The organism is Pseudomonas sp. HB05, from assembly GCF_016756915.1.
Classification (GTDB): domain Bacteria; phylum Pseudomonadota; class Gammaproteobacteria; order Pseudomonadales; family Pseudomonadaceae; genus Aquipseudomonas; species Aquipseudomonas alvandae.
On sequence record NZ_JAESPG010000018.1, the window covers coordinates 1 to 56761 of the forward strand.

Sequence of the window (56761 nt, forward strand, 5' to 3'; positions counted from 1 at the left end):
CGAAGGCGGCGTGCCAGTTAGCGATTCTGTCGACTGACACGCCGCCTTCGCGAGCAAGCCCGCTCCCACAGGGTGTTGTGCAGGTCGAGCTGGCACAAAAAAGCCCCGGCAACCGTAAGGCTGCCGGGGCTTTGTCAGGCTCGCACCCGCTTACTGCTCGGCAGGCTTGCTCTGCCGCTTGTTGATCTCATCGATCAACCGCTTGGCCAGGGCCGGGTAGTTTTCATCGAAGTGGTGGCCGCCCGGCAATTTGATCGCCTCACCCACGGCCGTCTTGTCGGTGCAGCCGCTTTCGTCGGCTTCTTCGCCGCCATAGATGCACACCACTTTCTCGGCGGGCAGCTTGGCCATTTCCGGGCCCGTGGCGGCTTCGGTGCCGGCGTTGCCGAGCCAGCCCTCGACCTCGATCTCGAAGCTGCCGGTACGGGCGAAGGCGAGCAGGATAATCGCATCGACCCGCTGTTGTTCGGTAGCGGGCAGGCGGTTGTAGATCGCTGGCAGCACATCGGCGCCGAAGGAGTAGCCGGTCAGGATGAAGCGCTTCGTGCCCCAGATCTGCCGGTAGTGCTGCATCAGTTCGGTCAGGTCGGTCGCGCTCTGTTCGGGGCTCTTGTGCTGCCAGTAGTAGCGCAGGGTGTCGATGCCGACCACCGGGTAGCCGAGCTTGGCCATTTCGTCGGCCACGTCGCGGTCCAGGTCGCGCCAGCCACCGTCACCGGAAAGGAACAGCGTCACGGTATCCCGCGTTTGGCTGGCAGGCACTTCCACCACCGGGATGCTCAAGCCACCCTTGCCCTTTTCGGTACCGACCAGAATCTTGCGCAACTCGTTGTTCAGCACCTGCGGCAGGTTGATGTCGTAGTCGCTGATGCTGGTTTCGGCGTTGTGCTGGTCCCGCACGAAACCGGCACTGGTGTCGTCGGGGTTGTCGTTCCAGGCCACCAGCCAGCGACCGTGGGCGGCGCTTTTCGGTAGCAGGTGCGTGCAGCCGGGCTTTTCCAGGGCCAGGTCCACCGAAACGGCCTGGGCCTTGTCGTCCTTCTGTTCCGCCAACCAGCGCCAGGCCAGCACGGCGCCAGGGCCGATGCCGCTGACCAGCGTGGCCGGCCCATGAAGCTGTCTCAGGCCAGCCTGCAAGGCGCGGCCCTGCAACATGCAGTCCTTGGGCAGGATCACCTGGACGATCTCTGCCGAGCCGCTGCGGCTGAGGGTCGTCAGTTGGGTGTCGCTGAGCTTCTGGTCGTCATTGACCGCCACCAGCACATGGGCACGCGACTTGGAGCCAGGAATGACCCGGGTCATCGGCGCGCCGTCGGCGGGCTCCAGTTGTTCCAGGGTCGGTTGCGGGGCGGGGCGGTTCCAGTACCAGTAGCCGCCACCAAGAATCACCGCCAGCACCAGCAGGCTGGCTACCAGGTATCGCCAAAAGCGTTGCGTCATCAGCGTTTCACCAATCCAGTCAGGCCGCCTGCAATCAGGGCGGCGGTATCGGCCAGCGCGACCAGCGGATCGAGTCCGGCGGGCACGGCCATGTAACGAGGTTCCCAGTCAGGCTGGAATTTGTCTTTGAAACGGCGCAGCCCCTGGAAATTGTAGAGCTGCTCGCCACGGCGAAACACCATCGAACCCAGGCGTTGGGTCAGCGGTGCGCCACGACGCGGTTGCAGGCCCGAGAGAGGGACCATGCCGAGGCTGAAGCGTGCGTAGTCATGGTTCTTATAATGTTGGATCAGGCCGACCATCATGAACTCCATGGTCAGTTTCGGGGCTTCGGGGTGGGCGCGCATCAGGTCGAGGCTGGCCAGTTCATGGCTGTGGGTTTCCAACAAGTTGGCGAACGCGACTGGCTTGCCCTCGAAACGAATCACCGCGATGCGGAAATGCTTGAGGTAGTCGTCGCTGAAGCGGCCCAGGGAAAACCCTTTTTCCCGTACGTTCTTGCCGGTCAGCCAGGCATCGGAAATGACCTTGAGCTCATCCATCGGCGCCTGCCCCGGCTCGTGGATCTCCAGCGACAGGCCATCCCGGGTGCCGCGGTTCCAGGTGTAACGCAGGTCCTTCATCTCCTTGCCCTTGGCCTCGAGGTCGAAACGCTTGAGGTTGACCCGCGCTTCTTCGCCCAGCTTGATCGCGGTCAGGCCGATGTCCATGTAGTACGGCAGGTTTTCGGCACGTACCTGATAAAACACCGGGCGAGCATGATGAATGTCGCAAAGGTCGCGGAACTGCCAGATCATTTCCGCCCGTTGCTGGGTCGGTCCGATCGGATCATACAGTGCCACCAGGCTGCGGCCGCGACGCGCGTACATCAGGAACGCTTCGTCGTTAGGGTGAAACAGCAGCGCCTTGTCACCGGTCAGGGCCAAGCCACCGTCCGGTTGCGAGGACGCCATGAGAATGGTCTTGGCACGCTCCAGCTCTTCCGCCGTGGGCTGATGGATCACGGGGCGCGCCGTGCGCAGCAGCCAGGTCAGGGAAACCACCACCAGCAGGACGGCGGCGCCCAACAACGAGCGCAGGCCTCGGGGGGCATCGGCATCCAGGGTGAACTGCCACCACAATTGGTGACTGTAGGGCACGTCCTGATAGGCAAACAGCAACAGCCAGATCGATGCGCCCAGCACGCAGAGGCTGGCGATAAGGAACAAAGGCGAAAACGGCAGTTCGGTCAGGCGACTCGGACGGTAGAAAGAGCGTCGGAACACTGCCAGCAGGGCAGCGGTCAGGGTCAGCAGCGTGGCTTCTTCCCAGTCAAAGCCCTTGAGCAGCGAGAGCAGGGCGCCCACCAGCAGCAAAACCGTGGTCAGCATCCAGGCGGCGGACAGGCGCCGGCGCAGGCCTTGGGCCAGCAACAGGCAGAGCACGCCCACCAGGCTCGCGCCGAAGTGCGAGGCGTCCACCAGTCGATGGGGAATCAGGAAGCCGATGTGCTCCAGGCGTGTGTCGATCTCGGGGGTGACACCGGAAAACAGCAGCACCACGCCAGACAGGAATACCAGTACGGCCAGGATCGGCGCCGCAAAACCTGACGCCGCACGCAGGGTCTGGCGCGTCTGGAACAGCCGTTGCGCCTCGTTGATCAGCAGCAGCACGCAGGCCACCAGCATCGGCAGCAGCACGTAGATCAAGCGATACAGCAACAGGGCGGCGGCAAGCGGTGCGGCGCCCAGCTTGTCGGCAAACGCGGCCAGCAGGATCGCCTCGAACACCCCGACGCCACCCGGCACATGGCTGAGTACGCCGGCGGCCAGCGCGAGCAGATACACCAGCAGGAATGGACCGAACGGTGGCGCTTCAGGCAGCAGCAGGTAAAGCACCGTAGCGGCTGCGGCGACATCCAGCGCGGTAATGACCAGTTGCAGGAATGTCAGGCGCCGGCCCGGCAGGCGCAGCGTACGGCGACCGGCCTTGACCAGCAGGCTGTCCCGGTAGGGTTGCTCAGGCAACCGACGACGATAGATGCCAACGGCCAGCACGCTGGTGAGCAACAGGACCGCCACGGCGATCGAACCCAGCAAGACGGCGGGAAGGTGCAAGGCGGCAGACGCGGCGGGCAGGTTGCTCAGGGTTGCCAGCGCGGCCAAGGGGGGCAGCGCGCAGCCCAGGGACAGGCTGGCGAACAAGGTCATATGGGCGACGTCGGCTGCTCCCAGGCCATGCCGCGCATACAAGCGATAACGAACCGAGCCGCCCGACAGCAATGAGAGGCCGATGGCATTGCCAATGGCAAACGCAGTGAAACCGCCGAGGACCATGGTTTGAGGCGGCAGCGTTACGCCCGCGTAGCGGGTGGCGGACCATTCATAACCCAGCAGAATCACGAAGCCGGCGACGGTGGCGACAATTGCGCCGAGCAGCGCCGGCCTCGGCACGTCGAGGATCGAGTCATGCAAGGCGTAAAGATCGAGCTCGCTCAGGAGGTGGCGACAGGCGATCAACGCGATCGCAAACAGCAGCAGCGTGACGGCGAGACCGATAGGTTGGCGGTACTGGCTGATCCGGTCCAGCCAACGCAGTCGCTCGGCCTTGATCGGTTGTGTCGCAGTAACGGGGTCTTGCGGGTCAGACGAGTGGGCGCGCATCAATCACCTCTTGAGCTATGCGCGACAGGATGGGGGTATCCAGCCAAGTTACCAATCCCTGCGGCGGAAAATAATTACAAAATATTTGTAATGCGGCTTTTTCGACAGACACAAAAAAGGCCACTCTTTCGAGCAGCCTTTCTTGATATTTGGTTGCGGGAGCCGGATTTGAACCGACGACCTTCGGGTTATGAGCCCGACGAGCTACCAGACTGCTCCATCCCGCGTCTGTGTGGCGGCATTCTACAGGCGAACGCCAGAGTGTCAACCGTTAATAAGGCAAAGGGGCAAATTAACGGTCGTTCGCCTAAATGCTCGAAAAACAAAAGGAAATTGTCCTACAACTCAGGGCGCCTAGCGGCGACGTCTGTCGGTTGGTATAAAACTGGCGCCCACAAAAAAGGCCACTCTTTCGAGTAGCCTTTCTTGATGTTTGGTTGCGGGAGCCGGATTTGAACCGACGACCTTCGGGTTATGAGCCCGACGAGCTACCAGACTGCTCCATCCCGCGTCTGTGTGGCGGCATTCTACAGAGGATTGGCGCACTGTCAATCCCTTATCCGGAAAAACCTGTTCCGCTTCAATTGGTTAGCCTTCCGAAAGGTAATATGACAGCGCTGTGACGCACGGCTGGCAAGGGTTCGCGCTCTATTACCGGGTTCGGTGCGATTGAGGAAATAAATTTACGTAGGCTTTTTCCAGGTCTGCTGCAGGATATTTCAAACTACTGGTGCTATATACAGGTCCGAATGCGATACTGGCGCTCCGATTGGTCCCATATGCCGCTTCTTTTATGACGCAACGCAAAATCATCCACGTCGACTGCGACTGTTTCTATGCCGCTATCGAAATGCGCGATGATCCACGGCTGGCCGGCAAGCCCCTGGCGGTTGGCGGTTCGGCGGACCGGCGAGGCGTGATCGCTACTTGCAACTACGAAGCGCGGGCCTACGGCGTGCGTTCGGCCATGTCTTCCGGCCATGCCCTGAAACTCTGCCCTGACCTGACCATCGTCAAGCCGAGGATGGAGGCCTATCGGGAAGCGTCGAAGGAAATCCAAACAATCTTCAGCGATTACACTGACCTGATCGAGCCGCTGTCCCTGGACGAGGCGTACCTGGACGTCTCCGCCAGCGCGCATTTTGGCGGCAGCGCCACGCGTATCGCCCAGGACATTCGTCGGCGTGTGTCCAATCAACTGCACATCACCGTCTCCGCAGGCGTCGCGCCGAACAAGTTTCTCGCCAAGATCGCCAGCGACTGGAAGAAACCCAACGGCTTGTTCGTCATAACCCCCGATCAGGTGGACGATTTCGTCTCGGCGCTACCAGTGAGCAAGCTCCACGGGGTCGGCAAGGTCACCGCCGATAAACTGAACAGGCTGGGTATCGTTGATTGCCTGCACTTGCGCCAATGGGACAAGCTCGCGCTGGTGCGCGAATTCGGCAGTTTCGGTGAGAGGCTCTGGAGTCTTGCCCGTGGGATCGACGAGCGCCTGGTGCAGAACGACAGCCGGCGACAGTCCATCAGTGTGGAAAACACTTACGACGTCGATTTGCCCGACTTGAAAAGCTGTCTCGACAAGCTGCCGGAGCTGATGCAGACCCTCAGTGGGCGGATGGCGCGGATCGACAGCAGTTACCGGCCGGGCAAGCCGTTCGTTAAAGTGAAATTCCATGACTTTACCCAGACCACCCTGGAGCAAGCAGGAGCAGGACGGGACTTGGGCAGTTACCAGTTGCTGTTGACCCAGGCATTCAACCGGGGCGGCAAGCCGGTGAGATTATTGGGGATAGGGGTACGGTTGGAGGATTTGCGGGGCGGGTTTGAGCAGTTGGAGTTGTTCGAGCGTTGAGCGCTCGCCAAAGGGTAACGCTGTTCATTAAGGTCCTCTGGACCCTTGTGGCGAGGGAGCTTGCTCCCGCTCGGCTGCGAAGCAGCCGTGAACCGGCGAGTGCGGTGTATCTGGAGCTCCGCATTCGGCAGTTTTTTGGGGGTCGCTTCGCGGCCCAGCGGGAGCAAGCTCCCTCGCCACGGGGGGAGCATCCGAACTGGAGTCAATTGGCGCCAGGATCCGCCACCAACCGCCCGCCATCCTTGGTCAAGGCTTTCATGAACTCGGTCTGCAGCTCCGGATCGTTGCGGGTCAGCTCGATCAGGCTCTGTTCCAGCTCGCTGGCTTCTTCTTCAAGCCCCAGTTCCGACAGGCGTTTGACCCGGTGGACCCACTGGCTCACTTCGTCATCTTCCAAATCGTCGTAGATCAGCCCATGGGCCTCCACCAACTTGCTGCGCAGCGTGCTGCTGATGCTCAGGGATGAATCGGTGTGCACCTCGTCCTGGGCATCGGTCACGCTGATCTGCAATTTCCCGAATTGGCTCAGGTCATGTTCGGCGAAGGGGCTTTCCAGCAAGTTCAAGCGCAACACGCCATTGCGGTCTGTGCTCATCTCGAACGTCTGGCGAGCGGCTTTCACTTCGACCGGGCGCTCGCTCCAGGGCAGGCTCGAGTGTTCCGTGCGCTTGTCACGCTGGACTTCGTCGATACCGGCAAGGTTCTGTTGCGCCCGACCGTTGGAAGGTACGTTCATGAACGGGTTCAGCCCGGCGAAACCGTAGCTGATCCAGTCGCGGGTCGCGGAGTCGGGGAGGCTGCCCAAGGCGAATACGTTGACCACGTTCGCGCCGACGCCAGCGACCACCGCTACCGCGCCCAGCGGGATCTCGTAGATCTCCCGCCAAGGCTGGTAGGGCGTGTAGCGATCGTAGTGGCGGGTGACTTCGAATTCGGTGACTTCGAAAGTCTTCTGCTCATTGATCCGTACCCGACGCTGCGGCAGATCGAGCACCTTGGGTTCGCCCACATCGATCTGCAGGCTATGGTCGAGCAGCTTTCGCTCGATCCGTTCTTCGTGCTCGTTGCGTTGCGACATCTGGTTGGCGCAGCCGCTGACCAGCAGGGCGCCGCACAGTGCGGCGCCCCCGAGGCCTAAGGTGTTTCGCTTGAACATGACGTCTCTATCTGGTCTCAGCGGCGGATACGGGCCTGGAGGAAGGACAGCACGTCGGCGACCGGCAGCGCTTGCGGCTCGGCCTCGGTACGGCTCTTGTATTCCAGGTTGCCTTCGGCCAGGCCTCGGTCGCTGACCACGATCCGGTGCGGGATGCCGATCAGCTCCATGTCGGCGAACTTGATGCCGGGGCTGGTTTTCTTGTCGCGATCGTCCAGCAGCACCTCGAAGCCGGCGGCCGTCAATTCGGCGTAGAGCTTGTCGGTGGCTTCGCGAACCTGTTCGGTTTCATAACGCAGCGGCACCAGGGCGATCTGGAACGGCGCGAGTGTGTCGCTCCAGATGATCCCGTTCTCGTCGTTGTTCTGCTCGATGGCGGCGGCCACCACGCGGGACACGCCAATGCCATAGCAACCCATCTGCAGGGTGACTGGCTTGCCGTTCTCGCCCAGCACTTCGCATTTCATCGCCTTGCTGTACTTGTCGCCCAGCTGGAAGATGTGACCGACTTCGATGCCGCGCTTGATTTCCAGGGTGCCCTTGCCGTCCGGGCTTGGATCGCCGGCCACGACGTTGCGCAGGTCCGCGACGGTTGGAACCGGCAGGTCGCGCTCCCAGTTCACGCCGAAATAATGCTTGTCATCGATGTTGGCACCGATGGCGAAGTCGCTCATCAATTCCACGGAGCGGTCGATGATGATCGGCAGCGGCAGGTTCAGCGGGCCGAGGGAGCCGGCGCCAGCGCCGATGGCGTCGCGCAGCTCGGCATCGGTGGCCATGACCAGCGGGCTGGCGACGCCAGGCTGGTTGGCGGCCTTGATTTCATTCAGCTCATGATCGCCACGGATGATCAGGGCAATCAGCTTGCCTTCTTCTTCCGCACGCACGATCAGTGTCTTGATGGTGCGCTCGATGGGCAGGTTGTAGCCTTCCACCAATTGGGCAATGGTCTTGGTGTTCGGCGTGTCCACCAGGCGCAATTCTTCGGCCGGCGCGGCGCGGGATGTTTCCCGTGGCACGGCTTCGGCTTTCTCGATGTTTGCGGCGTAATCGGAGCCGTTGCTGAAGACAATGTCGTCTTCGCCGGATTCGGCCAGGACATGGAATTCATGCGAGCCGGCACCGCCGATGGAGCCGTTGTCGGCTTCTACAGGACGGAACTTCAGGCCCAGGCGAGTGAACACGTTGCAATACGCCTGGTGCATGCGGTCGTAAGTGACCTGCAACGACGCCAGGTCGGCATGGAACGAGTAGGAGTCCTTCATGATGAACTCGCGACCGCGCATCAGGCCGAAACGCGGACGGATCTCGTCACGGAACTTGGTCTGGATCTGGTACAGGTTGATCGGCAGCTGCTTGTAGCTGCTCAACTCGTTGCGCATCAGGTCGGTGATCACTTCTTCGTGGGTCGGGCCTGCACAGAAGTCGCGACCATGACGGTCCTTGATGCGCAGCAGCTCGGGGCCGTATTCCTCCCAGCGCCCCGACTCCTGCCACAGCTCGGCCGGTTGGGTGCTCGGCATCAACACTTCCAGGGAGCCGGCGGCGTCCATCTCTTCGCGAACGATGGCTTCGACCTTGCGCATCACCCGCAGGCCCATCGGCAGCCAGGTGTACAGGCCGGAGGCGAGTTTGCGGATCATGCCGGCACGCAGCATCAGCTGATGGCTGATCACGACGGCGTCGGAAGGCGTTTCTTTCTGTGTGGCGAGCAAAAATTGACTGGTGCGCATGGTTGGCCGTTGTCGGTTGCTGATGACGAGAAGTGACGCAGCATTGTACGGGCGAGATGCCCTGGCGTACAGGCGCGTGGCCTGTTGCCGGATCCAGGCGCCGGTTTCTTCGGCGCCTGCTGAGCTTTCCTACGACTCTTGGGCGGGCCGGGTTGGCGTTGATTCCGGCTCCGACTCCGATTCTGGCGTCGGGCCTTGGCGACTATTTTCCTGGTACCAATGCAAGGCGATCAGGAGCAAGGTCGGCACGCCGAGCAGGGCGGTGATCAGGAAGAAATCGTGATAGCCGAATTTCTCCACCATCACCCCTGAGTAGCCGCCAATCAGGCGTGGCAGCAGCAGCATGATCGAGCTGAGCAGGGCATATTGGGTGGCCGAGAATTTCAGGTTGGTCAGGCTCGACAGGTAGGCGACGAATGCCGAGGTGGCCAGGCCTGAGCTGAAGTTGTCGAGGGAAATCGTGACAATCAGCATCTTCAGGTTCGGGCCCATGTCGGTGAGCATCAGGAACAGGATGTTGGTGGCGGCCGAGGAAACACCGCCGATGAACAGGATCGGCAGGATTCCGAAACGCACGATCAGCAGGCCGCCCATGCCGGCGCCGACCAGTGTCATGATCAGCCCGAAGATCTTGCTGACGCTGGCGATCTGGTCCTTGGTAAAGCCTTGGTCGATGTAGAACACATTGGCCATGACGCCCATGACCGTGTCGGACATCCGGTAGGTGGCGATCAGTCCCAGCAGCAGGAGCGCCTGCCAGCGGTAGCGCAGGATGAAGTCGTTGACGGGCGTCAGTACCGGCGCCAGGCCTCGACGCCCCATGGACGACAGGCACAGGGCGGTCAGGAGGATGTAGAGGATGGCCCGCAGGAACGCGCGATCTTCGAGCAGCAGGTCGAGCAGGCTGACGCCTTCGAACAATACGCTGGCGAAGTCAGTGTTGTAGAGCTGGGTGAACATCGCCGGAACCGAAACCAGCAGCACGATCAGCACGAAGACCGAGGCCAGTTGGTGAACGAAGGTATAGCGCCCGGCCTGTAACTGGGTGCGCAGCGGTACGGGGGGTTCGCGCATCAAGAGTGACGTCAGCAAGGCTGGCACCATCAGCACGCCAAACAGAAGGTACGTTCCGGCCCAGGCCGAATGCTTGTAGCTGAACCCGGTGGAGCCAAACCCTTCGGCGAAGAACAGCGCGCCGGCCGTGGCGAGCAGTGCGGCGACCCGATAGCCAGACATATAGCTGGCGGCCAACGCGGCCTGGCGGGTGTCTTCGACGATTTCCAGGCGATAGGCATCGACGGCGATGTCCTGGGTGGCTGAGGCGAAGGCGACTATGACGGCAATCGCGATCAACCAGGACAGGTGCTTTTGCGGGTCGCAGAAGCTCATCCCGACCAGGCCGAGGATCACCAGGCCTTGGGAAAGCACCAACCATGAGCGCCGACGCCCCAGTTTGCCCAGCAACGGAAGGCGCCATTGATCGAGCAATGGCGACCACACCCATTTGAAGGCATAGGCCAGGCCGATCAGGCTCGCGTAACCGATGGTCTCGCGGGCCACGCCGGCCTCGCGCAACCAGACCGAGAGTGTGGAAAACACCAGCATGTACGGCAAGCCGGCGGCGAAGCCAAGCAGCAACAGCACGAGCGTCGAAGGACTGGCATAGGCGGCGAGGGCGGCGCGCCAGGTTTTACGGGGCATGGGCTGGAGTCTGCCTCAAAAATTGCGAAAACAAAGCGCGCACTCTAACCGCTGTGCTCTACCGGGCGCCAGCCATGGCGCTGAATATCAACACGATTATTCAGGACACTGATCCCTTCCATGCGCAAGCGTGCGCGTTGTTCATCTCCCGAGGCGCTGCCCGCCGGCAGGCTGATCCGACCGCCGGCCGCCAGCACTCGATGCCAGGGCAGCTTGGTGTCGTTCGGCAATTGGCTGAGCGTGCGTCCGACCCAGCGGGCCGCGCGGCCCAGGCCGGCCATATCGGCAAGCTGACCATAAGTGACGACTTTGCCTTCCGGTACCTGCGCCAGGGTCAGGTAGAGCGTGGTTCGTCGGACTTGGGCTGGATTTTCGGGAGGCGCTGGGGTGTCAGTCACGGGGGTTGTTCCTGGAAATAGGTCCGTCTGTAGATTAATTCCTACGGATCGTGTTGATAAGTGAACTCATCACCCGTACGCGGGTCAGTCGTTGCTGAGGTGTCATCCTGGGGGATAATGCCGCCTTTTCACCGAAAACTTGAGCCCATTATCGCTTATGTTGTCCAGAACCCTGCTGTGCCTAGCTGTTACGAGCGCCTCCATGCCATTGCTTGCCGATACCGTCTGGTTGAAGAACGGCGACAAGCTCAGCGGCAAGATTACCGTTTTCGATGGCGGCAAACTGTTGATCCAGACCGATTACGCCGGCGCGGTCCCGATTGACTGGAAACAGGTCAAGACACTTGAAAGCGACCAGCAATTGTTGGTCAAGCAGGACGCTTATTCTGGCGAAAAGGCCAAGGCCCTGCAGCCTGCGGAAGAGGGCAAGGTGACTTTGGCCAATGGTGATGCGCCCAAGACCGTTGAGCTGGCGAGTATCCAGCAGATCCTCAAGCCCAAGCCGGTGGTCGAGGACTTGGTCTGGAAAGGCAATATCGACGCCGCGCTGGATTACCAGCGCGCAGAAGCTGATACCGACGATTACGACATCGATTTCAAGACCTCTGCGCGCCACGGCAGGTGGCGGCACACTGCTGAAGGCGAGTACAACCGTGAATTCCAGGATGACGTGGTGTCGGCGGACAACTGGCGGCTGGAATATTCCCTCGACCGGTTCATCACTGACAAATGGTTCTGGCAAGGTCGCCTCAATTACAAGCGCGACAAAGTCGAAGACCTGGCCCGCCAGCGCGTAGTCGGTACCGGTCCGGGCTACCAATTCTGGGATGACGAGCTGGGAGCGTTCTCCCTGGGTTCGTTGCTCAACCGCACGGATTACGAATATCGCGATGGGGGCAAGGACAACTTCTATTCCGTCGCCATGAAGTGGGATTACAACCGCTACCTGATTGGCAAGCGCGTGGAGTTCTTCACCAACGGCGAAGTCGGCAAGCCGCTATCCGATGTCGCCGACTACGCCTATGACGCGGAAGTCGGGTTGCGCTACAAGGTGACCGACTGGGCGTCGCTCAACCTCAAGGCCGAGAAGGACGTGATCGAAGGGACTGAAGACAGCGACCTGAGCAAGACGCGCTACACGGCTGGGTTTGGCGTGACCTGGTAATCCCAGGCTAACCAACAAACCAATGTGGGAGCGAGATCGCTCGCGATAGCGGTGGATCAGCAACATCTACGTTGACTGACAGATCGCTATCGCGAGCAAGCTCGCTCCCACAGGTTTTTTTGTGCCTGAAAAACGACAGGCACAAAAAAGCCCCGCTTTTAAGGGCGGGGCTTCTTACTAAAGCAAGGACAAGTTAGATAACTTGAACTTCTTCAGCTTGCATGCCTTTCTGACCGCGGGTAGCGATGAAAGAAACCTGTTGGCCTTCTTTCAGGCTTTTGAAGCCGTCGGATTGGATAGCTTTGAAGTGAACGAACAGGTCGTCACCGGATTGTGGGGTGATGAAGCCGAAGCCTTTTTCATCGTTGAACCACTTAACGGTACCGGTTTGGCGATTAGACATGGTGTAACTCCTTGAACAAAGATAACTGCGACTCAGGAAGAACCCTGGCCGAGACTGAGTGCAAAGAGCAGGAAAAATTCTTGTAGATGGTTGGATCGAAATTCAACATATCGTGTAGAGATTCTCAGTGACACAAGCAGCACAGTGACGCCACCTTAACCCTTTTTCCGGAACGTGCCAATGGTCTTTGCGAAGGTTTCTCGGTTTTAATGACTGACGGCAAGCGCGATGGCCGCCGGGGCCCGGAAATCAAGGTGGATCGCCGAGATTTGCGTCGCGCACTTTGAACCCGACCCGCGCCCCGGTAAGATGCCGGACAGTTTTTTCCACCTCGCTATTCAGGAAACCCGCCATGAGCATCAAATCGGACAAGTGGATTCGCCGCATGGCGCAAGAGCACGGCATGATCGAGCCTTTCGTCGAGCGCCAGATGCGTGGCGAAGGCGCCGACCGGCTGATTTCCTTCGGCGTTTCCAGCTACGGCTACGACGTGCGCTGCGCCGATGAATTCAAGGTGTTCACCAACATCAATTCCGCCACCGTCGACCCGAAGAATTTCGACGAGAAGAGCTTCGTCGACATCAAGAGCGATGTTTGCATCATTCCACCGAACTCCTTCGCCCTGGCCCGCACCGTGGAGTATTTCCGCATTCCGCGCAACGTATTGACTATCTGCCTGGGCAAAAGCACCTATGCCCGCTGTGGCATCATCGTCAACGTGACGCCGTTGGAACCTGAGTGGGAAGGCCATGTGACGCTGGAGTTCTCCAACACCACCACCCTGCCGGCGAAGATCTATGCCAACGAGGGTGTGGCGCAGATGCTGTTCCTCGAATCCGACGAGGAGTGCGAAGTGTCCTACAAGGATCGGGGTGGTAAATACCAGGGCCAGCGCGGCGTGACACTGCCGCGTACCTGATTCTGACGAGCTGTTGGAATTCCTGAGCGGGCAGGCACTCTATGAAGTGTACTGCCCGTTTTTTTGCGTCAGCCCCAATGGGCCTTCGCTCAGGAGTAGCTCTATGAAGATCGATCCGCGAATCAGTGCCGAACTGGCAAGGCTTGAGCCCAATCAGATCGGCGTCCTGGCTTGGTCACTGCTGGCCCATCCTGTCGAAGCGGCGGGTGGGATTCCCGGTGACCCCGATCCTGATCCCAACCCCACGGAACCCACCGAACCCGGTGAGCCGACGCTTCCGGACGAGCCACCTCCTGCTCCCGTAGCCTGATCCGAACATGGCCCGTCAGATGAAGCGCAAATGCTTCAACTGACGGGCCATATTTCGTTGTCGCCGATGACAAAGATCTTGCAATCGTTCCCTTGCTCGACCCGATAGCCTCCCGTGAACGCGCCAAAAGCCGGCAGCAGGCTGATGTCGCTGCCGAGGCGAAAGCACGGCAGGCGCAGCCGCTGCCGACCTTTGCCACTGAGATGGTAGACCGGGTGCACGTGGCCGGCCAGAACGTGCCGGCTCGAATGCGGGTGCGGTTCGTGTTGCACGGCGAAAGGACCCAGCAGCAGCGGCTCGGGGACGACGCGGATATTCAGGCCCGGCGGCGGGTCGCCGGCACGCTTGTCGTGATTGCCGCGTATGAGCGTCATGGCCAGGGACGGGTGTCGCGCACGCCAGTCCGCCAAGGCCCTTAAGGTTCCCGGTGCATGGGAGCCGGGCCCATGGAGAAAATCTCCAAGGAAAATCAGCAGTCGGCAGGGCAGGCTCGCCAGCAATGCATCGAGCGCCGCGATGTTGCTCGCTGTCGTGCCATGGGGAACCGGCTGGCCGAGGCTGCGGTACGCAGCGGCTTTGCCGAAATGTACATCCGCCACCATCAACGTTTCCTGGGCGGGCCAGTACAGGGCTTTTTGCGGGAGCAGCCAGAGCTCTTCCCCGGCGAGGTTGACGGGATAGGGCGCGGCCATCAGGCGGTCCCCCGATCGGCGGTTCTTTCCAGTTCGCTGACCATTCGGCGAATGCGGTCGGCGAGCTTTTCCGAACTCATGCTTTCGCGGAACCGCTCCACCAGCAATGGGAAACCCAGCGGGGTCGGGCGCTTGATGACATGCAGGTCGAGCTTCAAGGTATCGAGGCGTTCCAAGGTCTGCTCCAATCGGCGTATATCCAGTTCTTCGCGCAGGACTTCCTCGCCGGCCTGGGCCAGCAGCAGGTTGTCGGCGTCGTATTGCTTGAACACCTGGAAGAACAAGCCGCTGGACGCCTGGACTTGCCGAGTGCTCTTCGGCGCGCCGTGATAGCCGGCGAACACCAGCCCGGCGATCCGGGCGATCTCTCGGAAGCGGCGCAAGGCCAGTTCACCGGCGTTCAGGCTGGCAAGGACGTCGTCCAGCAAGTGGTCGGTGCGCAACAGCGTCGGGTTCAGGTGTGCCGACCAATCCAGCTCGGTGGCGCTGAGCAATTCCAGGCCGTAGTCGTTGACCGCAATGGAAAACGTCACCGGTTGCCGTTGGCTGACGCGCCAGGCCAGCAAGCTGGCGAGTCCCAGGTGAACCTGGCGTCCGGCGAATGGATACAGGAACAAGTGCCAACCTTCCCGGGATTTGAGGGTTTCGGCCAGCAACGTGCCTTGCGTGGGCAAACCGGACCAGCGCAGTTGCGTGCTCAACATGGGCTGCGCCGCTTGCATTTCCGGGCCGTCGAAATGACCGGCGGCGGCTTCGCTCAGGCGCGCCACGACAGCTGCGGCGAGCTCGCTGGAAAGCGGCATGCGCCCACCGTTCCAGCGCGGTACGGCGGCTTTCTTCGCCTGGCTGCGCCGCACGTAGGCGGTCATGTCCTCCACCCGGACCAGCTCTAGCAGCCGGCCGGCAAACAGGAAACCATCGCCGGGCCGCAGGCGTGCGATGAAACCTTCTTCCACGCTGCCCAGGGTCTTGCCGCCACCGCCCTTGCTCCAGAACTTCAGTTGCAGGCTGGCGTCGCTGACGATGGTGCCGATGCTCATGCGATGACGCCTGGCCAGGCGGGCGTCGGGGACGCGCCAGATGCCGTGTTCGTCCGGTTCGACCCGTCGGTAGTCGGGGTAGGCCGTCAGCGACAACCCGCCGTGACGAACGAACGCCAGGGCCCAGGCCCATTCAGCCAGGTTCAGGTTGCGGTAGGCCCAGGCGCTACGGACCTCGTCGAACAGCTCATCGGGAGTGAAACCGCCGCCCAGGGCCATGCTGACCAGGTGCTGGACCAGGACATCCAAGGGTTTGTCGGGCGATTCCCGCGGTTCGATGCGTCGCTGTGCCGCGGCGTCCTGGGCAGCGGCAGCCTCGACGAGCTCCAGGCTATGGGTGGGCACCAGGGTTATCCGCGAGGTCCGTCCCGGCGCATGGCCGGAGCGCCCGGCGCGTTGCATCAGTCGCGCAACGCCTTTGGCCGAGCCGATCTGCATCACGCGTTCGACGGGAAGGAAATCCACGCCGAGGTCCAGGCTGGACGTGCACACGACGGCCTTGAGCTGGCCGTCCTTCAACGCTCGCTCCACCCAGTCGCGGGTATCACGGGACAACGAGCTGTGGTGCAGCGCAATCAGCCCGGCCCAATCCGGTCGCGCATCGAGAATGGCCTGGTACCAGATTTCCGATTGCGCGCGGGTGTTGGTGAAGACCAGGCAACTGCCGCTGGCGTCAATTTCGGCGACAACCTGAGGCAGCATTTTCAAGCCGATGTGCCCGGCCCATGGAAAGCGCTCGAGGGTCGGTGGCAACAGCGTATCGACCTGTAGGGCTTTGCCGTTGGCGCCCTGCACGCTGACCCCGTTGCCTTGCGGGATAAGGACTTGCTCGGCGTGTGCCTGATTACCCAAGGTCGCGGATACGCCCCACACAATCAGCCCGGGATGCCAGCGTCGCAGGCGCGCCAACGCCAATTGCAACTGGACGCCACGCTTGTTGCCGAGCAGTTCGTGCCATTCATCCACCATGACCATGCGCAGGGTCGAGACGGCGGTTTGCGCATCGGCACGGGCCAGCATCAGCGTCAGGCTTTCCGGTGTGGTGATCAGCGCAGTGGGCAGGCGCCGGCCTTGGCGGGCGCGCTCGCTGGCGCTGGTGTCGCCAGTGCGCAGGCCGACGCTCCATGGGATTTGCAACGGCGTGAGCGGCGCTTCGAGGGCTTTGGCGGTGTCGGCGGCCAAGGCCCGCATGGGCGTGATCCACAAGACCGTCAACGGCTCGGCCGGCGGTTTGCGTTTGCGCGGCTTATCCGGCGGCGGCACTGAGCGCGCGAAACGATTGAGGGCGGCAAACCAGACGGCGTAGGTCTTGCCGGCGCCGGTGCTGGCATGCAGCAGCCCCGACTCGCCGCGCTTGACGGCGGCCCACACGTGTTTTTGAAAAGCGAACGGCTTCCAGCCCCGGGCGTCGAACCACTGTTTCGCGAAGTTGCTGGATGTCGCCATGGGTGCCGTGCATGCCCTGAAAGTCCTTCTTCAGAGACCACGGCGGCGGGTGAAAGGTTTTATGACTTGGTTGTGGCGGGCGCGCTGTTGTGGCGAGGGAGCTTGCTCCCGCTGGAGGCGCAGTCTCCCCAGCAGCGTGTCAGCCAAGGCCAGGGGGCCGCTTCAGCCCAGCGGGAGCAAGCTCCCTCGCCACGGGGGCGGGGAGTTATTTAAGATTGCCACTGAGGAATTGCTTGAGCCGTTCGCTCTTCGGATTGCCCAATACGTCTTCCGGCGCGCCTTCTTCTTCCACCAGGCCCTGGTGCAGGAACAGTACCTGGTTGGACACCTTGCGAGCGAAGCTCATTTCGTGGGTCACCATGATCATGGTCCGGCCTTCTTCGGCCAGGCCCTGGATGACCTTCAACACTTCGCCTACCAGTTCCGGGTCCAGGGCCGACGTCGGCTCGTCGAACAGCATGACTTCCGGCTCCATCGCCAATGCGCGGGCAATCGCGACGCGCTGTTGCTGGCCGCCGGAGAGGAACGCCGGGTATTGCTCGGCAACGCGGGCCGGCAGGCCGACCTTGTCGAGGTAGCGACGGGCGCGGTCGTCGGCTTCCTGCTTGCTGACACCCAGCACCCGGCGCGGCGCCATGGTGATGTTTTCCAGCACGGTCATGTGGCTCCACAGGTTGAAGTGCTGGAACACCATGGCCAGGCGCGTGCGGATGCGCTGCAACTCGTCGGCGTCGGCCACACGCATGCCGTGGTGATCCTTGATCATCTGGATCGACTGGCCGTCCAGGCTCATGGCGCCGTCGTTGGGTTGTTCGAGGAAATTGATGCAACGCAGGAAGGTACTTTTGCCCGAGCCGCTGGCGCCGATCAGGCTGATCACGTCGCCGGTCCTGGCCTTGAGCGAAACCCCTTTGAGCACCTCATGCTGGCCGTAGCTCTTGTGCAGGCCTTCAATGGTCAGTTTGTACATGGAGCAGGCATCCTCAAGGCGAAAGTAGGTAACCACTGCGGTAGGCTTCGGTCCCGGCGACATGGGCGATGACCATGCCGGCAGTGGCCATGCGACGCAGCGAGCGGGCGTATAGCAGCCCGGCATTACGGCAATGGACGGGGGTGACGGTGTCGTTGACCGGGTCGATGATCTCGGCGATCAGTTGCCCGGCCTCCATGTACTCGCCGGGCAGGGCGCTGTACACCAGCAGGCCGCCGACCGGCGTCGCCACCGGTTCGACGGCGGCCAACGGCGTGGCTGGGTAGGGCAGGTCGGGCAACGGCACCGGTTCGCCGTCGATGGCGCCGAAGCGGATCAGGTATTCGATCAAGGCCTGGCAGTCGAGGCTCGCCAGGCCATGGTTGACGTCACCCTGGCCGCGCAATTCGACGGTGACCGAAAAGCTTCCCAGGGGGATTTCGAATCGTTCTCCAAAACGCTCCTTGAGTTGCCACCAGAGCAGTGTGAAACACTCATCGAAGGATTGGCCGCCCGAGTCGGTGGCCAACAGGCTGGCCTCGGCACCGATGTAGCGTGCCAGCGGCTCGACCTGGGGCCAGGCTTCGGGCGTGGTGTAGAGGTGGGCCACGGCTTCGAAGTCGCAATGCAAGTCGAGCACCATGTCGGCGTCGCAGGCCAGTCGTTGCAGGACCAGGCGCTGGGATTGCAGTTGAGTGCCGGCGGTCTGCCGACTCAGGGCATCACGCAGGCTGGTGCGGATGAGCAACAGGTTGTGCTGCGGATCGTCGGTGAGCAGCTCTTCGATTTCGTTACCGATCTCTTCGCTCAGGTCGACGAAGCGGCGATTGAAATTCTGCCCACTCTCCAGTTCGTAGCGGCCCAGGGGCACATCCATCAATACCTGTTCAAGGCCGATGGGGTTGGCGACAGGCACCAGCACGATTTCGTACCGCAGGTGGCCGGACGCCTCGAGTTCGGCCAGGCGCTGCTTGAGGTGCCAGGCCACGAGCATGCCGGGCAGCTCATCGGCGTGCAGGGACGACTGGATATAGATTTTGCCCTCGGCTTTTTCCGGGCCGAAGTGGAAGCTGTGGATCTTGCGTGCGGTCCCCGGCAGCGGGGCCAGCAGGTCATGGATCTGGTGGCGCATTTACGTGTATGTCCTGGAACGGAAGCCTTAGTGGGTTGGGCCGAGAAAGGCCAGCCAGCGGCGTTCGGCGAGACGGAAGAGGCCCACCAGTGCAAACGTGACGGTCAGGTAGATCAACGCGGCGATCCCGAACGACTGGAACGTCAGGAATGTGGCCGAGTTGGCGTCTCGCGCGACTTTCAGTACATCGGGAACGGTAGCGGTGAACGCCACGGTCGTCGAGTGCAGCATCAGAATCACTTCGTTGCTGTAATACGGCAGTGAACGACGCAGGGCCGACGGCATGATCACGTAGGCGTAGAGCTTCCAGCCGGTCAAGCCGTAAGCCTTGGCCGCTTCGACCTCGCCATGGTTCATGCTGCGGATTGCCCCGGCAAAAATCTCCGTGGTGTACGCGCAAGTGTTCAAGGCGAAGGCCAGGATCGTGCAGTTCATCGCGTCGCGAAAGAAACTGTCGAGCACGGGTTGGGCGCGTACCGCCTCGATGCTGTAGATGCCGGTGTAGCAGATCAGCAGTTGGATGTAGAGCGGCGTGCCACGGAACAGGTAGGTATAGAACTGCACGGGCCAGCGGACGTAGAACTTGGATGAAACCCGGGCGATGGACAGCGGGATCGACACCACGAAGCCGATCAGCAACGAAGCGCTGAGCAGCCACAGGGTCATCGCCAGGCCCGTGATGTGGACGCCGTCGCTGTAGAGGAACGGTCGCCAGTATTCCTGCAGGAGTTCGATCATCGCACGGCCTCCCGGGCTCCGGCGGCGTAGCGGCGTTCGAGCCAGCGCAGGATGACATTGGATGCGCTGGTGATCAGCAGGTAGATCAACGCTGCCAGCACCAGGAAGTAGAACAGCTGGTAGGTGCTCTTGCCCGCGTCCTGTGCCGCCTTGACCAGGTCGGCCAGGCCGATGATCGACACCAGTGCGGTGGCCTTGAGCATCACCATCCAATTGTTGCCGATGCCCGGCAGGGCAAAGCGCATCATTTGCGGGAACACCACGTAGCGGAAACGCTGGCCACGCTTGAGGCCATAAGCCGTGGCCGCTTCGACCTGCCCGCGAGGCACCGCGAGGATCGCGCCGCGAAAGGTTTCGGTGAAGTACGCGCCATAAATGAAGCCCAGGGTGATGACCCCAGCGCCGAATGGGTTGATCTCGATGTATTCCCATTCCATGAAATCAGTAAAAGAAGTCAGCCAGGTTTGCAGGCTGTAGAAGATCAGCAGCATCAGCACCAGGTCGGGTACGCCGCGAATCAGCGTGGTGTAGAGCTGGGCTGGAATACGCAGCAGCTTGACGCTGGACAACTTGGCGCTGGCGCCCAGCAGGCCGAGCAAGACGCTTAACAGCAAGGACAGGGCAGAGAGCTTGATCGTCATCCAGGTGCCTTGCATCAGCAGCGGGCCGAAGCCCTGCAGGCTGAAGGCCGAGAGCCCCAGATTTTGTAGGAGTTGTTCGAACATGGAAGGTGCCTTTGGCAGAAAAAAAGTGCCCACCCGAAACCGGGTGGGCACCGCACATTATTTGCCGCTGTACAGATTCAGATCGCCAAAGTGTTTTTTCTGGATTTCGGCGTACTTGCCGTCGTCGTGTAACGCTTTGATACCTTTATCCAAAAGTGCCTTCAGCTCTTTGTTACCTTTCTTGATACCGATAGCGGTCTTGGATGGCAGCAGTTCGCTGTCCACCGGCTTGCTGACTTCATAGCCTTCGCCTTTTGGCGATTTCAGGAAGCCCAGTTCGGCCTGGAGCATGTCCTGGATCGCGGCGTCGAGGCGGCCGGAGGTCAGGTCGGCGTAGACCTGGTCCTGGTTCTGGTAGGCCTGGGTCTTGACGCCGGCCTTGTCCAGCACGGCCTTGGCGTAGGCTTCCTGGATGGTGCCTTGCTCGTAGCCGACGGTCTTGCCCTTGAGCGAGGCAACATCTTCGCTCAGGCCCGAACCTTTCTTGAATACATAAGCCGTTGGGCCGGAGAACAGCTCGCTGGAGAAGTCGATGGCTTTTTCGCGGGCTGGGGTCACCGTCATGGACGAGATCACGCCGTCGAATTTATTGGCCTTGAGGCCCGGGATCATGCCGTCGAAATCGCTTTCGACCCATTTGCATTTGACCTTCAGTTCTTCGCAGATCGCGTTGCCCAGGTCGATGTCGAAACCGACCAGGCTGCCGTCGGCGGCCTTGGATTCGAACGGGGCGTAGGACGGGTCGACACCAAAACGCAGTTCCTTGTATTCCTTGGCCGTGGCAGCGCCAGCAGCCATGCACAATGCCAGTGCAGAAAGGGTCAGCAGTGCTTTTTTCATTATCGAGTCCCTAAAACCAATTTGAGCGCTTGTGGCGCGTTGGATTGTTACCGGTGAAGGTCTGAACGGTATGACGGCATAAAGGTAGCAATTTCCGAACCATAGTGCCGAACAAGTGTTTTAAAAGCACTGGCGGCGGGTGACGGAACGCGATGGTGCGCGAGGGGGAGCGTACATCAAAAAGCGCACCGGGATGGAGCGTGCTGTTCGTTGGCTCTGCGCTTTTGTGGCGAAGGAGCTTGCTCCCGCTGGAGGCGCAGCCTCCCCACGCGGTGTGGCATACAGAACCAGAGGGCCGCTTCGCGCTGGAGCGCCAGCCCGGCCCAGCGGGAGCAAGCTCCCTCGCCACAAAGGGAGCGGTGTTATTTCAGCAGGTCCTGAAGTGTTGCCAGGGTATCGGCCTCTTCGACGGTTTTATCCTGGCGCCAACGCAACATCCGTGGAAAGCGCACCGCGATCCCGCTCTTGTGGCGCTTGGACAAGGCGATGCCTTCGAAGCCCAATTCGAACACCAGGGTCGGCGTGACGCTGCTAACCGGGCCGAATTTTTCTACCGTGGTCTTGCGCACGATGCTGTCGACCTGGCGCATTTCCGCATCGGTCAGCCCTGAATAGGCCTTGGCGAACGGCACCAGGGTGCGCTCACGACTGCCCGGCGGGTTGTCCCACACGGCGAAGGTGTAGTCGCTGTACAGGCTGGCGCGTCGGCCATGGCCGCGTTGGGCATAGATCAATACCGCATCGACGCTGAACGGGTCGATTTTCCACTTCCACCACACCCCCATGTCTTTGGTCCGGCCCACCCCATACAGGGCGTTACGGGCCTTGAGCATCATGCCTTCGACGCCCAGGCTACGGGAGGCTTCGCGCTGGTGGGCGAGGTCGAGCCAGTCCCGGCCGGTCACGACGGGCGACGGCAACAACACCGGGCTGTGGCAGCGGGCGACCAGGGTTTCCAACTGCTCGCGGCGCTCGGCCTGGGGCCGGCTGCGCCAGTCCTCGCCTTGCCATTCCAGCAGGTCGTAGGCCATCACCACCACGGGGGCGTCTTCAAGGATTTTCTTGCCCAGGGTCTTGCGACCGATACGTTGCTGCAACAAGGCGAAGGGCTGCACCGCCGGTTGTAGCGGCGCCTCCGGGTCGAAGGCGTCCTCGGTGACTGATTGCGGGGCTTTCCAGACCACGATTTCGCCATCGATCACCGTACCGTCGGGCAACGCCTGGGCCAGGGGATGCAATTCCGGAAAGCGTTCAGTCACCAAGTCCTCGCCTCGCGACCACACCCACAAATGTCCGTCGCGCTTGATCACCTGGGCGCGGATCCCGTCCCATTTCCATTCCACCTGCCAATCACTGGCCGGCCCCAGCAGTGAGTCGAATTGATCCACTGGCGCAGACAACGCATGGGCCAGGAAGAACGGATAAGGCTGGCCGCCGCGCTGGGCATGTTCGTCAGCGGATTCGATAGCGATCAGCTTGAGATAGCTGGCCGCTGTCGGTCGATGGGACAAATCGGTGTAGCCCACCAGCCGCTGAGCCACCCGTTTGCTGTCCAGGCCGGCCATGGCGGCGAGCGCCCGGGTCACCAACAGCTTGGACACGCCGACGCGGAAACTGCCGGTGATGAGTTTGATGCACAGCATCAGGCTTGGTCGGTCGAGCTGCGACCATAGCACCGGCAGTCGTTCGGCCAGTACTTCAGGCGACTCGCCGCGTAACGGCAGCAGCTTTTCTTCGATCCACCGCGCCAGGCCTTCGTCGGAACTGTGGGGCGACTCCGGCAACACCAGCGAGATGGTTTCGGCCAGGTCGCCCACGGCCTGGTAACTTTCCTCGAACAGCCACAACGACAAGCCGGACACCTGGACCGCCACCTCCCGAAGGATTTTCACTGGCACCAATTGCCGTGGCCGGCCGCCGGACAGGAAATACACCGCCCAGGCGGCGTCCTCGGCTGGCGCCTTGGCGAAATAATTCTGCATGGCGGCCAGCTTGGCGTTGCTGGAAGTGGTGGCGTCCAGTTCGGCGTACAGCTCGGCAAAGGCTTTCATGAAGCCTCCTCACCTGTGCCGACCGCCGAGGCGGCGTCTTCTTCATCGTCGCCGTACTCCGTGGTGAAGCCTTGGGCGTCGAGGCCTTGCTCGCGCAGGTGGCGCACCAGCACGGCAACCGACCCATGGGTCACCATGACCCGCTCCGCACCGGTCTGTTCAATCGCCCAGAGCAGGCCTGGCCAGTCGGCGTGGTCGGACAATACGAAGCCCCGGTCCACGCCACGGCGCCGACGCGTACCGCGCAAGCGCATCCAGCCGCTGGCAAACGCATCGCTGTAATCGCCGAACCGACGCATCCAGGTGCTGCCGCCGGCGGAGGGCGGGGCGATGACCAGGGCCTGGCCCATGATCGGATCGTTCTTTTTGACGTCGCCGGCGTAGAGCGTTGGCGGCAAATGCACCCCGGCTTCGCGATAGACCCGGTTCAGCGGCTCCACCGCACCGTGGGCGAGGATCGGCCCGAGGCTTGCGTCGATGCCATGGAGAATTCGCTGGGCCTTGCCGAAGGAATAGCAGAGCAACACGCTGGCCCGGCCAGCGGCAATGTTTTCGCGCCACCACTGGTTGATCTCATCGAAGACCTGTGCCTGGGGTTGCCAGCGATAGATCGGCAGGCCGAAGGTGGATTCGGTAATGAACGTATGACATTTCACTGGTTCGAACGGCGCACAGGTGCCGTCGGGCTCGACCTTGTAGTCGCCGGACGCCACCCACACTTCGCCTTGATACTCCAGCCGCACCTGGGCTGAGCCCAGCACATGGCCAGCAGGATAAAAGCTCAAGGTGACGCCGTGATGTTGCAGGCGCTCGCCGTAGGGCAGGATTTGCAGATTGATGTCCTGGCCCAGTCGGGAGCGCAGGATGCCTTCGCCGGGTGCCGCTGCCAGGTAGTGCTGGTTGCCGCCGCGCGCATGGTCACCGTGGGCGTGGGTAATGACCGAACGTTCCACTGGGCGCCAGGGATCGATGTAGAAATCTCCCGGCGGACAATACAGGCCTTCGGGGCGGGCAATGACAAGATCCATGCGGTTACCGGGGCGATGGGCTTGTCTGGTAGAGGTGGGGGCGAGGGGAGAAGTTCGATTGGGTTTCGGTGGGGATCAAGCGACAGCATGGGCAACTGTGGCGAGGGGATTCATCCCCGTTGGGCTGCGAAGCAGACCTCGAGACACCCAGCCCATTTTTGATACACCGAATGGTCTGGCTTTAGGGCTGCTCCGCAGCCCAACGGGGATAAATCCCCTCGCCACAATGGGAAATCTATTTACCGGGCACCAACGTCAACCGTGTCTTGCCATACGCCCGGTCGAAGTTCTGCGGCTGCAACGGCACGCTCTGGTATTGCCCCTTGATCCACGGATCAACACCGTTCAGATAGCTCGGGCTGGCCGGGTTGCCCGACTGGCCTGCGCCGCCCTGGAGCGTCAATGGCTCGGGTTGGCTGAAGTCAACGAGAAAACGCGTGGCCGGCGCCACGGTCGTGTTGAAGTCCTGGCCCCAGGCGAACGCGGCAGTGTTGAGCGTGGTGGCGTCACCACCCGCCGCCAGCGGCCCCCGTACGACCTGGCCGCTGGCATTTGTCCACTCATAACGATGCAGTTTGCCCCACTGCCAGGCGGTGTGATCGCTGCCCAACTGGCTGTCGCCGATGCTGATGGCCGCCGCGAGGCTACGGGCCAGGATCGCCGCCTTGTCTTCTTTCTGCGGCGTGCGGACGTCGTCCCAGAATGGGCTGTCCTCGCGACCGAGCAGATGATCGGCCTGCGCCGAGTAGGACAACTGGCCGTTGGCAACCAGCGCTTTCCACGCCGGGCTGCTTTCCGGACCCAATTCGTCGAGGAAAACCTGCTTCATGCTTTCTTGCAGGAACAGCTCATAGATCGCCGCGTCGGTGGAAACCGGACTGAGCCTGCCGTCGAACGCCATCAGCCGGGTATAGGCCTCGCGAGCCTTGGCCCGGTCCGCCACCGGCAGGGCTTCGATCGCCTGTTTCAGCGGCTGGGCCATGCCCGGGGCTTCGAAGGTTTTCTTGAGTTTGGCCGCGAAGGTCGTGGTCTGGTCATATTGCATGGCGCTCAGGCTGCGAACGTCGTGCTTGCCCGCACCGGCCAGTTCGGCGAGGCGCTCGCCACGCTCCGGCGTCGCCCAGGAATTGGACAACTGCATGCCGTAGCCGTGAGGGATGACGCGCTGGTTGGCGGTGCCAAGCCACCCCTGGGCTGGATCCTGGTCGTACGGGTGCAGCATCGGGTCGGCATAGCCGTCCCAATCATAGCGCCCGTCCCAGCCCGGCGACGGCAGCAGGCCCTCGCCTTCGCGACGGTTCGGATAACGGCCGGTGACTTGCCAGCCAATGTTGCGCGCGTCGGCAAACACCATGTTCACCGCCAGCGCGCGGATTTCCCGGCTGGCATCCGAGGCTTTCTCGACGTTTTTCGAGCGCGACAGATCAAAGAGCGCGTCCAGGGTCTTGTCGTCGGTGAAACTCGGCAGTTGCAAGGCCAGCCCCAGGCTGTTGGCCATGGCCGGACCCTGGGCACTGTTGAGCAGGGACCCGTGGCGGGTTTCATAGACGGCTTCGCGAATAGACCGTTGGCCCTTGATGAAATAGGTTTCGTTGCGCACGGCTACCGGCTGCCATTTGCCATTGACTTCGTAGGACAGGCCGTTACCTTGGCGTCGGATTTTTTCCAGGAACAGATCCTGGTTGTCACCAAGAACGCTGCTCATGCTCCACGCCACGTTACCGTTGAAACCCGCCAGGATGAGCGGAATACCTGCTATGGATAGCCCGGCCGCCTGATACTTGGGCGCGCGGATCTGCACCGGGCTCCAGAGCGACGGCACGCCCAGCGGACCATGACTGTCACTGGCCAACAGGCTTTTGCCATTGCGACTGCGTTGTGGGGCGATGGCCCAGTTGCTTGAAAACGCTGAGCCCATCAGATTCAGATCGGCCAACTGGGCGCCAGCCTTGCTGATTTCAGCCAGGCCTGGAACCTGGCCGTTGAGCCGGACACCTTGAAGCTTCTCGCCTTCCGCCTGCGGCAAGGGTTCATCCGGGTAGGACGGGCTCAGCCAGGCCAGTTTGTCGTTGGTCACGCCCTGGGCCAGCACCAAGGTCGAGATTTCTTCCGGCAAGTTGGCCGATTGGCTGAAATTCAGCAGGCAGAACAGCAGCGCCGAGTCTTCCGGTTTCCAGTATTCAGGCTTGTAGCCAGTGGCAGCCAGGTCCGAGGGCAGCTTGTCGCGATAGCGGAACAGGTAGGCGTTGACGCCCCGCGCATAGACTTCAAAGAAACGCTTGATGCGTGGCGATGATGCCTTGTACAGCTCGTCGGCACTTTTCTTCAGGTTCACCGCACGCATGTAGCGGTCGATATCCAACCGTTCGGCACCGGACATTTCCGCCAATCGGCCCTGGGCAAGCAGGCGCAGGGTGGCCATTTGCGTGATCCGGTCGCTGGCATGGACATAGCCGAGGGCGAACAGGGCGTCGTGGAAGCTGTTGCTCTCGATCAGCGGCATGCCCGTGGCGTTGCGCCGAACCGAGACATTTTGCGCCAGCCCCTTGAGCGGTTGTACGCCGGTGGTGGGCGGGACAGTGTCCTGGGTATTCCAGGCCTGGCAACCGCTCAAGCCGAGCACGCTGGCCACTGCTGCGGCAACGCCGAGCTTGGGGATGAAGGAAATCGAGGCTGGCGAGGCCATGGCAAAGCTCCTGCGGGAGGGGGTGGCACAATAAAGGCGCTACGTTAGTGAGCAGGAGGAGGGCGCGCAAGCCGGTGGTGGGGTTATTTGTTGATTTGGCGATGAAAGCCCGGAATGGCCTGTGACTTCACGGGACGATTGATGACTTGCTTGTATGAAAAGGTGATGTTCAAGTGTTGGAAAACCCAACGATTGAGCATGAGAAAACCGGCATGGAGCTAAGAGAAAACGCAGCGCTTGTCCTCATTGACCAACAAAAAGGCATCCTCCACCCCAAGCTCGGCCCTCGCAACAATCCCGAAGCGGAGTTGCGTATGTTGGAATTGCTTGCCCGCTGGCGAGATTCGGCGCGGCCAGTCGTCCACGTCCATCACCTTTCCAGCTCCGAGGATTCGGTTTTCTGGCCTGGGCAATCTGGCGTGGAGGTCCAGGAGCGGTTCGAGCCGATAGCTGGGGAGCGATTGATTCAGAAGCAAGTGCCGGATTCCTTTTGCGGCACGACCCTGGAGGCAGATTTGCGCGGTGCCGGAATCGGACAGTTAGTGATCGTTGGCGTGGCGACGAACAACTCGGTGGAGTCCACCGCTCGCACGGCGGGCAATCTGGGATTCGACACCTGGGTGGCCGAAGATGCCTGTTTCACTTTCGACAAGGCCGATTACTTTGGCATTGCCCGTTCGGCTGCCGAGGTGCACGCAATGTCATTGGCGAATCTGCACGGGGAATACGCGACGGTGGTAAGTGTGGAGCGGATCTTGCGGGCGGGCTGAAACGTGGGTATTGGATGTTCCGGCCTCATCGCGAGCAAGCTCGCTCCCAGTGGTTCTGTGACGTTCACAAATCCCTGTGGGAGCGAGCTTGCTCGCGATGGCGGTCTGACAGACTAAAAATCTTCAGTTCGGAGCATCAAGCCCCGTGGCACTTCTTGAATTTCTTGCCATTGCCACATGGGCAAGGGTCGTTGCGGCCGACGTCCTTCAGGGCGTTGCGCACGGGTTCCTGGTGGGCGTGGCCGCAGTTCGGGCCGTGGACGTGGCCATGGTCGTGATGGTGGTCATGGTCGTGATCGTGATTGCAATCAGGGCCGTGGACGTGGGGTTGTTGGGTCATCGGGGTTACTCCGCAATAAAATCGGCGGCGATTATCACGCCATTGCGCTCCAGGTGCACGTAGTCGGCGATGAATAAACCGGTTTCCAGCTCCCCCTCCAGGCGATAGGGGATCTGTTGTCGTGGTTTTTCCAACAATTTCACCACTTCCCGGACTTGCGGCCACAGGTTGGTACGGATCGGCACCTTGAAATAGGCGCTGTGCCGCGGAGTCACGGTGAACCAATGCTCATGCTCTCCTTCGGTCAGCAAGAGATCGCCCAGGTGGATCCGATAAGTCAGGCCGCGCACGGTGAGGTCGCTGTCGCCGGGATTGTCGACGCGAAAGTGCAGCATGAACTTCTGCTCCAGCAGTCGTGCCCGCACCACCTCGACCTTGACCAGATGCACTTGCGGTTCAGGCGCCTCCTCACCTCGCCAGGACGCGCAACCGCCGAGCCCGACGAACAACAGCAGGCAAGTGATGCGGAGCAAGCGTGATGTCTGGGTCATGTCCGTACCTCGGGTTTATCCCCAGTCTAGTCCCCCTGGCCTGAGGATGAGCGTCGGACGTTTCCGAAATCAGCGATTGAAATAGCCGGCGCAGCACTTCTTGAATTTATGCCCGCTGCCGCACGGGCAACTGTCGTTGCGGCCAGTCTTGACCGGCACGGTGGGGTCGATGAAGTACCATCGCCCGCCGTTCTGCACGAACGAAGACTGCTCCCGATGGCTGTGCTCGCCCTGGCTGTCGTGCCAGCGAGCGGTAAACGTGACGAAGGCATGTTCGGGTTGACCACCGAATACCTCGCTGCTTTCCACTTCCAGCCCCAGCCAGGTGCTGCTGGCACTCCATTCGCCGATAGCTTGGCGATCGAGGCCATCCTGCTGGGCCGGGAGCGTGGTGCCGACAAGGTAATCCACCAGGCCCAACACATAGGCGCTGTAGCGCGAGCGCATCAAGGCTTCGGCACAAGGCGCCGGATGACCGTCGTGGTAATGGCCACAGCAGGCGTCCAGCGTGTTGCCGCTGCCGCAGGGGCAAATGGTTGTGTGCAGGCTTGTATCCACAGCTACCACCAGTATTTTCCAAAATTTTCAGGGTTGGCCCAAAAGCGTGAGTTGAGCCAGTCGGGCACCTGTTTGTATTCAAGCAGATCGTAGGTGAACAGGGTCAGCACTTGGTCCTCGCGCTGAAAGCGCTCGCTGGCCTGCAGGGCCAGGGAAAAAAAATCCGTCTCTTGCCAGCCACAGGCGTTGAGATCTGCCAGCACCGCGATCCGGCTGGCGTTGAGATTGCGAATGCCGCCCAGCAGGTTCAGACCGTCGCGCTTGGGCAAATGCTCCAGACAATCGAGCGCCAAGGCCAGGTCAAAACGCTGCGCCGCCACGTCCGCCGGCAATGCGCCGGGGCCGGCGTGGACCACTTCGGTTGTGGGATGGGCCTGCTGGAACGCCTCCAGGGCAGGAAAACTGCTGGCGCCGATCAACAACAGCCTTTGCGGGGCGTAACGGTCAAGCACGGAGGCCAGTGCTTGCTGGGGCGTGCGCGAAGAGATGGCTACGGTCATCGAAGTTCCTCAATCAGAACCGCCACGATAGCGTGCGCTGGGATCACGGCCTAGAGCGGTTGTCATTAAAACTCATCGAAGCGCCGCAAACACGGACCCAAACCGGATATGGCCGGTTGCTGGCGCAGATCGGCAGTCGGGTCTTTACTCCCCTGAATCGGCGCAAAAGCCGATCCTTCAAGGAGAAAACCCGATGAGCATAGTTCGGACAGCGTTACCCCTGGTGCTGCTAACCAGTGTGTTGACTGGTTGCGCAGGTTTGCAGAAAACCGACTGGCCGACCTGTGCGGCCGTCGGGGGGGCAATTGGTGCGGGATTAGGCGCCATAGAAAGCACTTCGTGGGCTGGCGGCGGCGCTTTGTACGTAGGCGGCATGGCGGCGGCTTATTGCTGGGTGCATGGCGACGGCGACGAGGACGGCGATGGTGTCCCGGACAGCCGCGACAAGTGTCCAGGCACGCCGAAGGGCGTGCAAGTCGATGCCGACGGCTGCCCACCGCCCGCTCCGGCGCCAATGGCCGAGGAGCCTGTGGTGGTCAAGGAAGAAACCATCGTGGTTCGCGATGTGCACTTCGAATTCAACAAGGCCACGCTGACGCCGGCCGACAAGGACGTGCTCAGCACCATCGCGACCCGGTTGAAGCAGGAAAGCTCCACCGCGCAACTGCGCGTGACTGGCCACACCGACAGCGTTGGCAGCGATGCCTACAACCAGAAGCTGTCGGAAAAACGGGCCAATTCAGTGGTTCAATACCTGGTCGACAGCGGTGTGCCTCGCGCCAGTTTCGTCTCCGTGGCGGGCGCCGGGGAAAGCCAGCCGGTCGCGGATAACAAAACCGCCGATGGACGCGCGATGAACCGCCGTACCGAAATCAAGATAAACCGCTGAAACCCTTGTCATCCGCGGCTTGTACAGTCGCGGATGCGGGTCTTTACTCCTGTGTGACCGGTATGGGCCGGTGACACAGGAGCATTCATCATGAAGGTTCTCATCAGGGTTGCCTTACCGGTACTGCTGGCCAGCGGTCTGTTGTCCGGTTGCGCCACTCACAGCGACGGCAGCGCACCTCTCAACCAGCGCACCTGGCCGATCTGCAGTTTGATCGGTGGGCTGGTCGGCGGCGGGCTGGGCGCCATCGAAAGCAGCGGCTGGGCCGCTGGCGGCGCGGCGTTGGGTCTGCTCGGCGGCGGCTTGATCTGTTACGCCCAGGATGGCGATGAAGACGGCGACGGTGTATTCGATCGCCGCGACCGCTGTCCCGATACACCGGCCGACACGCCTGTCGAACACCATGGTTGCCCGCTGCCGCAATATCCGGCCAGCGCCCCACCGGTCGAACCGCAAGCGCCGGCCAGTGAAGTCATTACCCTTAATGACGCAGGCAAGGTGCTGTTTGATTTTGATAGATCCGATCTCACGGCGGCAGCGCGAAGTCAGCTCGATGGGCTGATGGGCAAGCTGAGCCATGCCAATGTCGCCAGCATCCGCGTGGTCGGCCATACCGACAGCGTCGGTACCGATGCCTATAACGAAGGGCTGTCCGAGCGTCGGGCCAGCAGCGTCGTGGAATATTTGCTGACCCAGGGCCTGGCTCCGGAAAAACTCACCAGCGAGGGCAAGGGCGAAAGCGAACCGGTGGCCGACAACGAGACCGAGGAAGGGCGCGCCCAGAACCGTCGCGTGGAGTTGCATATTCAGCGTTGAGTCCATGGATTGCGTTGACACAGCACCGCCGAGTCGTGATGTGAGCGACTCGGCGGACGCCGGTCGACGCCAGGATTAAATTTGTCTCGCCCTCTGGCTTATCCAGCGCGCAAGCCGTTAATGTGCGCCAAACAATAATGTCCGTCGGAGGGCCATATGAAGGTGTTTTGGGGGCTGGGGCGTTTACTGACGCTGCTGTTCTGGCTGGTGGTGCTGGTTAACCTGATCATGCCATTCGTCCATCCGCTGCATCTGTTGGTCAATTTCGCCGGTGCGTTTTTACTGGTTCTCCATGTGCTTGAACTGCTGTGGTTCAGGGCCAGCTTTCGTGGCCGTCCCGCCCCTGGTCGTGATCGCCTCCGAGTGTTGATGTTCGGCATCTTCCACCTGCAAACCCTTCCGACCGCGCCAGAGGCTTCCCATGCGTAAATTGTGTCTGCTTGCAGCATTTGTGTGCCCAATGGCGAGCGCTCAAGTGGTCCAGGTCGAAAGCAACTCATTGGTGCGCCTGCCCAACACCACCAGTTCGCTGACGCTGGAGCGCTTGGACGTCGCTGATTTCGGCACGTTGCTCGTGCCCTCGAACGTTACGGAACTGTCCGTCGGACAATTGCACCTGGGGCGCGAGGCGCGGATTGCGATCGTGCCGGCGCAACAGGCGTTGGAATTGAAAGTGGCCCAGGCCGAATTGGCCGAGGGAAGCCAGATCGCGGCTCGCGGCGCGCCGGGCACCTATACGAAGGCGGCGCGGCCGGGGCGCAATCTCAATTTGCGCTTCAATGCGTTGAACGCGCCCCTGCTGTCGGTGGACGCGCGGGGTGGAACGGGGGCGCCAGGTTACGTGGGCCTGGACGGCGCCAACGGACAGGCGCCAGGGTGCACCTGGGGGTCGGCTGGCCGCGGTGCCGACGGCAGCAATGGCGGTGATGGCCAGCCGGGCGCGGCCGGCGCGCTGGTTCGACTTGAGTTGCCCCGGGCCTACCCGGACGAGCAAATCAAGGTGACGGTGGACGGTGGCGCCGGTGGCCCGGCCGGTCACGGTGGCAAACCCGGCGCAGGCGGCAAGGCCAAGGGTTGCCTGGTCTATACCGCCGACGGCGGCAAGAGCGGCCGTCCTGGCGCCGATGGCCAGCCTGGGCCTGCCGGAGCGGAAGGCGCGGTGACGGTGCAGCGGTTCTAAAGAAACATCCTGATTCAGACCTGTGAAAGACCTGTGGGAGCGAGCTTGCTCGCGATAGCGTTGTTTAAGTCGATGAAGTATCCCCTGATACACCGTCATCGCGAGCAAGCTCGCTCCCACAGGGCTATATGTGATTTTCAGAACATTGGCCGCGCCGCGCCAATCGCCACCACCAGCAAGCCAATCAACAAATTGATCCCCACCAATCGCCGAATCTTCCCCAGTACCGCCGCACCCGTTGGCCAGTCCTGCGCCGTCACCGCGTTACGCAATGCGGGCAGTTGCAAGCCCTGGATACGAATGAACAGCGCCGTCATCACCACGTACAAGCCCATCATCACCTGGACATAACGTGGCGCGGTTTCGAAACCGGCGAAGCGCATGTGGATCAGGCCCACGCCGCTGATCGGCAGCAGCACCACGGCGATCCAGACCCAGACAAAAAAACGCTGAAACACTTCTACCCACAATTTCAGCCGGGCAGGGCCTTCAAGCGCCGTGATTGCGGCGGGACGCAGGACCATCCAGGCGAAAAACATGCCGCCGACCCAGACCAGGGCCGCCAGTAAATGCAGGGTGTAGACAAGGGCAAAGGGTGTCATTGGGTCACTCCGTTCTGCGCAGGATTCATTAGCGGGGTATGATAGCCGCCGATCCGAACCACTGAAAATTTATCCAGCGTTTTTTGCGCCCGACCATTCATGATCAGCACCGAACTCAAAACCACGATCCAGGGCGCCTATTCGCGTTTTCTCGAAGCCAAGAGCCTCAAACCGCGATATGGCCAGCGCCTGATGATTGCCGAAGTGGCAAAAGTCCTGGGTGACATCGACACCGACGACGAAGGCCGGCGCAGTGGCGAACCGGCCGTCGTGGCGGTGGAGGCCGGCACCGGTACTGGCAAGACCGTGGCCTACAGCCTGGCGGCCATTCCTACCGCCAAGGCTGCCGGCAAGCGCCTGGTCATCGCCACGGCCACTGTCGCCCTGCAGGAGCAGATCGTCTACAAGGACCTGCCTGACCTGATGCGCAACAGCGGGCTGAACTTCAGCTTCGCCCTGGCCAAGGGCCGCGGCCGATACATGTGCCTGTCCAAGCTCGACATGTTGCTCCAGGAAGGCCATGCGCAGACCGCTACGGCCCAGTTGTTCGAAGAAGAAGGCTTCAAGATCGAAGTTGATGAAGCCAGCCAGAAGCTGTTCACCAGCATGATCGAGAAACTCGCCGGCAATAAATGGGACGGCGACCGCGACAGTTGGTCTACGGCCCTGGAAGATGCCGACTGGTCCCGCCTGACCACCGACCATAGCCAGTGCACCAACCGCCATTGCCCGAACTTCGGCCAGTGCGCCTTCTACAAGGCCCGCGAAGGCATGGGCAAGGTCGACGTCATCGTCACCAACCACGACATGGTCCTGGCCGACCTGGCCCTTGGCGGCGGTGCGGTGCTGCCGGACCCGCGCGACACGATCTACGTGTTCGACGAAGGCCATCACCTGCCGGACAAGGCGATCGGGCATTTCGCCCATTACACCCGGCTGCGTTCCACCGCCGACTGGTTGGAAACCACCGCCAAGAACCTCACCAAACTGCTGGCCCAGCATCCGTTGCCGGGTGACCTGGGCAAGTTCATCGAGCAGGTGCCGGAGCTGGCGCGGGAGATCAAGACGAACCAGCAGTTCATGTTCACTGCCTGTGAACAGGTTGCGGACTTCAAGCCCGGCGAAGACGTCGAGGGCCGCGAGCGGCCACGGCATCGGTTTGTCGGCGGGGTGATCCCCGAGCATATGCGTGAAATGGGCATCGAACTCAAGAAAGGCTTTGCCCGCTTGACCGACCTGTTCACCCGCCTGACCGACCTGCTCAAGGAGGGCATGGATGGCGAGGTCAACATCGGGATCGCCAGCAACCAGGCCGAGGAGTGGTACCCGCTGTTTGGCAGCCTGCTGTCCCGCTCGCAGGGCAACTGGGAACTGTGGACGGCTTTCACCACGGAAGACCCGGAAGACAATCCGCCGATGGCGCGTTGGCTGACCCTGGCCGAAAGCGGTTCGCTGTTCGACATCGAGGTCAATGCCAGCCCGATCCTGGCGGCGGAGATGCTGCGTCGCAACCTGTGGAACGTGGCCTACGGCGCGCTGGTGACATCCGCTACGCTGACTGCCCTGGGCACGTTCGACCGCTTCCGCATGCGCGCCGGGCTGCCGAAAAAAGCCGTGACCGCTGTGGTCCCGAGTCCATTCCATCATGCCGATGCCGGTGTGTTGCGGGTACCTGACCTCAAGGCCGATCCACGGGACGCCGCCGCCCATACGGCCGCGATCATTCGCGACCTGCCAGAGTTGGTGGAGGGATCGCGAGGCACCCTGGTGCTGTTTTCCTCGCGCAAGCAGATGCAGGACGTCTTCGATGGGCTTGACCGTGATTGGCGCAAGCAAGTGTTCATCCAGGGCAACCTGTCGAAGCAGGAAACCTTGAACAAGCACAAGGCGCGGGTCGATGGCGGCGATTCCAGCGTACTGTTTGGCCTGGCCAGCTTCGCCGAAGGGGTGGATTTGCCCGGCGCCTACTGCGAACACGTGGTGATCGCCAAGATTCCTTTCTCGGTCCCGGACGACCCGGTGGAAGCCGCATTGGCCGAATGGATCGAAGCCCGGGGCGGCAATCCGTTCATGGAAATTTCCGTGCCGGACGCTTCGCTGAAACTGGTCCAGGCCTGCGGTCGCCTGCTGCGTACCGAGGAAGACCGCGGCACCATCACCTTGCTTGACCGCAGGCTGGTGACCCAACGCTACGGCAAGGCAATCCTCAATGCGCTGCCGCCGTTTCGGCGGGAGATTTCCTGAATCCCGTTGCCACAACCAGCCGTCTCGGGAAGGTTCACAAAAACACCAATGGCTGAAACAATGCCAGCCACCTGAAAAAGTCTTTGTTTCAATGGAGTTGCGGGTGCAAATTCAAGGTCATTACGAGCTTCAGTTCGAGTCGGTGCGTGAAGCATTCGCCGCGCTGTTCGACGATCCCCAGGAACGTGGCGCTGCGTTGTGCATCCAGGTGGGTGGCCGCACCGTTATCGACATCTGGGCCGGCACCGCCGACAAGGATGGCAGTGAAGCCTGGCACAGCGACACCATCGCCAACCTGTTCTCCTGCACCAAGACATTCACCGCCGTCACGGCCCTGCAGTTGGTGGCCGAGGGCAAGTTGCAGCTGGATGCCCCGGTCGCGCGCTATTGGCCTGAATTCGCCGCAGCCGGCAAACAATCCGTCACCCTGCGCCAGTTGCTCTGCCACCAGGCGGGTCTACCGGCGCTGAGAGAACTGCTGGCGCCAGAAGCACTTTATAACTGGCAGGTCATGGTCGATGCCCTGGCCGCTGAAGCACCTTGGTGGACGCCGGGCGAAGGCCACGGTTATGCCGCGATCACCTACGGCTGGTTGGTCGGCGAACTGCTGCGCAGGGCCGATGGGCGTGGCCCGGGGGAGTCCATCGTGGCGCGGGTCGCCAAACCCTTGGGCCTGGATTTTCACGTTGGCCTGGCCGACGAAGAGTTTCATCGCGTGGCGCATATCGCCCGGGGCAAAGGCAACGTCGGCGACGCAGCGGCCCAGCGCCTGTTGCAAGTGACGATGCGCGAGCCCACGGCGATGACCACCCGGGCCTTCACCAACCCGCCATCGATCATGACCAGCACCAACAAGCCCGAATGGCGCCGCATGCAGCAACCGGCAGCGAATGGCCATGGCAACGCCCGCAGTCTCGCGGGATTCTACGCCGGCCTGCTCGACGGCAGCCTGCTGGAAGGTGAAATGCTCGACGAGCTGACCCGCCAGCACAGCTTCGGCGAGGACAAGACTTTATTGACCCAGACCCGCTTCGGCCTGGGCTGCATGCTCGATCAACCGGATGTGCCAAACGCGACCTTTGGCCTGGGCCCGCGAGCGTTTGGTCACCCTGGGGCGGGAGGCTCCCTCGGTTTTGCCGACCCGGAACATGACGTCGCGTTCGGTTTCGTGACCAATACACTCGGGCCCTATGTCTTGATGGATCCCCGTGCGCAGAACCTTGCGAAGGTGCTTGCCACTTGTCTATAAAGCGCCACTGAAGTGAGTGGATACAGGAACCTCGTGTTCCTTTCGGTTTCCAAGCGTCTGTTTATGCGGCCGGAACATGGCCTTTGTTTTTTCATTTAGATCATTTTGTGGATTATCCAATGTCATCGAACAAAACCCTCGCTCTGGCGCTGTGCTTCGCTATTACCGGTTGCGCACAAAATCCACAAAATGATGCCGAGGGCGGCAGCGGCTGGTGGCCTTTCGGGTCGTCCGACAAGGTTGCGAGCAAGGATCCGGCCCCGGAGACTCCTGTGAAACCCGCCGCTGTTGCACCTCAGGCGAAAGCCGAAGCCGAGAGCAACGGTAAATGGTGGTGGCCATTCGGCGGCAAGGATCAGGAAACCGCCAAGGCGGTGCCGATGCCTGACCCTAAAGTCACCCAAGCCTGGCTCGACGACTATGAGCCGAAGCTGCGCACCGCCATCAAGGACAGCAAGCTTGAACTGGAGCGTCGCGATAACGTGCTGGTGGTCACGGCGCCCGTGGACGGCTCGTTCAACCCGGACCGTCCGGCCATGCTGCTACCGGTGACACTTGGCCCGTTCACTCGTGTCGCCAAGGTGCTTGAAGCTGATCCGAAAACCGCCGTGCTGATCCTCGGCCACGCTGATACGTCCGGCGCGGCGCCAGCCAATCTGAAGCTCAGCCAGGAACGTGCCCAGTCCATCGCTGCGATTTTCCGCCTCAGCGGACTGCAGCGCGATCGGCTGATGCTGCGCGGCATGGGCTCGGTGGCGCCACGTGCGGCCAATGACAGTGTTGAAGGTCGAGCCTTGAACCGTCGTGTGGAGCTGTTGGTCACCCCGGCAAATACCATGGTTGCCTTGCTGAGCAAATACAACATGCCGGCCCCTGCACCGGTGACGATGGTCGCAGCCCAGGATGTGAAGCCGGCGACCCCGGCCCCAGCCGTTGCGCCGAAAAAAGCCGCAGCCCCGGCCACCAAGAAAGCTGCGGCCAAGAAGGCTCCTGCGAAGGCACCTGCGAAGAAAAGCCCGGCCAAGAAGGCCACCCCGGCGAAGAAACCAGAGCCGGCCAAGGCTGCGACCGATGCGAAAAAAGTCGCTGCCGCCGACACCCCAAAACAGTGATTGGCTGATCACAAGGAACGCGCCATGACCCAAGTGCTGGCTGATATGCGTCGTGACTACACCCGCGATGGCTTGACCGAGGCACAAGCCCCGGACGAGCCGTTCGCGCTTTTCCACCAATGGTTCGCCGACGCGGTGAAAACCGAACAGGCCCCGGTGGAGGCCAACGCCATGACCCTGGCGACCGTGGATGCGGACGGTCGTCCCCACTGTCGGATCCTGCTGCTCAAGGGACTGGATGCCCAGGGCTTCACATTCTTCACCAACTACGACAGCGCCAAAGGGCAACAGATCGCCGCGAATCCATTCGCAGCCATGACGTTTTTCTGGCCGACCCTGGAGCGCCAGGTGCGCATCGAAGGCAAGGTTGTAAAAGTCTCTGCGCAGGAATCGGACGCGTACTACCAGGTACGGCCGCTGGGCAGTCGCCTCGGTGCCTGGGCTTCACCCCAGAGCCGGGTAATCGCCGGGCGCGGCGAGCTTGAGGACCTGCTCAAGGCCACCGAGCAGCGCTTCAGCGACAACCAACCCCATTGCCCCGAGCATTGGGGCGGTTATCGCCTGCTGCCCGAGCGTATCGAGTTCTGGCAGGGCCGCCCGAGCCGCCTTCACGACCGTCTCAACTACCGCCTTCAAGGGGCGGACTGGATTCGTGAGCGCCTGGCGCCGTGACATCTGGATAACCTGCCGCGGCGGCCTGGAGCCATTGCGGCAGGTCCCGCCGCTTGATTCGTTGTTCACCGGCGCGAGCCAATTGTTCCAACATGTAGCTTTTCTTCTGCTCGTCCTGCCCCGCCAGTGACAACGCCAGGTCACGGTCCGCCCAACGTTTGATGCGTACGTACAGCCACCAGTGGAAGTACAGGCCGGCCAAGGTGGTCGCGATAATGATGAAGTAATCCATGAAAAATCCTGGGTCGGTGACGCAGACTTTTGAAATTGGCGCTACTGTGTGATGAATTTTTTCGGGTGCGCCTGTATCCCACCTGAATGAAAGCAGATTTTCCCGGTGAAGCCGTGACAGGCGTCAAGCCGGGGAGTTTAATGGATCCCTGTCTTTTGGAGTTGATGCTATGCGTAAGTCTGTTTTGCTGGTTGCTTCCTTTTCCACGATGGCGATGTTGCTCACTGGCTGTCAGTCGAGCCTGACCGGTGACTCCTATTCCCGTGACGAAGCGCGTCGCGTCCAGACGATTCGTATGGGGACCATCGAATCCCTGCGCCCGGTCAAGATCGAAGGCACCAAGACCCCGATCGGCGGAGCTGCCGGTGCGGTGGTCGGCGGCGTAGGTGGCAGCGCCATCGGTGGTGGCCGCGGCAGCATCGTCGCCGCCGTCATCGGTGCAGTGGCCGGCGGCCTGATCGGCTCCGCCACTGAAGAAGGTTTGACCCGTACCCAGGGTGTTGAAATTACCGTTCGTGAAGATGACGGCAGCATGCGTGCCTATGTGCAGCAGGTTCAGGAGAATGAAGTGTTCCGCGTAGGTGAGCGGGTGCGGATTTCCACCGTGGGTGGCACGAGTCGCGTATCGCACTAAGTTGGTTTGTTTCGTAGGAGCCGGTATCTATAGAGCAGTGGCCATATCCGTTTCTTTGGTTACGCCTACTTAAGGTTCCGCTCTTACAGCGGGTCACTTTTGAGAAGCCCGGAAGCCGGCCCAGTCAAAAGTAACCCAAACGCTTTTGCCCCACCACTCGGTGCTTCGCTCCGGCCATCGTGGTTAACGGGGCGCCGAAATCTACGTCCATCCCGAGGCGGCCTTCGGGCCGACCTGGTTCTTGGTGGGGACCGCGTTTCCCCTGTGGGAGCGAGCCTGCTCGCGAAGGCGGTGTCACAGTCGATGATGATGTGGATGCACTGGCCTCTTCGCGAGCAGGCTCGCTCCCACAGGGTTCTGCGGCAAAACTTGCATCGGGTGGCTGCTGAAGATCCACTGTGTGCGAGCTTGCTCGCGATAGCGGTCGCTCAGCTACACATATCTGACTGATGCCCGGCTGTTGCTGTTGCTGTTGCTGTTGCTCTGCTTTTGATCTTGATCTTGATCTTGATGCCCCGTTAAACCACGCTGGCCGAACGCAGGCATTGCGCAGTGGGCATCCCGGCATGGATGCCGGGATAGCCGCGCAGGGCCATGGATGGCCCATCGCGGCGGGCCCACGGAGCAATGCCGGAGTGAGGGCACACCGAGCCTAGGCGAGGTGCCGAGTGGTGGGGCAGAGCGTTTTTGCTTACTTTTGGCGCTCTTCCAAAAGTGAGCCGCCGTAAGGGCGGAACCCTAAGCGGCCGTGACCGCAGAGACGGATATGTACACCATCACGAAGCCGTCACAGGGGGCCTGCGACTGGCCATAGCCGTAACCCCATACCCAATCAACGCCGCCAGGATCGACCCGGTAAGAATCCCCATCCGATCCATGCCCGCGTACTCACTCACACCCGGCTCAAACGCCAGGGACCCCACGAACAGACTCATCGTAAAGCCGATCCCGCAAAGTATCGCCACCCCCAGCACCTGGCCCCAGTTCGCGCCGCTGGGCAGGCTGGCGATGCCGATCTTGACGGCCAGCCAGGTCAGGCCGAACACGCCGACGGTCTTGCCAAGCAACAGACCGATCGCAATGCCCATCGGCACATGGTGAGTGAAGCTCTCCACCGTGACGCCACTCAGCGACAGACCGGCGTTGGCGAAGGCAAACAACGGCAGGATGCCGTAGGCCACCCAGGGATGCAGGGCATGCTCCAGCGTCAACAACGGAGAGGTTTCGGCGTTCTTCGTGCGCAACGGAATACAGAACGCCAGGGTCACACCCGCCAGCGTGGCGTGGACGCCGCTCTTGAGCACGCAGACCCAAAGAATCAGCCCGACCACCATATAGGGGCCGAGCTTGACCACGCCCATCCGGTTCATCGCCACCAGGCCGGCTATGCACGCGGCCGCCAGTCCCAGCGACAAGGTCGACAAGGCACCCGAATAGAAGATCGCGATAATGATAATGGCGCCCAGGTCATCGATGATCGCCAGGGTCATCAGGAACAGCTTGAGCGATACGGGCACCCGTTTGCCGAGCAATGCCAGCACGCCCAGGGCGAAGGCAATATCGGTGGCCGTCGGAATGGCCCAGCCGGCAAGAGCGGCGGGATTGTCGCGGTTCAGGAACCAATAGATCAGTGCGGGCACCAGCATGCCACCGATCGCCGCTGCGCCCGGCAAGACGATTTGCGAAGGTTTCGACAGTTGCCCATCGAGTACCTCGCGCTTGACCTCCAGGCCAATCAGCAGGAAGAACAACGCCATCAAACCGTCGTTGATCCACAGCAGAAGGGGCTTGGCGATTTTCAGCGCACCGACTTGGGCAACCACGGGCGTGTCCAGCAAGCCGGCATAAAGCCAGGATAATGGCGAATTGTTGATGACCAGGGCCAGCACAGCGGCGGCGATCAGCAACAGGCCACTGGCCGCTTCGAGTTGGAAAAAACGTGACAAAGAATTACGTAGAGCCAAGGTTGCTCTCCATTCATCAATTTCAAAAAGATGGCACACCCTAACCCGTACGGTTGGTTGCTAAAACAAAAGTTATATTCTTTTTTGTTATATATCGTTACAAAGCACCGTCCCAGGTGGTCAGGCAGTTCCGTGCCATATTGGACCTTAGCTGTACCTGTGCGCGATGTCGGTTTTTTCCTAAGCTTGCGTCTCGTATTTCCGAACCAGATCGTGCCCCACGGCCCTCGGTCTGCCTGTGTCGTACCGAGCCAATGAGAACACACACCATGAACGACCACCGCCAGTGGGCGCGCGAAGCCATTCGCATCATCGAGGCCGATTTCCAGCGCAGCGCCGATACGCACCTGATCCCGCTGCCGTTGCCTGGATTACCGGGCATCGAGCTGTATTTCAAGGATGAGTCGAGTCATCCCACCGGCAGCCTCAAGCATCGACTGGCCCGATCCCTGTTTCTCTACGCGTTGTGCAACGGCTGGCTCAAGCCCGGTGCGCCGGTGATCGAGGCGTCCAGCGGATCGACGGCGATCTCCGAGGCTTACTTCGCGAGATTGCTGGGCCTGCCATTCATCGCGGTGATGCCTGCGAGCACTTCGCGGGAAAAAATTGCACAGATCGCTTTTTATGGCGGCCAGAGCCATTTGGTCGATGATCCTACGCAGATTTACGCCGAGTCCGAGCGCCTGGCCCGTGAGCATGACGGGCATTTCATCGACCAATTCACCTACGCCGAGCGCGCCACGGACTGGCGAGCCAATAACAACATTGCCGAGTCGATCTTTCAGCAGATGCGCTTCGAGCAGCATCCAGAGCCGACTTGGCTGATTTCCAGTCCCGGCACCGGCGGTACGACTGCCACCCTGGGACGCTACGTACGCTACCGCCAGCATTGCACCCGGGTGCTGTGTGCCGATGCCGAGCATTCGGTGTTCTTTGACTACTACCGCAGTGGCGATGCCAGTCTGCGCCTGGATTGCGGTTCGCGGATCGAAGGCATCGGCCGGCCACGGGTCGAAGCGTCATTCCTGCCCAAAGTCATCGATGCGATGGTCAAGGTGCCGGACGCCTTGTCCCTCGCGGCCATGCATTACCTGGCCCAACGCCTGGGACGACGGGTCGGAGGTTCCAGCGGCACCAACCTGATCGGCGCGCTGATTGCCGCAAAATGCATGGTGGACGCCAGCGAATCGGGCTCGATCGTGGCGATCTTGTGTGATGGCGGGGAGCGTTACGCCACGACTTATTACGATCCGGCGTGGCTCAAGGAGCAAGGGTATGAATTGGACGCGTTGATCAGCGCCGTGGCGGCATGTGTGGAGCGAGGCGAAGCGCTGCCGGAGAGTGTGTTGCGGGCCAATATTTGAATCACTGAGGCCTCTTGTGGGAGCGAGCTTGCTCGCGATAGCGGTGGATCAGTCAACAAGTGTGTTGAATGCCGGGCCGCCATCGCGAGCAAGCTCGCTCCCACAGGTCCGGTGTCAGGCCTCGAGGCCGAGCATGTCCCGCGCCACCGCCTCGGCAATCCGGATTCCATCGACGCCCGCCGAGAGGATCCCGCCCGCATAACCGGCACCTTCGCCCGCCGGGAACAAACCCTTCACATTCAGGCTCTGCAGCGTTTCGTTGCGGGTAATGCGCAGCGGCGACGACGTGCGGGTCTCGATCCCGGTCAGCACGGCGTCATGCAGCGAGTAGCCACGGATCTGCTTTTCGAACGCTGGCAACGCTTCACGAATGGCTTCGATGGCGAACTCCGGCAGGGCCAGGGCCAGGTCGCCCAAGGCAACCCCCGGTTTGTAGGACGGTTCGACGCTGCCCAGCGCCGTGGACGGTTTGCCGGCAATGAAGTCGCCCACCAGTTGCGCAGGGGCTTCGTAGTTGCTGCCGCCGAGCACGAAGGCGTGGGATTCCAGGCGCTCCTGCAACTCGATCCCTGCCAACGGACCACCCGGGTAATCCACTTCCGGGGTGATACCCACGACGATGCCGGAGTTGGCGTTGCGCTCGTTGCGCGAGTACTGGCTCATGCCGTTGGTCACGACCCGATTCGGCTCGGAGGTGGCTGCCACCACGGTGCCGCCCGGGCACATGCAGAAGCTGTATACCGAACGGCCATTCTTGGCGTGGTGCACCAGCTTGTAGTCCGCGGCGCCGAGTTTCGGGTGCCCGGCGTACTTGCCCAGGCGCGCGCTGTCGATCAACGATTGCGGGTGTTCGATACGGAAACCCACCGAGAACGGCTTGGCTTCCATGTACACGCCACGGCTGTGGAGCATGCGAAAGGTGTCCCGGGCGCTGTGGCCCAGGGCGAGAATCACGTGTTTGGAATGGATCTGTTCACCGCTGGCCAGCTCGACGCCGACCAGTTGGCCGTCCTCGATCAGCACATCGGTGACCCGCTGTCCGAAGCGCACTTCGCCGCCCAGGGCGCGAATCTGCTCACGCATGTTTTCCACGACGCCTGTCAGGCGGAACGTACCAATGTGTGGCTTGCTGACGTAGAGGATTTCTTCGGGCGCGCCGGCCTTGACGAACTCGTGCAGGACCTTGCGCCCGAGGAATTTCGGGTCCTTGATCTGGCTGTAGAGCTTGCCGTCGGAGAATGTCCCCGCGCCGCCCTCGCCAAATTGCACGTTGGATTCGGGGGTGAGCACGCTTTTGCGCCACAGGCCCCAGGTGTCCTTGGTGCGCTGGCGTACTTCCGGGCCGCGCTCGAGGATGATCGGCTTGAAGCCCATCTGCGCCAGCAGCATGGCGGCGAAGATGCCGCACGGGCCAAAGCCGACCACGATCGGCCGTTCGCCAAGGTCGGCTGGTGCGTGGCCAACCACCTTGTAGCTGATGTCCGGTGCTTCGTTGACGTTACGATCATCGGCAAATTTGCGCAGCACGCTGGCTTCATCACGCACCGTCAGGTCGATGGTGTAGATGAAGCACAGCTCGGAGGATTTCTTGCGTGCGTCGTAGCTGCGCTTGAACAAGGTGAAGTCGAGCAGGTCATCGCTGGCGATGCCCAGGCGTTGCACGATGGCGGGACGCAGGTCTTCTTCAGGATGGTCGATCGGCAGCTTGAGTTCGGTGATTCGTAACATGGCAGGATCCGGTTCGCGGGACGCACTACTGCGCCAGGGCGTATTTCAAACCGGCGATTATAAGCTGCAAACCCGCTTTCGGTGAGGTTTAAACAGCTTCCCGTCGGATCAGTCGTCGCGCGCGCCGCCGAAATAGGCGCAACCGCGCTGGACCTGGCCGTTGACCCGCAACTCCGCACTCATGTGTTGCACGCTGCCGGTGGCGCTGTCGACACAGCGCGCTGGCGTGACCCAGAGCTCGACTTTCTGGCCGTTGGCTTCGGTGCCGAGGTTGAAACGGCCGTCGCCCAGTTGCTCCTCGACGTAAGGCACCGCCAGTGGGGGCTGGCCTGCGCGGTCCAGCACCAGGCCTTTGCCGCTGGCCGTGAGGGCCCATTCTGGGCTGTGGCCCGCTGCACGCAGAATCACGCGCTTGAAGTCAGCGTTGTCGCAAGCGGTCGCCGAAGGTTCCAGGCGATACAGTTGCTCGACGTCCAACTGACTCTCGGTACCGGCCGACGCGCTGGAAACGATGCGACCGCGCAGGTCGGCGAACACCTTGCCGCTATCATCCGCCAAGGTGGCGGCTTGTTGCAGGACGCTGGTACCACCGGTGTCATTGACTATGTAGCGGCGCTGTTCCTGGCACGGCTGGAACACCAGCTTGCCATCCGCTGCCGTCAGTTCGCCTTGCATACGCGTTTGCCCGGCATGGGACACGCTCTGGCGCGGGGCTTCGAGCAACTGGCAGCCGGCGAACAGTGGAAGAAGGGCGACAAATAACAAGGAACGAGCGGCACGCATCATTGGGTCTCCAGACAAGTGCCGCCACGTTACTCAGACTGATCCTTCATCACAAGGGGGGTTAGCCCACATGAAAAGTCTGGCCGGTTTGTAGGCCTTCGACACTCTTGGCGTAGGCCAACGCCACATCAGCCGCAGGAACCGGCTTGTAGCCGCGGAAATAAGGGGCGTACTTGTCCATCGCTTCCAGCAGTACGTTCGGGCTCACCGAATTGATCCGCAACCCTCGCGGCAATTCGATCGCCGCCGCGCGCACGAAACTGTCGAGGGCGCCGTTCACCAGGGCGGCCGAGGCGCCGCTCTTGATGGGGTCGTGACTGAGCACGCCGGTGGTGAAGGTAAAAGATGCGCCGTCGTTGGCAAATTCGCGGCCGATCAGCAGCAGGTTGACCTGGCCCATCAGTTTGTCCTTCAAGCCGAGGGCGAAGCTGTCCTCGGTCATGTCGCCCAGGGGCGCGAAGGTGACGTTGCCTGCGGCACAGACCAGCGCGTCGAAGCGCCCGGTCTTTTCGAACAGGGCGCGGATCGAGGCGCTGTCGCTGATGTCCACCTGCACGTCACCGCTGTGGCGGCCGATGCGCACGATTTCATGGCGCGGCGATAGCTCGTTATCGATGGCTGAACCGATGGTGCCGTTGGCACCGATCAACAGGATTTTCATGGGCTGTACCTCAGTAGGGTTGAACGAGGTTGAAGTCTAGAGTGGATTTTCCTGGGGATAAGCGTGCTAATGGGAAACCTTTGGTTTTCATTTGGAAACAATCCATTGAGCGAAATAGACGACCTCGCCGCGTTTGCCGTGCTGGTGGAGGCTGGAAGTTTCACCTTGGCGGCGCAGCAGTTGGGGTGCAGCAAGGGGCAACTGTCCAAGCGCATCAGTCTTCTGGAGGAACGGTTTTCGGTGCTGCTGCTCCAGCGCACGACACGACGCTTGAGTCTCACTGCGGCGGGCGCTGCGCTGTTGCCCCAGGCCCAGGCGTTGTTGGTCCAGGTGGAAAGGGCGCGTCAGGCATTGGCCCGCTTGAAGGGCGAAGTTTCCGGGCCGGTGCGTATGACGGTTCCGGTTTCGTTGGGCGAAACCTTCTTCGAGGGGCTGCTTACCGAGTTTGCCCATGCCTATCCCGACGTGCAGATCGAGCTGGAGCTCAACAACGGCTATCGCGATCTATCCCGCGATGGTTTCGACCTGGCGATCCGCTCCGATGCGGCGATCGATGAGCGATTGGTGGCTCGTCCGTTGCTGGCCTGGCATGAAATGACCTGCGCCAGCCCGGCTTATCTGGAGCGCTACGGCGAGCCGGAAACACCCCAGGCCCTGGCGGAGCACAAGTGCTTGCTCAACAGCCACTACAGCGGACGTGAGGAATGGCTGTACCACCAGCAACACGAATTGCTGCGGGTGCGAGTGTCCGGGCCGTTTGCCAGCAACCATTACATCCTGTTGAAAAAAGCCGCCCTGGCGGGTGCCGGCATCGCCCGGTTACCGTCTTACCTGCTCAACGAGGAATTGGCTGACGGACGCCTGCGCTGGTTGCTGCGCGACTTCCAGACCCGGCGCATGCCGATGTACCTGGTGCACCCGTATCAGGGTGGGCTGCCCAAGCGTACGCAAGTGCTGGCTGATTATCTGATTGAGTGGTTCAAGAGGAGTGGGGAGGCGTTGGATCGGTTGTAGTAGTTACTGACGCTTACCCTTGTGGCGAGGGGATTTATCCCCGCTGGGCTGCAAAGCAGCCCTAATGATTACGCCGCTGTGTGTCAGGATAATCGAGTTGGCAGTTATGGGGGCTGCTGCGCAGCCCGGCGGGGATAAATCCCCTCGCCACAAGGGGTGCCCACTTGCGATCTGGGCGAAAAAAAAAACGGCCCGAAGGCCGTTTTTTATTGCGAGAGATTCAACCCCCCAAGTACGCCTCGCGCACTTTCGGGTCGGTCAGCAGCGCTTCACCGGTGCCTTGCATCACCACGCGACCGTTCTCCAGTACGTACGCCCGGTCTGCGATCTTCAGCGCCTGGTTGGCGTTCTGCTCCACCAGGAACACCGTCACGCCGTCCTTGCGCAGTTGTTCGATGATGTCGAAGATCTGCTGGATGATGATCGGCGCCAGGCCCAGGGAAGGCTCGTCGAGCAACAGCAGCTTGGGCTTGCTCATCAGCGCACGGCCGATGGCGAGCATTTGCTGTTCGCCGCCGGACATGGTGCCGCCGCGCTGGGTAAAACGTTCTTTCAGGCGTGGGAAAAGGTGCAGCACCTTGTCCATCTGTTCCTGATAGTCGCCCTTGTCGGTGAAGAACCCGCCCATGGCGAGGTTCTCTTCCACGGTCAGCCGGGCAAATACCCGACGACCTTCCGGCACCACCGCGATGCTCTTGCGCATGATGCGCGCCGAGTCCTGGCCCACCAATTCCTCACCCATGTAGCGGATGCTGCCGCTGTGGGCCTGGGGCGAACCGCAGAGCGTCATCAGCAGCGTGGACTTGCCGGCGCCGTTGGCACCGATCAGCGTGACGATTTCGCCCTGGCGGACCTCGACGTTGACGCTGTGCAGCGCCTGGATCTTGCCGTAGAAGGTGGAAACGTTTTCGAACTGCAGCATTTACGCTTCCCCCAGGTAGGCTTTGATCACTTCAGGATTGTCGCGGATCTGTTCCGGCGTGCCATCGGCCAGGGGCGTGCCCTGGTTGATCACGACGATGTGGTCGGAAATGCTCATGACCAGCTTCATGTCGTGCTCGATCAGCAGCACGGTGACGTTGTGCTCCTCGCGCAACACGCTGATCAACGCCTTCAGGTCTTCGGTTTCCTTCGGGTTCAGGCCAGCGGCCGGTTCGTCGAGCATGAGGATCCGCGGACGGGTCATCATGCAGCGGGCGATCTCCAGGCGCCGTTGCTGACCGTAGGCCAGGGTGCCGGCGGTACGGTTGGCGAACTCGGTGAGGTTGACCTTGTCGAGCCAATACTCGGCGTACTCCATGGCCTCGCGTTCGCTCTTGCGGAACGCCGGGGTCTTGAACAGGCCGGCAAAGAAGTTGGTGTTCAGGTGACGGTGCTGGGCGATCAACAGGTTCTCGACCGCCGTCATGTCCTTGAACAGCCGCACGTTCTGGAAGGTCCGCACCACGCCCTTGCGGGCGATGTGGTGGCCGGCCAGGCCCTGGATCGGCTCGCCGTCCAGCAGGATGGTGCCGCCGGTGGGCTGGTAGAAGCCGGTCAGGCAGTTGAACACGGTGGTCTTGCCCGCGCCGTTCGGCCCGATCAAGGCAACCACTTGTTTTTCTTTTACGGTCAGGGCCACGCCGTTGACCGCCAGCAAGCCGCCAAAGCGCATGCTTAGGTTTTCAACCTTGAGGATCTCGCGGCTCATTTGCGCAGCTCCATGTGTGGGCGTTGCATCGGCAGCAGACCTTGAGGACGCCAGATCATCATCAGCACCATCAAGGCGCCGAACATCAACATGCGGTATTCACTGAATTCACGCATCATTTCGGGAAGCAGGATCATTACGATCGCCGCCAGGATCACACCCAACTGCGAGCCCATCCCGCCCAGCACGACGATGGCGAGAATGATCGCCGACTCGATGAAGGTGAAGGACTCGGGCGTCACCAGGCCTTGGCGGGCGGCAAAGAAGCTACCGGCGAAACCGGCAAACGCAGCGCCCAGGGTAAACGCCGACAGCTTGATCACGGTCGGGTTGAGACCCAGCGCACGGCAGGCGATTTCGTCTTCACGCAATGCCTCCCAGGCGCGGCCGATCGGCATGCGCAGCAGGCGGTTGATGACGAACAGCGCGGCCAGGGCCAGCAACAGGGCAACCAGATAGAGGAAGATCACCTTGTTGATCGAGTTGTATTGCAGGCCGAAGTACTCGTGGAAGGTCTGCAGGCCTTCGGCGGCCTTGCGCTCGAAGGTCAGGCCGAAGAACGTCGGTTTCTCGATGTTGCTGATGCCGTTCGGGCCACCGGTGATGTCGGTCAGGTTGCGCAGGAACAGACGGATGATCTCGCCAAAACCCAGGGTCACGATCGCCAGGTAGTCACCGCGCAAGCGCAGGACCGGGAAACCCAGCAGGAAACCGAAGGTGGCGGCCATCATCCCGGCGATCGGCAGGCAGATCCAGAAGCTCAGGCCGAAGTAGTGGGACAGCAGCGCGTAGCTGTAGGCGCCGACGGCATAGAAACCGACGTAGCCCAGGTCCAGCAGCCCGGCCAGGCCTACGACGATGTTCAGGCCCAGGCCCAGCATCACGTAGATCAGGATCAGCGTGGCGATATCTACCGCGCCGCGCGAACCGAAGAACGGCCACACCAGGGCCACGACGATCAGGCCCAGCACGATCCAGCGCTGGGTCGACGGCAGGGTCAGGAAGTTGCTGGCCTTGGCCGGGATCACCGGCACGCCGGGCGATGCTTTCCATGCAGCGCTGATCTGCGTGCTGAACAGCACGCGCAGGAACATCAGCACAGAGCAGATCGCGATGGTGGCAAGGATGGCCGGGCTGGTGCCGTGCACTTCCAGGTTGATGCCGACGATGGTCAGTTTGAGACCGAGTACCGGGTAGGCCACGGCCCAGACCAGCAGGGCGCTGAAAAGCGCCGATTTGAGATGCCTAGTCATACTTTTTCAACCTCCGGGCGGCCCAGGATGCCGGTCGGCCGGAATAACAGAACCAGAACCAACAAGCCGAACGCCACGACGTCCTTGTACTGGTCGCCGAAGATGTCGGCGCCAAAGGCTTCCGCCACGCCCAGCACCAGCCCGCCGAGCATTGCCCCGGGGATGCTGCCGATGCCGCCCAGTACCGCGGCGGTAAAGGCCTTCAGGCCGACGAGGAAGCCGGCGTTGGGGTTGATTACGCCGTATTGCATGCTCAACAGCACCGCGGCGATGGCCGCCAGGGCCGCACCGATGACGAAGGTCAGGGCGATGATGTTGTTGGTGTTGATGCCCAGCAGGTTGGCCATCTTGATGTCCTCGGCGCAGGCGCGGCAGGCGCGGCCCAGGCGGGAACGGGAGATGAACAAGGTGAGGCCGAGCATGGCGACCAGGGTCACGACGAACACCACGATTTGCATGTAGGAAATCAGCACTTCATGTGCCCCACCTGGCCCGATGGCAAAGTTGCCCGGAATCAGGTTGGGAATGGATTTGTCCTTGGAGTCTTGCGAAAGCAGTACCGTGTTCTGCAGGAAAATCGACATGCCGATGGCGGAAATCAGCGGGATCAGACGGTTGCTGCCGCGCAGGGGGCGATAGGCAATCCGTTCGATGCTGTAGCCATAGGAACTGGTGACCACGATGCTCGCGATGAAAGCCGCGGTCATCAACAGCGGGACACTGTCGAGTCCCATCATGGCCAGCCCGGCGATGGCGATGAACGCCACGTAGGAGCCGATCATGTACACCTCGCCGTGGGCGAAGTTGATCATTCCAATGATGCCGTAGACCATCGTATAGCCGATGGCGATCAGGGCATACGTGCTGCCAACGGTCAGGCCGTTAACCAGCTGCTGGAAGAAGTGATAGATGTCAGGCATTACAACGCTCCTAAAAACCTGATACGCATTTCACTGGTGGAGTCATTTTCCCGCCCGGCCCCGTGGATCTTCATCCACTTCGAACGCGGGTTTTGCCAGCGAACCGCTGATGACGGTTTTGAGATTTTCAGGTGGGGAGACTGGCGGATCACGCCAGCGCGGCCCAATACATTCAAAACAAAGCCCACGGCACGCCGTGGGCTTTATTGGCAGTCAGTCAGGCAGGGCCTTACTGAGGCGAAGCTTCGGTTTTAGGTTTGCCGAAATGCCACTCGTAAACCACGAACTTGAAGTCTTTCAGGTCGCCGTTCTTGTCGAAGCTCAGGTCACCGGTCGGCGTCTTGAAGGTGCCGGCGTGGATGGCTTCAGCCACTTTTTCCGGGTCTTCGCTCTTGGTGGAGGTGATGGCCTGGGCGATCACTTGCACAGCGGAGTAGGACGGGAATACGAACGGACCGCTCGGGTCTTCTTTCTTGGCCTTGAACGCGTCAGCCAGGGCGACGTTGGCCGGATCCTGGTCGAAGGATTTCGGCAGGGTCACCAGCAGGCCTTCGGAAGCTTCCTTGGCGATTTGCGAGATCGAGTCGTTACCCACGCCTTCCGGACCCATGAACTTGGCCTTCAGGCCTTTTTCCTGGGCTTGACGCAGGATCAGGCCCAGCTCCGGGTGGTAGCCGCCGTAGTAGACGAAGTCGACGTTGGCTTGCTTGAGCTTGGCGATCATCGAGGAGAAGTCCTTGTCGCCGGCGTTTACGCCTTCGAACACGGCAACCTTGGTGCCTTTCTTCTCGAGGGTGGCTTTCACCGCGCTCGCGATGCCTTCACCGTACTGCTGCTTGTCGTGCAGGACCGCAACGATCTTCGGCTTGACGTGGTCGGCGATGTAGTTGCCGGCCGCTGGGCCTTGGGCGCTGTCCAGGCCGATGGTGCGGAAGATCATCTTGTAGCCACGAGCGGTGATGTCCGGGCTGGTGGCCGCTGGCGTGATCATGATCACGCCTTCGTCTTCGTAGATGTCCGAAGCGGGCTGGGTAGAGCTGGAGCACAGGTGGCCGACCACGAACTTGACGCCGTCGTTGACGACCTTGTTCGCGACCGCGACCGCTTGTTTTGGATCGCAGGCGTCGTCGTATTCAACGGCGACCAGTTGCTTGCCGTTGACGCCGCCCTTGGCGTTGATCTGCTCGATCGCCATCTTGGAGCCGCTGAACTGCATGTCGCCGTATTGGGCTACAGGGCCGGTTTTCGGGCCGGCGATGCCGATCTTGATGGTGTCGGCGGCAAACGAATGGCTGGCAACCCCGGCCAGAACCATAGCGGCAAACAGTTTGGAAATCTGCTTAGTAGCCTTAGTCATAGTGCTCCACTCATGCTGTTGTAGTTTTTATAGTCCTGGCGCCGTAGCAGCAGAACCGGGTCAGATATCTTGGATATCCTCGCGGAAAATGCCCCCGGCAACTGTACCGGTACAGTGTAGAGCGCCGATTGTTGGCAAGGGAAGCTGGCGCTTGGGGGCAAAACCTGAGGGTGTCGCTTTATTGAAAGAAAAAGACAGATTCGCGGCGGGGTTTGTCCGGTCAAATCGGCAATCCTTGGCTTTGCTGCGCTTTTCAATCGGTGCTGCAATTGCAACCGGGTTTTTCTGCCAGACCACCGACGTTATCATTCGCGCCGATTTCTTTTCCGGACAGCTCCCATGAATCAAGAACCTAGCACCCTCTATGCCAAATTGCTCGGTGAAACCGCATCTATCACTTGGAAGGAGCTGGAGCCGTTCTTTGCCAAGGGTGCCCTATTGTGGGTCGACCCGGCACTGGATCTGATCGCAGCCGCCGAGGCCCTTGCCCAGGACGAAGGTACCAAAGTCGCCGCCTGGCTGGGCGCCGGGCAGGTCGCCAAGCTGTCTGAAACGCGGGCGCTGGATTTTTTCGAGCGCGATCCAGAACTCTGGGCCGTGGTGGTTTCGCCGTGGATCCTGATCCAGGAAAGGGCATCGAATTGATCGGTGCACCAAATTGGTTCTCGCTTGGACCTGCTGGAAAGTGTGTAGGCGAGTAGCGTGATGGCAGCCTGCCGTGGCGAAACGCCACAAGGGAGGGTGACGTATACGTAACGGGAACAGTTTATTGAGCACCCTTTTGGCTGCTCAATTGTTTCTGGATGTTGTTCGGGGAGAGATATTCGAGACCGCTATCGCGAGCAAGCTCGCTCCCACAATGGGCCTGCGTGCACAAAACCCTGTGGGAGCGAGCTTGCTCGCGATTGAAGGCGACACGGTGTCAAGGCTTACCTCAATACGTCCGGCCAGTATGGTTATTAAGCGAAATAACCTTGGTCTTGCCGATCCGGTGACGGTAGATCTCGCGCAGGTACTTGATCGACTTCTTCACGCAATCCCGGGACAGGCGAATGTCGTTGATCGAGACGAACTTCTCCTTGTCGCTGATCAGCTCGCGGTATTTCTTCTCGTACATCGGCTTGATCGCGTACCAGTTGGTGTCGAGGATCTTCGCCGGGTTCTCGAATTCGTTGAGCAGATCGTCGATACGCGCCTCGTCGAATTCTTCGTTGATGATGAAGTCCAGGATCGAATTGTCGAGGGTCTCGTCGAAGCGGTACGGCGTACGGGCGAAGCAGCGCTTGATGAACGCCACGATCAGCGTCAGGAAATCGTCCGACAGGCACGGGCTCTTGGCGATCAGGGTGGTCAGCGACAGGTTCGCCGAGGCGCCGATCACCAAGGCGTAGCGCTTGAGCGTGGTGTTGGGGAACAGGCTGTTGAGGTGGGTCTTGAGCCGGTTCAGGTCCATGTAGGACAGCTTGTAGTCCTTCGGCAACGAGACGATCGATACCACCGACGAGCAGTTCTTGAAGAAGTGCAGGTCATGCAGGGCCGCAGCGTCGTAGCCAGAGTTCTTGTATTGCTCCAGCGAGGCGCGGTAACGCTTGGACTCGATGGGCAGCAGGCTGATGCCTTCGATGGCCTGGGTGACCTTGTTGAAGTGCGGCAGGTCGATGGAGCGGAAGAACAGGTCGTCGATGTTCAGGCGCGGCGGCTCTTTTTCGAACACCTTGAACTTGTCGCCGCTCGGCGCCGGGGTTTCCGGGACGACAGACTCGGCGTAGGCAATCGCCACCGGACCGGCCAGACTCATGAACAGGTCGTTGGCGTCCAGGCGAATGGTTTCGCCGATGTCGATGCCGGCGCGACGGAAGTAGTTCTGGTCGTAGTCGGTCGTTACGGCCTGGGCCGTCAGGATGTTGAAGATCTGCTGGGAAATGTACTGGTTGGCGTGCTTTTCCATGGCATTGACATCAATGTTCTGGATGTTGCCGTCATCGCTTTCTTCGGCGTAGCGCATGATGTCGTTGGAGATCAGCATCATCGCGTTCCATGGACGGATACGCCCCATGACGCTGGCTTCGCTGCTGTCTTCGTTGGCGAAGTTGTACGAGAAATCCCATTCTTCCGAGAGGTATTTGCACAACAGCCGTCCGGCGTTGATGTGCAGGGCCTCGGACATTTCACTGCGGTGATCGGAAATATTCGGCAGCACGCAGATGCCGCTGGTGAAGATCGGCTCGAAGACGAAGGAATGGCCGCTCTTGCTGTCGTGTTCGTCCATCGGCTTGGTGTCGAACGTCTTGTTCATGTACGAGTACTGCTGGGCCAGGCCGAACTCCGAGGCCATGCCTGAGCCGGTACCGCCGCCGGCGCTGAAGATCGAGAAATACAGGCGCGACTGGTTGGCCTTGATGCCGCAGCTGTCGATCAGGTACGAGTGGATCATTTTCCAGTCGGGGCTGGAGAAGCGCTGGGTGTCCTTGTTCAGGATGATCTTCGCCAGGTACTGGCCAAGGATCGGCGCGTTACCGGCGCCGCCGGCATGGACTTCCGACAGGTCCATGATTTTCATCTTGCTGTAGTCGCGCAGGAAGCCGCTTTTTTCGCCTTTGCGTGAAAAGCGGATGCGCCCGGCGATGTCTTTGTCCAGGTCGCCCAGCATGACCAGCGGCTCCACCAGGAACACCGGTTTGCTGGCCTTGCTGGTGCCCAGGCGCAGGTTGCGCATCCATTGCGCCGGGCGATAGCCCTTGTCACCGTAGGTCTTGTCTTCGGCGTTGAATTCGTTGAGGTAGAACTTGCGAGCGTTGTAGACCAGCTCCGCCACGTCCAGCGCGATATTGGAACCGCAGCGCCCCAGGCCGATCAGGCACACCGACGGGAATTCCTGCTGGCCGCGTTCGCTCTCGTCATCCACCAGGTGCGGCGGGCGCGGGAACACGGCATCACGCAGGCCGTCGAGGTTGTCGAGGATGCGGTCGGTGTTGGTCTCGGTGAAATACAGGTATTGCTGGGTTGCGAGGGATCGCGAGCTGCTCGACAGCGTCGAGGCTTCAGGGCCGTTGGCGGCCGGGCTCAGGGTCAGATCGGAAACCGCAGTGGCTGTTTTTTTGGAAGTCATTGTGCGCCGTATGCCTGAACTGGTTGGTGCGTCGATTTCGTCGACGAACCGTCGCGGATGGGAGCTCGCGTCCTTGAATGGCGCGAATGTCGACCCAAGCGTCCAGGGCTGCAGCCTGAGCAGCGCTCGGGGAGAATCTATTCCTGATCATGTTGGATCGGCCATGCCACGGCGTTCTTTAATCGAAAACAGGCGAAATGATGGCAATTGTTACAGGAAATTGACCGCCGTCATGAAACACGCCCGGCGCCATGGTCGGGTATCAGCCAGGCGAATGATTGGAGACAGCCTGCGCATCGCTGTCTAGATTGCAGATTCCGGGCTCGGAAGCCTCGCCCATAACAATAAAAGAGACGGACCCATGCAGAACTCGACCCAAGCGGCGAATGCCTGGCGCATTCTGTTCCTGTTGTTCCTGGCCAACCTGTTCAACTTCTTCGACCGCACCATCCCGGCGATCATCATCGAACCGATCCGCATGGAATGGAGCCTCAGCGACTTCCAGATCGGCATCATCGGTACCGCGTTCACCATCGTCTACGCCATTGCCGGCTTGCCGCTGGGGCGCATGGCCGATACCGGTTCGCGCAGCAAGTTGATGGGGTGGGGCCTGGCGGCCTGGAGTGGGCTGACGGCGGTGAATGGCCTGGTGGGCAGTTTCTGGGCGTTCCTGCTGGTGCGCATGGGCGTGGGCATCGGTGAGGCGAGTTATGCACCGGCGGCGAATTCGCTGATTGGAGATCTGTTCCCGGCTCACCGCCGGGCGCGGGCGATGGGCATCTTCATGCTGGGTCTGCCGCTGGGCCTGCTGCTGGCATTCTTCACCATTGGCGCGATGGTCAAGGCGTTCGACAGCTGGCGTGCGCCGTTCTTCATCGCGGCGGTGCCGGGGCTGGTGCTGGCGGTGTTCATGTTTTTTATCAAGGAGCCCAAGCGCGGCGCGGCCGAAACCGTGCAGGTGTCCCAGGAAAAGGTTGATAAGCCGGTTCGCCGGGTGCTGGCAATTCCGACCTTTCTCTGGCTGGTGCTGGCAGGGCTTTGCTTCAACTTCGCGACTTATGCCTGCAACTCGTTCCTGGTGCCGATGTTGCAGCGTTATTTCGGGATGCCGCTGCACGAGGCGGCCGTGGCCACCGGCATCATGGTCGGCGTAACCGGATTGTTCGGTCTGACCTTGGGCGGTTGGGTCGCCGACAAGATCCACCAGCGCGTGCCCAACGGCCGTCTGCTGTTTGCAGCGTTCAGCCTGGCGATTTCCACCGTCACCACGGCGTGGGCCCTGCATGCAGGGCGCATCGAGATCGGTGTGTTCGTGGCGGTATTCAGTGTCGGTTGGCTGTTTGCCTACAACTTCTACACCTGCGTCTACACCGCGATCCAGGACGTGGTGGAGCCGCGCCTGCGTGCTACGGCGATGGCGTTGTATTTCGCCGGATTGTATTTGCTCGGCGGGGGCCTGGGGCCGGTGGTGGTGGGTGGCTTGTCCGACTACTTCGCCCGCACGGCCATGACGGCCGCCGGTGTCGACCAGATGACCGAAGCGTTCAAGGCCATCGGCC

General features: G+C 61.3%; 52 protein-coding genes and 2 tRNA genes (1 of these 54 cut by a window edge). 18 read left to right on the forward strand and 36 right to left on the reverse strand.

Annotated features, from left to right (window positions below; translation table 11 throughout):
• Positions 1-150: 150 nt before the first annotated feature.
• The 4 genes from JMN22_RS16530 to JMN22_RS16545 all read right to left on the reverse strand — a co-directional run bounded on the left by JMN22_RS16530 (position 151) and on the right by JMN22_RS16545 (position 4593).
• Positions 151-1440, reverse strand: coding sequence for a virulence factor family protein (locus JMN22_RS16530; RefSeq protein WP_198797655.1), 1290 nt, complete (start codon positions 1438-1440; stop codon positions 151-153).
• Entirely contained in the window at positions 1440-4082 is a 2643-nt protein-coding gene (mprF, locus tag JMN22_RS16535) for a bifunctional lysylphosphatidylglycerol flippase/synthetase MprF (RefSeq protein ID WP_198797656.1), read from the reverse strand. The genes JMN22_RS16530 and mprF overlap by 1 nt, the downstream gene beginning before the upstream one ends.
• 150 nt (positions 4083-4232) lie before the next feature.
• Positions 4233-4309 (reverse strand) — tRNA-Met (locus tag JMN22_RS16540).
• A gap of 207 nt (positions 4310-4516) precedes the next feature.
• Positions 4517-4593, reverse strand: a tRNA-Met gene (locus JMN22_RS16545).
• Between the two features lie 282 nt (positions 4594-4875).
• On the opposite strand from JMN22_RS16545, the gene dinB reads away from it, so the two are divergent.
• Positions 4876-5937 carry a DNA polymerase IV gene (gene dinB, locus JMN22_RS16550; protein ID WP_198797657.1) on the forward strand — a complete coding sequence of 354 codons (1062 nt, stop codon included), beginning with the start codon at positions 4876-4878 and terminating at the stop codon, positions 5935-5937.
• A gap of 202 nt (positions 5938-6139) precedes the next feature.
• Here the strand turns inward: dinB and JMN22_RS16555 are convergent, their stop codons facing one another.
• The 4 genes from JMN22_RS16555 to JMN22_RS16570 all read right to left on the reverse strand — a co-directional run bounded on the left by JMN22_RS16555 (position 6140) and on the right by JMN22_RS16570 (position 10925).
• Complete coding sequence (locus JMN22_RS16555; protein WP_030139423.1) at positions 6140-7093, reverse strand: hypothetical protein; 954 nt, start codon at positions 7091-7093, stop codon at positions 6140-6142.
• A gap of 17 nt (positions 7094-7110) precedes the next feature.
• Positions 7111-8826, reverse strand: a complete 1716-nt coding sequence (locus tag JMN22_RS16560) for a proline--tRNA ligase (protein ID WP_030139422.1) — start codon at positions 8824-8826, stop codon at positions 7111-7113.
• A 129-nt stretch (positions 8827-8955) separates the two neighbouring features.
• Entirely contained in the window at positions 8956-10527 is a 1572-nt protein-coding gene (locus tag JMN22_RS16565) for an AmpG family muropeptide MFS transporter (protein WP_030139421.1), read from the reverse strand.
• A gap of 44 nt (positions 10528-10571) precedes the next feature.
• On the reverse strand, positions 10572-10925 hold the full coding sequence (locus JMN22_RS16570) for an MGMT family protein (protein WP_198797658.1): 354 nt from the start codon (positions 10923-10925) through the stop codon (positions 10572-10574).
• Positions 10926-11082: 157 nt separating this feature from the next.
• On the opposite strand from JMN22_RS16570, the gene JMN22_RS16575 reads away from it, so the two are divergent.
• Complete coding sequence (locus JMN22_RS16575; protein ID WP_198797659.1) at positions 11083-12090, forward strand: DUF481 domain-containing protein; 1008 nt, start codon at positions 11083-11085, stop codon at positions 12088-12090.
• A 193-nt stretch (positions 12091-12283) separates the two neighbouring features.
• Here JMN22_RS16575 and JMN22_RS16580 read toward each other — a convergent pair whose 3' ends face one another.
• The gene (locus JMN22_RS16580) at positions 12284-12493 is read right to left on the reverse strand and encodes a cold-shock protein (protein WP_002554837.1); all 210 of its coding nucleotides are present in this window, start codon (positions 12491-12493) and stop codon (positions 12284-12286) included.
• Positions 12494-12845: 352 nt separating this feature from the next.
• Here JMN22_RS16580 and dcd point away from each other — a divergent pair, with 352 nt between their 5' ends.
• Together dcd and JMN22_RS16590 are read left to right on the forward strand one after the other, a co-directional pair.
• Positions 12846-13412 carry a dCTP deaminase gene (dcd, locus tag JMN22_RS16585; RefSeq protein WP_017126297.1) on the forward strand — a complete coding sequence of 189 codons (567 nt, stop codon included), beginning with the start codon at positions 12846-12848 and terminating at the stop codon, positions 13410-13412.
• A 103-nt stretch (positions 13413-13515) separates the two neighbouring features.
• Complete coding sequence (locus JMN22_RS16590; protein ID WP_030139418.1) at positions 13516-13722, forward strand: hypothetical protein; 207 nt, start codon at positions 13516-13518, stop codon at positions 13720-13722.
• A 35-nt stretch (positions 13723-13757) separates the two neighbouring features.
• Here the strand turns inward: JMN22_RS16590 and pdeM are convergent, their stop codons facing one another.
• The 10 genes from pdeM to JMN22_RS16640 form a co-directional block, all read right to left on the reverse strand.
• Entirely contained in the window at positions 13758-14414 is a 657-nt protein-coding gene (gene pdeM, locus JMN22_RS16595) for a ligase-associated DNA damage response endonuclease PdeM (RefSeq protein WP_030139417.1), read from the reverse strand.
• Positions 14414-16900 carry a ligase-associated DNA damage response DEXH box helicase gene (locus tag JMN22_RS16600; protein ID WP_198797660.1) on the reverse strand — a complete coding sequence of 829 codons (2487 nt, stop codon included), beginning with the start codon at positions 16898-16900 and terminating at the stop codon, positions 14414-14416. Before JMN22_RS16600 ends, pdeM begins: the two co-directional genes overlap by 1 nt.
• 205 nt (positions 16901-17105) lie before the next feature.
• Positions 17106-17870, reverse strand: a complete 765-nt coding sequence (locus JMN22_RS16605; RefSeq protein ID WP_181289279.1) for an ABC transporter ATP-binding protein — start codon at positions 17868-17870, stop codon at positions 17106-17108.
• Between the two features lie 13 nt (positions 17871-17883).
• A complete protein-coding gene (locus JMN22_RS16610; protein ID WP_030139414.1) occupies positions 17884-19002 on the reverse strand; it encodes a succinylglutamate desuccinylase/aspartoacylase family protein in 1119 nt (372 codons plus the stop codon).
• 27 nt (positions 19003-19029) lie between these two features.
• Complete coding sequence (locus JMN22_RS16615) at positions 19030-19740, reverse strand: ABC transporter permease (RefSeq protein WP_198797661.1); 711 nt, start codon at positions 19738-19740, stop codon at positions 19030-19032.
• Entirely contained in the window at positions 19737-20465 is a 729-nt protein-coding gene (locus JMN22_RS16620; protein WP_198797662.1) for an ABC transporter permease, read from the reverse strand. The genes JMN22_RS16615 and JMN22_RS16620 overlap by 4 nt, the downstream gene beginning before the upstream one ends.
• 57 nt (positions 20466-20522) lie before the next feature.
• Positions 20523-21305: a transporter substrate-binding domain-containing protein gene (locus JMN22_RS16625; protein WP_198797663.1), complete on the reverse strand. Its 783-nt coding sequence runs from the start codon at positions 21303-21305 to the stop codon at positions 20523-20525.
• A 362-nt stretch (positions 21306-21667) separates the two neighbouring features.
• Positions 21668-23356 carry an ATP-dependent DNA ligase gene (locus JMN22_RS16630; RefSeq protein WP_030139410.1) on the reverse strand — a complete coding sequence of 563 codons (1689 nt, stop codon included), beginning with the start codon at positions 23354-23356 and terminating at the stop codon, positions 21668-21670.
• Complete coding sequence (locus JMN22_RS16635) at positions 23353-24384, reverse strand: ligase-associated DNA damage response exonuclease (protein ID WP_198797664.1); 1032 nt, start codon at positions 24382-24384, stop codon at positions 23353-23355. Before JMN22_RS16635 ends, JMN22_RS16630 begins: the two co-directional genes overlap by 4 nt.
• 235 nt (positions 24385-24619) lie before the next feature.
• The gene (locus JMN22_RS16640) at positions 24620-27070 is read right to left on the reverse strand and encodes a penicillin acylase family protein (protein ID WP_198797665.1); all 2451 of its coding nucleotides are present in this window, start codon (positions 27068-27070) and stop codon (positions 24620-24622) included.
• A gap of 212 nt (positions 27071-27282) precedes the next feature.
• On the opposite strand from JMN22_RS16640, the gene JMN22_RS16645 reads away from it, so the two are divergent.
• Positions 27283-27840: a cysteine hydrolase family protein gene (locus JMN22_RS16645; RefSeq protein WP_198797699.1), complete on the forward strand. Its 558-nt coding sequence runs from the start codon at positions 27283-27285 to the stop codon at positions 27838-27840.
• A 136-nt stretch (positions 27841-27976) separates the two neighbouring features.
• On the opposite strand, the gene JMN22_RS16650 is transcribed toward JMN22_RS16645, so the two are convergent.
• The 4 genes from JMN22_RS16650 to JMN22_RS16665 all read right to left on the reverse strand — a co-directional run bounded on the left by JMN22_RS16650 (position 27977) and on the right by JMN22_RS16665 (position 29729).
• Entirely contained in the window at positions 27977-28180 is a 204-nt protein-coding gene (locus tag JMN22_RS16650; protein ID WP_030139406.1) for an SEC-C metal-binding domain-containing protein, read from the reverse strand.
• A 5-nt stretch (positions 28181-28185) separates the two neighbouring features.
• Positions 28186-28671 (reverse strand): LEA type 2 family protein, encoded by a 486-nt coding sequence (locus JMN22_RS16655; RefSeq protein WP_030139405.1) that lies wholly within the window; start codon positions 28669-28671, stop codon positions 28186-28188.
• A gap of 69 nt (positions 28672-28740) precedes the next feature.
• Positions 28741-29217 carry a YchJ family protein gene (locus JMN22_RS16660; RefSeq protein WP_030139404.1) on the reverse strand — a complete coding sequence of 159 codons (477 nt, stop codon included), beginning with the start codon at positions 29215-29217 and terminating at the stop codon, positions 28741-28743.
• Positions 29218-29231: 14 nt separating this feature from the next.
• Positions 29232-29729, reverse strand: coding sequence for a DUF6231 family protein (locus JMN22_RS16665; protein WP_030139403.1), 498 nt, complete (start codon positions 29727-29729; stop codon positions 29232-29234).
• A 193-nt stretch (positions 29730-29922) separates the two neighbouring features.
• On the opposite strand from JMN22_RS16665, the gene JMN22_RS16670 reads away from it, so the two are divergent.
• The 4 genes from JMN22_RS16670 to JMN22_RS16685 all read left to right on the forward strand — a co-directional run bounded on the left by JMN22_RS16670 (position 29923) and on the right by JMN22_RS16685 (position 32614).
• On the forward strand, positions 29923-30618 hold the full coding sequence (locus JMN22_RS16670; protein ID WP_030139402.1) for an OmpA family protein: 696 nt from the start codon (positions 29923-29925) through the stop codon (positions 30616-30618).
• A gap of 90 nt (positions 30619-30708) precedes the next feature.
• A complete protein-coding gene (locus JMN22_RS16675; protein WP_030139401.1) occupies positions 30709-31434 on the forward strand; it encodes an OmpA family protein in 726 nt (241 codons plus the stop codon).
• A gap of 156 nt (positions 31435-31590) precedes the next feature.
• On the forward strand, positions 31591-31863 hold the full coding sequence (locus JMN22_RS16680; protein WP_030139400.1) for a DUF1145 domain-containing protein: 273 nt from the start codon (positions 31591-31593) through the stop codon (positions 31861-31863).
• A complete protein-coding gene (locus tag JMN22_RS16685) occupies positions 31856-32614 on the forward strand; it encodes a hypothetical protein (protein ID WP_030139399.1) in 759 nt (252 codons plus the stop codon). Before JMN22_RS16680 ends, JMN22_RS16685 begins: the two co-directional genes overlap by 8 nt.
• 137 nt (positions 32615-32751) lie before the next feature.
• Here the strand turns inward: JMN22_RS16685 and JMN22_RS16690 are convergent, their stop codons facing one another.
• Positions 32752-33216: a CopD family protein gene (locus JMN22_RS16690; RefSeq protein ID WP_030139398.1), complete on the reverse strand. Its 465-nt coding sequence runs from the start codon at positions 33214-33216 to the stop codon at positions 32752-32754.
• A gap of 99 nt (positions 33217-33315) precedes the next feature.
• Here JMN22_RS16690 and dinG point away from each other — a divergent pair, with 99 nt between their 5' ends.
• The 4 genes from dinG (at position 33316) to pdxH (ending at position 38493) form a co-directional block, all read left to right on the forward strand.
• Entirely contained in the window at positions 33316-35460 is a 2145-nt protein-coding gene (gene dinG, locus JMN22_RS16695) for an ATP-dependent DNA helicase DinG (RefSeq protein ID WP_030139397.1), read from the forward strand.
• Between the two features lie 103 nt (positions 35461-35563).
• Positions 35564-36709 carry an EstA family serine hydrolase gene (locus JMN22_RS16700; RefSeq protein ID WP_030139396.1) on the forward strand — a complete coding sequence of 382 codons (1146 nt, stop codon included), beginning with the start codon at positions 35564-35566 and terminating at the stop codon, positions 36707-36709.
• 119 nt (positions 36710-36828) lie between these two features.
• Complete coding sequence (locus JMN22_RS16705) at positions 36829-37821, forward strand: OmpA family protein (protein ID WP_198797666.1); 993 nt, start codon at positions 36829-36831, stop codon at positions 37819-37821.
• 24 nt (positions 37822-37845) lie between these two features.
• On the forward strand, positions 37846-38493 hold the full coding sequence (gene pdxH, locus JMN22_RS16710; RefSeq protein WP_198797667.1) for a pyridoxamine 5'-phosphate oxidase: 648 nt from the start codon (positions 37846-37848) through the stop codon (positions 38491-38493).
• On the opposite strand, the gene JMN22_RS16715 is transcribed toward pdxH, so the two are convergent.
• Positions 38441-38725, reverse strand: a complete 285-nt coding sequence (locus JMN22_RS16715) for a hypothetical protein (RefSeq protein WP_198797668.1) — start codon at positions 38723-38725, stop codon at positions 38441-38443. The two genes, pdxH and JMN22_RS16715, sit on opposite strands and share 53 nt — an antisense overlap.
• Before the next feature lie 169 nt (positions 38726-38894).
• On the opposite strand from JMN22_RS16715, the gene JMN22_RS16720 reads away from it, so the two are divergent.
• Positions 38895-39359: a glycine zipper 2TM domain-containing protein gene (locus JMN22_RS16720; protein ID WP_024776354.1), complete on the forward strand. Its 465-nt coding sequence runs from the start codon at positions 38895-38897 to the stop codon at positions 39357-39359.
• 776 nt (positions 39360-40135) lie between these two features.
• Here JMN22_RS16720 and nhaA read toward each other — a convergent pair.
• Positions 40136-41323 carry a Na+/H+ antiporter NhaA gene (gene nhaA, locus JMN22_RS16725; protein WP_030139392.1) on the reverse strand — a complete coding sequence of 396 codons (1188 nt, stop codon included), beginning with the start codon at positions 41321-41323 and terminating at the stop codon, positions 40136-40138.
• 269 nt (positions 41324-41592) lie between these two features.
• Between nhaA and JMN22_RS16730 the strand changes: the two genes are divergently transcribed.
• Complete coding sequence (locus JMN22_RS16730; RefSeq protein WP_198797669.1) at positions 41593-42687, forward strand: PLP-dependent cysteine synthase family protein; 1095 nt, start codon at positions 41593-41595, stop codon at positions 42685-42687.
• A 114-nt stretch (positions 42688-42801) separates the two neighbouring features.
• On the opposite strand, the gene JMN22_RS16735 is transcribed toward JMN22_RS16730, so the two are convergent.
• From JMN22_RS16735 to JMN22_RS16745, 3 genes are all read right to left on the reverse strand, one after another.
• The gene (locus tag JMN22_RS16735) at positions 42802-44415 is read right to left on the reverse strand and encodes an NAD(P)/FAD-dependent oxidoreductase (RefSeq protein ID WP_198797670.1); all 1614 of its coding nucleotides are present in this window, start codon (positions 44413-44415) and stop codon (positions 42802-42804) included.
• 108 nt (positions 44416-44523) lie between these two features.
• Positions 44524-45198: a COG3650 family protein gene (locus JMN22_RS16740; protein ID WP_198797671.1), complete on the reverse strand. Its 675-nt coding sequence runs from the start codon at positions 45196-45198 to the stop codon at positions 44524-44526.
• Between the two features lie 61 nt (positions 45199-45259).
• The gene (locus JMN22_RS16745) at positions 45260-45859 is read right to left on the reverse strand and encodes a short chain dehydrogenase (RefSeq protein ID WP_198797672.1); all 600 of its coding nucleotides are present in this window, start codon (positions 45857-45859) and stop codon (positions 45260-45262) included.
• A gap of 105 nt (positions 45860-45964) precedes the next feature.
• Here JMN22_RS16745 and JMN22_RS16750 point away from each other — a divergent pair, with 105 nt between their 5' ends.
• Entirely contained in the window at positions 45965-46873 is a 909-nt protein-coding gene (locus JMN22_RS16750; protein WP_198797673.1) for a LysR family transcriptional regulator, read from the forward strand.
• Between the two features lie 220 nt (positions 46874-47093).
• On the opposite strand, the gene JMN22_RS16755 is transcribed toward JMN22_RS16750, so the two are convergent.
• The 6 genes from JMN22_RS16755 to JMN22_RS16780 form a co-directional block, all read right to left on the reverse strand.
• The gene (locus JMN22_RS16755) at positions 47094-47795 is read right to left on the reverse strand and encodes an ABC transporter ATP-binding protein (RefSeq protein WP_003184675.1); all 702 of its coding nucleotides are present in this window, start codon (positions 47793-47795) and stop codon (positions 47094-47096) included.
• The gene (gene livG / locus JMN22_RS16760) at positions 47796-48563 is read right to left on the reverse strand and encodes a high-affinity branched-chain amino acid ABC transporter ATP-binding protein LivG (RefSeq protein ID WP_030139386.1); all 768 of its coding nucleotides are present in this window, start codon (positions 48561-48563) and stop codon (positions 47796-47798) included.
• Positions 48560-49816 (reverse strand): high-affinity branched-chain amino acid ABC transporter permease LivM, encoded by a 1257-nt coding sequence (locus JMN22_RS16765; RefSeq protein WP_030139385.1) that lies wholly within the window; start codon positions 49814-49816, stop codon positions 48560-48562. Before JMN22_RS16765 ends, livG begins: the two co-directional genes overlap by 4 nt.
• The gene (gene livH / locus JMN22_RS16770; RefSeq protein ID WP_014336891.1) at positions 49813-50736 is read right to left on the reverse strand and encodes a high-affinity branched-chain amino acid ABC transporter permease LivH; all 924 of its coding nucleotides are present in this window, start codon (positions 50734-50736) and stop codon (positions 49813-49815) included. The genes JMN22_RS16765 and livH overlap by 4 nt, the downstream gene beginning before the upstream one ends.
• Positions 50737-50965: 229 nt before the next feature.
• Positions 50966-52093, reverse strand: coding sequence for a branched-chain amino acid ABC transporter substrate-binding protein (locus JMN22_RS16775; RefSeq protein ID WP_030139384.1), 1128 nt, complete (start codon positions 52091-52093; stop codon positions 50966-50968).
• 60 nt (positions 52094-52153) lie between these two features.
• Positions 52154-52402, reverse strand: coding sequence for a hypothetical protein (locus JMN22_RS16780; protein WP_187293311.1), 249 nt, complete (start codon positions 52400-52402; stop codon positions 52154-52156).
• 30 nt (positions 52403-52432) lie between these two features.
• Between JMN22_RS16780 and JMN22_RS16785 the strand changes: the two genes are divergently transcribed.
• Complete coding sequence (locus JMN22_RS16785) at positions 52433-52738, forward strand: DUF2288 domain-containing protein (protein WP_198797674.1); 306 nt, start codon at positions 52433-52435, stop codon at positions 52736-52738.
• 289 nt (positions 52739-53027) lie between these two features.
• On the opposite strand, the gene JMN22_RS16790 is transcribed toward JMN22_RS16785, so the two are convergent.
• The gene (locus tag JMN22_RS16790; RefSeq protein WP_198797675.1) at positions 53028-55202 is read right to left on the reverse strand and encodes a hypothetical protein; all 2175 of its coding nucleotides are present in this window, start codon (positions 55200-55202) and stop codon (positions 53028-53030) included.
• A gap of 361 nt (positions 55203-55563) precedes the next feature.
• Between JMN22_RS16790 and JMN22_RS16795 the strand changes: the two genes are divergently transcribed.
• Positions 55564-56761: the 5' portion of a spinster family MFS transporter gene (locus tag JMN22_RS16795; protein ID WP_198797676.1), read on the forward strand. The gene runs 152 nt beyond the window's last position; the window shows 1198 of its 1350 coding nt (coding positions 1-1198); it begins with the start codon at positions 55564-55566; its stop codon lies beyond the right edge, outside the window.

Bases quoted from the DNA above. Each gene is read 5' to 3' on its own strand.
- JMN22_RS16685 (WP_030139399.1), top strand. From the start codon at position 31,856: ATGCGTAAATTGTGTCTGCTTGCAGCATTTGTGTGCCCAATGGCGAGC.
- JMN22_RS16755 (WP_003184675.1), bottom strand. From the start codon at position 47,795: ATGCTGCAGTTCGAAAACGTTTCCACCTTCTACGGCAAGATCCAGGCG.
- livG (WP_030139386.1), bottom strand. From the start codon at position 48,563: ATGAGCCGCGAGATCCTCAAGGTTGAAAACCTAAGCATGCGCTTTGGC.
- JMN22_RS16630 (WP_030139410.1), bottom strand. From the start codon at position 23,356: ATGAAAGCCTTTGCCGAGCTGTACGCCGAACTGGACGCCACCACTTCC.
- JMN22_RS16740 (WP_198797671.1), bottom strand. From the start codon at position 45,198: ATGCGTGCCGCTCGTTCCTTGTTATTTGTCGCCCTTCTTCCACTGTTC.
- JMN22_RS16580 (WP_002554837.1), bottom strand. From the start codon at position 12,493: ATGTCTAATCGCCAAACCGGTACCGTTAAGTGGTTCAACGATGAAAAA.
- dcd (WP_017126297.1), top strand. From the start codon at position 12,846: ATGAGCATCAAATCGGACAAGTGGATTCGCCGCATGGCGCAAGAGCAC.
- JMN22_RS16785 (WP_198797674.1), top strand. From the start codon at position 52,433: ATGAATCAAGAACCTAGCACCCTCTATGCCAAATTGCTCGGTGAAACC.
- JMN22_RS16655 (WP_030139405.1), bottom strand. From the start codon at position 28,671: ATGACCCAGACATCACGCTTGCTCCGCATCACTTGCCTGCTGTTGTTC.
- pdeM (WP_030139417.1), bottom strand. From the start codon at position 14,414: ATGGCCGCGCCCTATCCCGTCAACCTCGCCGGGGAAGAGCTCTGGCTG.
- JMN22_RS16715 (WP_198797668.1), bottom strand. From the start codon at position 38,725: ATGGATTACTTCATCATTATCGCGACCACCTTGGCCGGCCTGTACTTC.
- livH (WP_014336891.1), bottom strand. From the start codon at position 50,736: ATGCCTGACATCTATCACTTCTTCCAGCAGCTGGTTAACGGCCTGACC.
- JMN22_RS16650 (WP_030139406.1), bottom strand. From the start codon at position 28,180: ATGACCCAACAACCCCACGTCCACGGCCCTGATTGCAATCACGATCAC.
- JMN22_RS16720 (WP_024776354.1), top strand. From the start codon at position 38,895: ATGCGTAAGTCTGTTTTGCTGGTTGCTTCCTTTTCCACGATGGCGATG.
- mprF (WP_198797656.1), bottom strand. From the start codon at position 4,082: ATGCGCGCCCACTCGTCTGACCCGCAAGACCCCGTTACTGCGACACAA.
- JMN22_RS16730 (WP_198797669.1), top strand. From the start codon at position 41,593: ATGAACGACCACCGCCAGTGGGCGCGCGAAGCCATTCGCATCATCGAG.
- JMN22_RS16560 (WP_030139422.1), bottom strand. From the start codon at position 8,826: ATGCGCACCAGTCAATTTTTGCTCGCCACACAGAAAGAAACGCCTTCC.
- JMN22_RS16620 (WP_198797662.1), bottom strand. From the start codon at position 20,465: ATGTTCGAACAACTCCTACAAAATCTGGGGCTCTCGGCCTTCAGCCTG.
- JMN22_RS16635 (WP_198797664.1), bottom strand. From the start codon at position 24,384: ATGGATCTTGTCATTGCCCGCCCCGAAGGCCTGTATTGTCCGCCGGGA.
- JMN22_RS16625 (WP_198797663.1), bottom strand. From the start codon at position 21,305: ATGAAAAAAGCACTGCTGACCCTTTCTGCACTGGCATTGTGCATGGCT.
- JMN22_RS16565 (WP_030139421.1), bottom strand. From the start codon at position 10,527: ATGCCCCGTAAAACCTGGCGCGCCGCCCTCGCCGCCTATGCCAGTCCT.
- dinB (WP_198797657.1), top strand. From the start codon at position 4,876: ATGACGCAACGCAAAATCATCCACGTCGACTGCGACTGTTTCTATGCC.
- JMN22_RS16675 (WP_030139401.1), top strand. From the start codon at position 30,709: ATGAAGGTTCTCATCAGGGTTGCCTTACCGGTACTGCTGGCCAGCGGT.
- JMN22_RS16530 (WP_198797655.1), bottom strand. From the start codon at position 1,440: ATGACGCAACGCTTTTGGCGATACCTGGTAGCCAGCCTGCTGGTGCTG.
- JMN22_RS16690 (WP_030139398.1), bottom strand. From the start codon at position 33,216: ATGACACCCTTTGCCCTTGTCTACACCCTGCATTTACTGGCGGCCCTG.
- JMN22_RS16735 (WP_198797670.1), bottom strand. From the start codon at position 44,415: ATGTTACGAATCACCGAACTCAAGCTGCCGATCGACCATCCTGAAGAA.
- JMN22_RS16680 (WP_030139400.1), top strand. From the start codon at position 31,591: ATGAAGGTGTTTTGGGGGCTGGGGCGTTTACTGACGCTGCTGTTCTGG.
- pdxH (WP_198797667.1), top strand. From the start codon at position 37,846: ATGACCCAAGTGCTGGCTGATATGCGTCGTGACTACACCCGCGATGGC.
- JMN22_RS16605 (WP_181289279.1), bottom strand. From the start codon at position 17,870: ATGTACAAACTGACCATTGAAGGCCTGCACAAGAGCTACGGCCAGCAT.
- JMN22_RS16780 (WP_187293311.1), bottom strand. From the start codon at position 52,402: ATGATAACGTCGGTGGTCTGGCAGAAAAACCCGGTTGCAATTGCAGCA.
- JMN22_RS16610 (WP_030139414.1), bottom strand. From the start codon at position 19,002: ATGCGCCACCAGATCCATGACCTGCTGGCCCCGCTGCCGGGGACCGCA.
- JMN22_RS16705 (WP_198797666.1), top strand. From the start codon at position 36,829: ATGTCATCGAACAAAACCCTCGCTCTGGCGCTGTGCTTCGCTATTACC.
- JMN22_RS16590 (WP_030139418.1), top strand. From the start codon at position 13,516: ATGAAGATCGATCCGCGAATCAGTGCCGAACTGGCAAGGCTTGAGCCC.
- JMN22_RS16555 (WP_030139423.1), bottom strand. From the start codon at position 7,093: ATGTTCAAGCGAAACACCTTAGGCCTCGGGGGCGCCGCACTGTGCGGC.
- dinG (WP_030139397.1), top strand. From the start codon at position 33,316: ATGATCAGCACCGAACTCAAAACCACGATCCAGGGCGCCTATTCGCGT.
- JMN22_RS16665 (WP_030139403.1), bottom strand. From the start codon at position 29,729: ATGACCGTAGCCATCTCTTCGCGCACGCCCCAGCAAGCACTGGCCTCC.
- JMN22_RS16640 (WP_198797665.1), bottom strand. From the start codon at position 27,070: ATGGCCTCGCCAGCCTCGATTTCCTTCATCCCCAAGCTCGGCGTTGCC.
- JMN22_RS16645 (WP_198797699.1), top strand. From the start codon at position 27,283: ATGGAGCTAAGAGAAAACGCAGCGCTTGTCCTCATTGACCAACAAAAA.
- JMN22_RS16600 (WP_198797660.1), bottom strand. From the start codon at position 16,900: ATGGCGACATCCAGCAACTTCGCGAAACAGTGGTTCGACGCCCGGGGC.
- JMN22_RS16765 (WP_030139385.1), bottom strand. From the start codon at position 49,816: ATGACTAGGCATCTCAAATCGGCGCTTTTCAGCGCCCTGCTGGTCTGG.
- JMN22_RS16615 (WP_198797661.1), bottom strand. From the start codon at position 19,740: ATGATCGAACTCCTGCAGGAATACTGGCGACCGTTCCTCTACAGCGAC.
- JMN22_RS16670 (WP_030139402.1), top strand. From the start codon at position 29,923: ATGAGCATAGTTCGGACAGCGTTACCCCTGGTGCTGCTAACCAGTGTG.
- JMN22_RS16745 (WP_198797672.1), bottom strand. From the start codon at position 45,859: ATGAAAATCCTGTTGATCGGTGCCAACGGCACCATCGGTTCAGCCATC.
- JMN22_RS16775 (WP_030139384.1), bottom strand. From the start codon at position 52,093: ATGACTAAGGCTACTAAGCAGATTTCCAAACTGTTTGCCGCTATGGTT.
- JMN22_RS16575 (WP_198797659.1), top strand. From the start codon at position 11,083: ATGTTGTCCAGAACCCTGCTGTGCCTAGCTGTTACGAGCGCCTCCATG.
- JMN22_RS16790 (WP_198797675.1), bottom strand. From the start codon at position 55,202: ATGACTTCCAAAAAAACAGCCACTGCGGTTTCCGATCTGACCCTGAGC.